This is a genomic window from Streptomyces sp. NPDC001401, from assembly GCF_042895385.1.
Classification (GTDB): domain Bacteria; phylum Actinomycetota; class Actinomycetes; order Streptomycetales; family Streptomycetaceae; genus Streptomyces.
The window spans coordinates 386263-428488 of the sequence record NZ_JBIAWI010000010.1 but is presented as its reverse complement, the minus strand read 5'-3'; the positions used below and the strand labels follow the sequence as shown (position 1 = coordinate 428488).

Genomic DNA, 42226 nt, shown 5'->3' with positions numbered 1-42226 from the left:
CCGATCCGATTTCCTCGGTGCTTTCCAGGATCCCGCTTTCGCGTTTCCCTTTCCGGCGCTTCCGACTCTATCAGATCCTTTCGGGCCTGACTCCCAGTCAGAGGGGGCTGTCTTCCGGGCCGTTGGGCCGTTCCGACGAGTGAGACTTTAGCGGATTCCCGGCTCCCGAGCTAATCGGGGTCCGCGTCCTTTCGAACGTGGATTCCTCATTTCGTAAATACGCATGCCAATAACGCGACGCCAGACAGATCGACTGGCTGTCGAGTAGTGGTTGGTACTTGCGAAGTGGCTGTCCGGGGACCGACCGCAGTCGGCGCTCACGTCGGACAACTCGGAGAACACTACGTAGCGGACGGAGGTGTGTCAACTCGCCTCCGGGCGGCACCTGGGAGGCGTAGGCTGTGGGGCATGACTACGCGTACGTGTACCCAGCAGTGGTGGGCCGCCTGACGGCGGCCGTACTCACGTATGCGTTCAACGGCCGCCGCCTCGGCGGCCGTTCTTGTTTCTCCCTCCTGAGTTCCTGAGGGGCGGCCGGCCGGGACGGCGGTCTCGACCAGGAGGTGGAGAAGAGATGACGCGGGTTTTCAGCGGGATCAAGCCGACCGGGCATCTGACGCTGGGGAACTACCTGGGTGCCATGCGGCAGTGGGCCGCGGTGGACCAGCACCGGGCGGATGCGCTGTTCTGCATCGTCGATCTGCATGCGCTGACCGTGGACCACGATCCGGCGCGGGTACGCAGGCTCAGTCGGCAGGCCGCGACGCTGTTGCTGGCGGTGGGGCTGGATCCGGCGCTGTGCACCGTGTTCGTACAGAGTCATGTCGATGAGCACGCGCGGCTGTCGTACGTCCTCGAGTGTGTGGCGACCGACGGTGAGATGCGGCGGCTGATCCAGTACAAGGAGAAGGCTGCGCGCGAGCGTGAACGGGGTGGGAGTGTGCGGCTGTCCCTGCTGACGTATCCGGTGCTGATGGCGGCGGACATCTTGGTGTACGGGGCGGACGAGGTGCCGGTAGGGGACGACCAGGCGCAGCATGTGGAGCTGACGCGGGATCTGGCGGTGCGGTTCAACCAGCGGTACGGGCATACGTTCGTGGTGCCGAAGGCCACGCTTCCGGTGGTCGCGGCGAGGGTCATGAACCTGCAGGCACCGACTTCGAAGATGGGGAAGTCGGACGACTCCGGGCCGGGGATCGTCTATCTGCTCGACGAGCCGGATGTCGTGCGGAAGAAGATCATGCGGGCTGTGACCGACAGTGGGCGGGAGATTGCGTACGACCGGGTGGAGCGGCCCGGCGTCACGAATCTGCTGGAGATCCTGGCGGCGTGCACGGGTGGGAACCCAGAGGCCTTGAGCGGTGTATATGAGTCGTACGGGTCCTTGAAGAAGGACACCGCAGAGGCCGTGGTCGAGCTCCTCAGGCCCGTACAGGAGAGGCACAGGGCACTGTGCGCTGATCCTGGTTATGTGGAGGGGGTGCTGCGGGATGGTGCGGACAGGGCCCGGGCGTTGGCCCGGCCGACCGTGGATGCCGCTTATCGCGCGATCGGGTTGCTGCCGGCTGCTTCGGATACCGGTGCCGGTGTGGTGCTGAACGCGGCTCGGTAGGCGCGCGGGCTGGTGGCGAGGCGCGATGCGAAGTGCTGGCGCATCGTGACCTCGCTGCCGAAGCCGGCGCGGCGGGCGACCTCGGGCATGGGCAGGTCGGTGCGTTCGAGGAGTTTCTGGGCTGCGGCGATGCGCTGGTCGAGTAGCCAGCGGAGCGGGGGCGTGCCGGTCTGCGCGGTGAAGTGGCGGGCGAAGCTGCGTGGGGACATGCCTGCTTGGGTGGCCAGGTCGGCGACGGTGAGCGGTTCGTGCAGGTGGCGCAGGGCGTGTTCGCGTACGGCGGCGAGGGTGTCGGCGTCGCGGTCCGCGCGGGGTGTGGGGTGCTCGATGAACTGTGCCTGGGTGCCGGTGCGGAAGGGGGCGGTGACCATCGAGCGGGCGATAGTGGCTGCGGCTTCGGCGCCGTGGGCCTGACGTACGAGGTGGAGGCAGAGGTCGATGCCGGCTGCGGTGCCGGCTGCGGTCCAGAGGTTGTCGTCCTCGATGAACAGGGCGTCGGGGACGACAGTGACTTGGGGGTGGTGTGCGCGGAGAAGGCTGACGAGGTTCCAGTGGGTGATGGCGCGGCGGCCGTCGAGGAGGCCGGCCTGGGCGAGGGTGAAGGCGCCGCCGCAGAGGGCCGCGATGGTGGTGCCACGGGCGTGCGCGCGGCGGAGGGCGTCGAGGACCGGGGTGGGCGCGGGTGTGAGGTGGTCGTCGAGGCCGGGGATCACGATCAGGTCGGCGCGGGACAGCCAACTGAGGGTGCGGTCCGCATGGAGGGTCATGCCTCCGCGCATGGGGATGGGGGTGGTGGTGTCGGTGGCGACTCGACGCAGATCGTAGGCGGGGGCGCCGCGGTCGGTGCGGTCGCTGCCCCAGACCTCGGTGATGACGGATACGTCGAAGGCGCGGATGCCGGGGAAGGCGACGAGGGCGACGCGGTACGTGTCCTCTGCGGCATTCTCCATGAGTGGCAGTAAACCATCGATCGCTGGCTTTTCACCCTCTGGGGTGCGCGTTCCCCCGGCGGCAGGATCGTGGGCATGGAAATCGCAGAGAACGCAGCGCTGGTGGTTGTGGACGTGCAGAAGGGCTTCGACGAGGCCGGCTTCTGGGGGCCGAGGAACAACCCGGAGGCCGATGACAACATCGCTTCGCTCATCGACGCGTGGCAGGCGACAGGGCGGGCGGTCGTCTTCGTACGGCATGACTCGCCGAAGCCCCAGTCGCCGCTGCGGCCGGGGTACGAGGGGAACGAGTTCAAGGAGTACGTGGAGCGGCGGCGTGGCAAGGGGGCCGGTGCGGCCGAGCTGTTGATCACGAAGACCGTGAACTCGGCCTTCTACGGGACGCCGGATCTGGACGCCTGGCTGAGGGCGGAGGGAATCTCGCAGGTCGTTGTGGCCGGGATCCAGACCAATATGTGCGTGGAGACGACAGCTCGGATGGGCGGGAATCTGGGGTACGACGTGGTGGTCGCGTACGACGCGACGTACACCTTCGATCTCGAGGGGCCGTTCGGCTGGCGACGGAGTGCGGAGGAAGTTGCGCAGGCGTCGGCGGTGTCACTGCACGGGGGCGGTTTTGCGCGTGTGGTGGCCACGAAGGAGGTGGTGGACGCAGCGGGGTGACCGCCCCCGGCGGGGGTCAGTCCTTCTTGCCGGAGGCGAGTTCGCGGCTGCGGTCGCGGGCGGCTTCGAGGGCGGCGATGAGGGCGGCTCGTACGCCGTGGTTCTCGAGTTCGCGGATGGCGTTGATGGTGGTGCCTGCGGGGGATGTGACGTTCTCGCGGAGCTTGACCGGGTGTTCGCCGCTGTCGCGGAGCATCGTCGCTGCGCCGATCGCGGACTGGACGATCAGGTCGTGGGCCTTGTCGCGGGGCAGGCCGAGCAGAATGCCGGCGTCCGTCATGGCTTCGACCAGGTAGAAGAAGTACGCCGGGCCGGAGCCGGAGAGGGCGGTGCAGGCGTCCTGCTGGGACTCGGGGACGCGGAGGGTTTTGCCGACGGCACCGAAGATCTCCTCGGCGTGGGCGAGGTGGTCGGCAGTGGCGTGGGTGCCGGCGGAGATGACGGACATGGCCTCGTCGACGAGGGCGGGGGTGTTCGTCATGACGCGGACGACCGGTGTGCCGGTGGCGAGGCGGTCCTCGATGGAGGCGGTGGTGATGCCGGCGGCTCCGCTGATGACCAGGCGGTCGGCGGGGACGTGGGGGGCGAGTTCGTCGAGGAGGGTGCCCATGTCCTGTGGCTTGACCGTGAGGATCAGGGTGTCGGCGGTTTTGGCGGCTTCCGGGTTGGTGACCACGGTGACGCCGTAGCGGGTGCGGAGTTCTTCGGCTCGCTCCGGGCGGCGGGCGGTGACCAGAAGGTCGGCGGGGGCCCAGCCGGCGCGGATCATTCCGCTGAGCAGGGCTTCGCCGATCTTGCCGGTGCCGAGGACTGCGACTTTCTGGGTCATGGCTGGGGTGCCCTCCGGGGGTGCGTCGTCCGGAGTACATCGTCGCACCGGGGGTGGGTGGGTGGCTTGGGTGTCCGGTGGGCGGGACGTCGGCGGGTGGGTTGCCGTAGGGGTTTCTCGCCCCCGCCGCCCTTACCCGTCCCTTCCCCAGGGGCTCCGCCCCTTCGACCCCGCCAGGGGCTCCGCCCCTGGACCCCCGATCGGCCTGAACGGCCTCGTCCTCAAACGCCGGACGGGCTGAGTGTGCTGACCGGCCTCTTCCTCGAACGCCGGACGGGCTGAAGGGTGCGGATCGGCGTTCAGAAGCGCAGAGGTCATGTCGTCCTGCGCCTCAGTGTTGCTGCGCCCAAGCCGAGTACCAGGAGGGCGCAGCCTGCCACGATCAGGGCGTCTCGGATGAAGTTGGCTGTCATGTCGGTGTGTTTGAGGACTTCGTTCATGCCGTCGACGGCGTAGGACATGGGGAGGACGTCGGAGATGGCCTCGAGGGCGGGGTGCATGTTGGAGCGGGGGGTGAAAAGGCCGCAGAGGAGGAGCTGGGGGAAGATCACGGCCGGCATGAACTGGACCGCTTGGAATTCGGAGGCCGCGAAGGCCGAGACGAAGAGGCCGAGGGCTGTGCCGAGGAGAGCGTCGAGGAGGGCGACCAGGAGGAGCAGCCAGGGGCTGCCCGTGACGTCCAGGCCCAGGAACCAGACCGCGAGGCCCGTGGCCAGGGCGGACTGGATGATCGCGAGGGTGCCGAAGGCGAGGGCGTAGCCCGCGATGAGATCGCCTTTGCCGAGGGGCATGGCCAGGAGGCGCTCGAGGGTGCCCGAGGTGCGTTCGCGCAGGGTGGCGATGGACGTGACCAGGAACATCGTGATGAGCGGGAAGATGCCGAGGAGCGATGCGCCGATGTTGTCGAAGGTGCGCGGGCTGCCGTCGAAGACATAGCGCAGCAGGAACAGCATCAGGCAGGGGATGACGAGCATCAGCGCAATCGTGCGCGGGTCGTGGCGGAGCTGGCGGAGGACCCGGGCCGCGGTGGCGGTGGTGCGGGAGGCGTTCAGGGCGCGGGTGGGGGCGGGTGTCGCCGTCGTACCGGTCGTGGTCGTCGTGGTGCTCATCGGGTGGTCTCCTTCTCGCGGGCGGCGGCGGTCGCCTCGTCGACCAGGTGCAGGAAGGCCGCCTCGACCGTTTCGGAGCCGGTGCGGGTGCGCAGGGCGTCGGGGGTGTCGTCGGCGAGGATCTCGCCCTCGCGCATCAGGAGGAGGCGGTGGCAGCGCTCGGCCTCGTCCATGACGTGGGAGGAGATGAGGAGGGTCGCGCCGCGGTCGGCGGCAATGGAGTGGAAGAGGGTCCACAGGTCGCGGCGGAGAACCGGGTCCAGGCCGACGGTGGGTTCGTCGAGGACCAGGAGTTCGGGGGCGCCCAGCAGGGCGACTGCCAGGGAGACGCGGCTGCGCTGGCCGCCGGAGAGGTTGCCGGCGAGGACGTCGGCGTGGGAGGTGAGGTCGACGTCGGTGAGAACGCGGTCGATCTCGTGGCGGCGGTCGGAGGCGGAGCGGCCCGGGGCCAGGATCGCGGTGAAGTAGTCGAGGTTCTGGCGGACCGTCAGGTCGTCGTAGACGGAGGGGGCCTGGGTGACGTAGCCGATGCGGGTGCGGAGCGTGGGGTGGCCGGCCGGGCTGCCCAGGACCTTCAGGGTGCCGGTGACCTTGGCCTGGGTGCCGACGATCGAGCGCAGGAGCGTCGACTTGCCGCAGCCCGAGGGGCCGAGCAGACCCGTGATCTGGCCACGCGGGACGGTGAAGTCGAGGCCGCGCAGGACGGTGCGGGGGCCGCGCACGACGGTGAGACCTTCGGCTCGGACGGCGGGAGCAGGGGGAGTAGGAGAGACAGGGGGAACAGGGGGATCGGTGGCCGGGCCTGCAGAGTAATTCATCATGTGATGAATAATGCTCCGGGGCTCCGGTCTCGTCAAGGGTTTTCGCCAGGGGTGCGTTCGGTGGCGCAGGCGCGTGGCGGCGTGATCGGAAGTGGACGGTCCGGTTTGCATGCCTCCGCGTTCACCGGCCGGAAACGCGAACCGGATGCGGAACCAACTCCCGTTCCCGACAATGGATTTCACTTCGCCGTGCCTCTCCCCCGGCTCGGCGCCCACGCATCTCCCGCTCATCAACGGAGGTGCTGCTGTCATGCGCTGTCGCATACGCAAGGCCGATCTGTTCGCTTCCCTAGTCGTCTTCCTGGTCGCGCTGCCGCTGTGTGTGGGCGTGGCCATAGCCTCCGGAGTCCCGGCCGAGCTGGGGCTGGTCACCGGGATCGTCGGCGGGCTGGTCGCCGGAGCGTTGCCCGGCAGCAGCCTGCAGGTGAGCGGGCCGGCGGCGGGGCTGACGGTGCTCGTGTACGAGGCCGTCGACACGTACGGCGTCGAGGCGCTCGGCGTGCTGGTTCTCGGGGCCGGGCTGGTGCAGTTCGGGCTCGGGGCGCTGCGGCTCGGGCGGTGGTTCCGGGCCGTGTCGGCGGCCGTGGTGCAGGGGATGCTCGCCGGGATCGGGCTGCTCCTGGTCGCCGGGCAGGTGTATGCGCTGGGCGACGCGACCGCGCCCGCGAGCGGGCTGCGGAAGATCGCCGGGCTGGTGTGGCTGCCCGGGCGGGTGGATCCGGGGGCGTTGTCAGTGGCGGGTGCCACCATTGCCGTATTGCTGCTGTGGCCGCGTTGGCGCAGGGGTGCGCGGGTGGTGCCTGCGCCGTTGGTCGCGGTGGCGGTGGTGTCGGCGGTGACCGGGGTGTTCGGCCTGGATGTGCGGCGGGTCGAGGTGCGGGGGCTCGTCGATGCGGTACGGGTGCCGGAGGCGGCGGACTTCGGACGGCTTACGGAAGTGGGGGTGATCGGGACTGTTGTGGCGTTCGCGTTGATCGCGTCGGCGGAGTCGTTGTTCAGCGCGGCGGCGGTGGACCGGCTGCACCGGGGGCCGCGGACCGACTACGACCGGGAGCTGATGGCGCAGGGTGCGGGGAACGCGGTGTGCGGGGTGCTGGGGGCCTTGCCGATGACGGCGGTGATCGTGCGGAGTGCGGCGGCCCTGGAGGGGTGGGCCGCCGCGCGGGGTCAGGAGTTGGTGGCCACGAGCAGTTCCACGACGTAGGTCTCCTCGACGATCCCGTCCGGGAAGGCGGCGAGCAGGTGGTCGCGCTCGTCGCCGAGGATGGCCGCCCTGCGTTCCTCGCTCTGCACGAGGAACATCGAGTGGCTGCCGATGTTGGCGAGGTGCGTGTCGACCGTGACCGGGCGGCTCCAGCGGACCTGCCGGCGGGTGAAGTCGAGGCGGCCGGTGGGGTCGGCGAGAGCGGTGGTGGCTGCGTTGCCGGTCCTGTCGACCTCACGGGTGATGCCGAAGTGGCGCTCCAGGCGGCCGGCTTGGGCAGCCAGCCACGGGACGTCGAGGTCGGTGGTGTTCCACCACAGGGCCAGCGCTCCGCCCGGCCGCAGCACGCGCAGGGCCTCCGGGACCGAGCGGGCGGGCTCGGTCCAGTGCCAGGCCTGGGCGTAGGTGAGGAGGTCGGCGGAGGCGGTGGCGAGAGGCAGATCGTTGCCGTTGCCCCGGACGATCGGGAGGCCGGGGTTGGCACGGCGGAACTCGACCGCCATGCCGTCCCCGGGCTCCACGGCGACGACGTCCGCGCCGCGGGCAGCCAGGAGTGCGGTCGCAATGCCCGTGCCGGCGCCGATGTCCGCGACGCGGGCACCCTTGAGGGGGCGGCCGGCCAGGTCCTCGATCGCATCGAACAGGGCCGGCGGGTACGAGGGGCGGTTGGCGGCGTACTGGGCTGCGGCGGCGTTGAAGGAGTGGGCGCGGGTGGGCTGCGAAGAGGCGGTCATGAGGCCATGGTGGCGCGGGTTGGGTGCAGGGGGCAGCGAGTTTTTGGTGAGAGAGCGACGGTCCGGGAGGCGGGCCGGGTCCAGCAGCCGGGGCCGGGGTCCGTCCTGCCCGCCGAGCTCTGCGGCGCCTGGCTTGCCGCCCCCGGCTGAGCCAATCCCTGCAGCGCCGGGCCGAACGACCCAGCCGAACCAAACCCCGCGCCGCCGAGCCGATCGCCCCGGCTGAGCCGAGTTCCGGAGCAGCGGGCTGAGCCGAGTTCCGCGGCGGCTGCTGATCGGCGCCCATCTGAGCCGAGTTCTGCAGCGCCGGGCTGATCGACCCGGCTGAACCAAACCCCACAGCACCAGGCTGATCGCCCCTGCCGGGCCAAACCCCGCAGCAACAAGCTGATCGCCCCGGCCGGGCCAAACCCTGCAGCGCCTGGCCGATCGCCCCGGCCAGGCCAAGCCCCGCGGCGGCTGGCCCCTAGGCCCCAGCTGAGTCGACTTCTGCGGCGCCCGGCCGATAGACCCCGGCTGAACCCAGCCCCGCAGCACCAGGCCGAACGACCGGGCCAAGCCAAACCCCGCAGCGCCCGGCCGATCGACCCGCCCGAACCAAACCCCGCAACACCAGGCCGAACGACCCGCCCGAACCGAGTTCTGCAGCGCCCGGCCGAACGGCCCCGGCTGAGCGGAGAGACAGGTTTCAGGAGCGGCGGCGCTTCTTTGATGGGTTGCCTGTGCGGCGGATGTTGCGGTTCTCGTGTTGTTTGAGGGCCGCCTCGTACTCCTCGCGGTGGAGTTTCTCGCCGGGGGCCTCGGTGAGGGAGCGGAAGAAGTAGGCGAGGAGGGAGCCGACGAAGCCGATGGCCAGGAGGCCGCGGAGGGAGGCCTGGCGATCGGGGTCGGGGCGCTTGCCGAAGCTGTCCCAGGTGTTGCGGAAGGCGAGGGCGCTGCAGATCGCGAACATGGCGACGACGAGGATGCTCACGAAGGCGCCGCTGTCGGCGATTTGGAGGCCCTGGTAGGCGAGGCGGAGAACCAGGCAGGCGGCGACGGCGGTCGCGAGGGAGCCGACGGCGACTCCGATGCGGCGAGGGGTGTAGCCGTTGTCGTGGTTCACCCAGGCGGTGCCGAAGAAGCGGAGGGGTTCCGGGCGGGGGCCTCGGGAGCCCGCAGTGTACTGGGTGCCGGTTTCGTCGCTCACGGGACGATTATGGCTCCGGGGTGACCGCGGGCTCCCAGGGGGATCAGCCGCAGCGGGAAGCGACGTAGCCGTCGGTGCCGGTGAGGACGTAGGCGTCCGAGACGAACTGGCCGTCGTCGATGTTGTCCCAGATGTTCGAGGTGCCGTACGGACCCGTGACCGCCGTACCCGGCGTCTGGCAGAAGATCGGGACCTTGGCGCCTTCGGGCAGGACACGGACGATGCTGTACTGCGTCCCCGGGCCGCGGCGGACATTGAGGCGGACGCCCGGCGCGACCGAGTAGTAGCGCAGGTCCGCCGTGGCCGCGGCGGCCGCCGTGACGGTCTCCCCCTCGCCTCTCCCGGCCTCGTCGATGTGGTCAACAGACATGAAAAACCTCCCCCGTTGCGCCCCATGAAAGCCATGGGGTCCCGTTCATTCCCCTAAAACACGCCATGAAACACATGTACGTAACTGGCACACGAACGCTAGCAAGCCGCCTCCGTATCGCACGAGTCATCGACTAGGCTCCGTGCGTCGCGCGCGCGGACGAACAGTACGGGGGTGGTTCCATGGCGCCACAGCAGAACACCGGAGCGAGCGCGGAAGCGGAACTTCCCGAGTACGCCGGTCACTACCGTCTGGAGTCGTGCCTCGGCGCGGGCGGCATGGGTGTGGTGCATCTCGCGCGGAGCACCTCGGGGATGAAGCTCGCGGTGAAGGTCGTCCATGCCGAGTTCGCCAAGGATCCCGAGTTCAGAGGCCGTTTCCGGCAGGAGGTGGCGGCGGCGCGCCGGGTGAGCGGTGCCTTCACCGCGTCCGTCGTCGACGCGGATCCCGAAGCCGAACGGCCCTGGATGGCCACGCTGTTCATTCCCGGACCGACGCTCTCCGAGCATGTGAAGCGGAACGGCCCGATGCCCCCGGCCCAGCTGCGCCGCCTGATGGCGGGACTGGCCGAGGCACTGCGCGACATCCATCGGGTCGGGGTCGTGCACCGGGACCTGAAGCCGAGCAATGTGCTCCTTGCCGAGGACGGACCGAAGGTCATCGACTTCGGCATTTCTCGGCCAAAGGACAGCGAACTGCGGACCGAGACCGGCAAGTTGATCGGTACTCCGCCCTTCATGGCGCCCGAGCAGTTCCGACGGCCGCGCGAGGTCGGGCCCGCCGCCGACATCTTCGCGCTCGGGTCCGTCCTGGTGCACGCGGCGACAGGGCGCGGCCCGTTCGACTCCGACAGTCCGTATGTGGTCGCGTACCAGGTGGTGCACGACGAGCCGGACCTGACCGGCGTACCGGAGGACCTCTCGCCGCTGGTGCTGCGCTGCCTCGCCAAGGAGCCCGAGGACCGGCCCACTCCGGACGAGATGATGCGGGAACTGCGGTCGGTTGCGGCCTCGTACGACACGCAGGCGTTCATACCGGCGCAGCGGCGGACGGGCGAGACCCCGCCGCCTCCGGATCCCCGCGTCGAGGAGCCGGAGGCTCAGCAGCCGTCCAAGCGACGCCGCCTGCGCAAGAAGGTGCTGCTCGCGGCCGGGGCTCTCGTGCTCGTGGCGGGCGGGCTGCTCGCCACGGTTCAACTGCTCGGTGGGGAGCCCGCCCCGGCGCACGGCACGGCGCCCACCACGTCCCCCGCGGGGTTCCGTGCGTGGACAGCGAAGCCCGGGTCCGGGAGCGAAGGGCCGGTCCGGTGTTCGTACGGAGCGGGAAAGCTGCTCTGCGCGCGGCCCGGCCTGGTGTTCGCCCTCGCCCCCTCCGACGGCGCAGTGTTGTGGCGATACCCCACCGACACGGCCCGCTGGAGCGCTCCCCCGGTCCTGTCAGGTGGTCTCGTGCAGCAGCCCCTCGCCGACCAGGGCCGGCGTCTGGAAGCGCTCGACCCCGCCTCGGGCAGGACACGTTGGGAGCGGAAGGTGCCGGCGTACGACTCGGTGCAGCCGGCCGGGAGAATGCTCCTGCTGACCCATACCGACGGCACGGTGACCGGCGTGGACAGCGAGTCCGGCGACACCAAGTGGTCCCGGCCGATAGCGGGGCACAAGGCGCTGGCCTTCTCCTCCTTCGCCGGTGATCCTCTGACGTACCTGGCGAGCGTCTCCGGCGACGGGTCGAGCACGCGCGTCACCGCCGTGGATCCCGTCACGGGTGAGGTGCGGTGGGACGCCCGGCTGAAGGGCGCTCTGCAGCCCTTCGGCACCGCGGGCGGCTCCGTCTTCTTCACGGCTGTCGACAGGGTCTACGGCGATACGCAGGCGGTGGTCCGCTACGACCCCCGGTCCAGGTCGGCGCGCAAGGTGGCGCTGCCCCTTCCCCGTCAGAACGCCCACGCCACCGTGCGCGGGGACGTGGTTTATCTGCTGGCCGCCGGCGGCTCCCTGGAGGCCGTCGACACGGGCTCGGGCAAGCAGCTGTGGAACCTCGAGACCTCGGTGAGCCGGGGTTCGGCGCCGGTCACCGACGGCCGTCATGTCTACGTCAGCGCCGCCGACGGACGCCTGCTCGCCGTGGACGCCCGCAACGGGTCACTCGCCGGGCAGACCCAGGCACGGCTGGGCAGGAACACGGGCCAGGTGGTGGCCACCGTCCCCGAGCCCGTCCTCGCCGACGGCCACGTCTACGCCACCGCCCCCGACGGCACCGTCTTCGCCGTGAACGCCCGTAATCCGGAGGCCTGGTAGCGGGCGAAGCGAAAGAGGCCGCCCCCGAAGAGACGGCCCCTCCAAATCTCGGCCCGGCCTCGACCTCGGCCCGGCCTCGGGCTCAGCCCAGCTCCGGGCTCGGCCCGGCCTCGGGCTCAGCCCAGCTTCGAAACGTCCCGCACCGCGCCCTTGTCCGCGCTGGTCGCCATCGCCGCGTAGGCCCGCAGCGCGGCCGACACCTTCCGCTCCCGGTTCTTGGGCGCGTACACGCCGCCCAGGGCCTGCTCGCGACGGGCGAGCTCGGCGTCGTCGACCAGCAGCTCGATGGTGCGGTTCGGGATGTCGATGCGGATGCGGTCGCCGTCCTCGACGAGCGCGATCGTGCCGCCGGACGCCGCTTCCGGCGACGCGTGGCCGATCGACAGGCCCGAGGTGCCGCCCGAGAAGCGGCCGTCCGTGATCAGGGCGCAGGTCTTGCCGAGGCCGCGGCCCTTGAGGAAGGACGTCGGGTAGAGCATCTCCTGCATGCCCGGGCCGCCCTTGGGACCCTCGTAGCGGATGACGACGACATCGCCGTCCGTCACCTGCTTGTTGAGGATCTTCTCGACGGCCTCCTCCTGCGACTCGCAGACGACCGCCGGGCCCTCGAAGGTCCAGATCGACTCGTCGACGCCGGCCGTCTTCACCACGCAGCCGTCGACGGCGAGGTTGCCCTTGAGGACCGCGAGGCCGCCGTCCTTCGAGTACGCGTGCTCGGCCGAGCGGATGCAGCCCTCCGCCGCGTCCTCGTCCAGCGCCTCCCAGCGCTCGGACTGGGAGAACGCCTCGGCGGAGCGGACACAGCCGGGGGCCGCGTGCCACAGTTCCACGGCCTGAGGGGACGGGGAGCCGCCGCGCACGTCCCACGTCTTCAGCCAGTCCGCCAGGGACGGGCTGTGGACCGCGTGGACGTCCTCGTTGAGGAGACCCGCACGGTGCAGCTCGCCGAGCAGGGCCGGAATGCCGCCCGCCCGGTGCACGTCCTCCATGTAGTACGTGCGGTTCTTCGCGACGTTCGGAGCGACCTTCGCCAGGCACGGCACACGGCGCGAGACCTCGTTGATCTCCTCCAGGCCGAACGGGATTCCCGCCTCCTGGGCCGCCGCCAGCAGGTGCAGGATCGTGTTGGTCGAGCCGCCCATCGCGATGTCCAGGGCCATCGCGTTCTCGAAGGCCGCGAAGGTGGCGACGTTGCGCGGCAGGACCGTCTCGTCGTCCTGCTCGTAGTAGCGGCGGGTGATGTCCATGACCGTGCGGGCCGCGTCGACGTACAGCTGCTTGCGGGCCGTGTGGGTGGCCAGAACCGAGCCGTTGCCGGGCAGCGAGAGGCCGATGGCCTCGGTCAGGCAGTTCATCGAGTTGGCGGTGAACATGCCGGAGCAGCTGCCGCAGGTGGGACAGGCGTTCTCCTCGATACGGAGGATGTCCTCGTCCGAGATCTTGTCGTTCACCGCGTCGGAGATCGCGTCGACCAGGTCGAGCGTGCGGACCGTGCCGTCGACGAGCGTGGCGCGGCCGGACTCCATCGGGCCGCCGGAGACGAAGACCGTCGGGATGTTCAGGCGCAGGGCCGCGTTCAGCATGCCCGGGGTGATCTTGTCGCAGTTGGAGATGCAGATCAGGGCGTCGGCGCAGTGCGCCTCGACCATGTACTCCACGCTGTCCGCGATCAGGTCGCGGGAGGGCAGGCTGTACAGCATGCCGCCGTGGCCCATCGCGATGCCGTCGTCCACGGCGATCGTGTTGAACTCGCGCGGGATGCCGCCGGCCTCGACGATCGCCTCGCTGACGATCCGGCCGACCGGCTGCAGATGGGTGTGGCCCGGCACGAACTCCGTGAAGGAGTTGGCGACCGCGATGATCGGCTTGCGGCCGATGTCCGCGCCGGGTACACCGGAGGCGCGCATAAGGGCGCGGGCGCCCGCCATGTTGCGGCCGTGGGTGACTGTGCGGGACCTCAGCTCGGGCATCGTCGCTCGCTCCTTCGGAGAGTTCTGACTGAGTCGAGCGTACGCCCGTTGCTCCAAGGGATGGACACCGTGTCCGGAATGCGGGATGCACGTCTCGCTCAGAGGGCATCAGGGGCTGGGGGCCTCGAGGAGAGGTCAGGGCCCGGTCAGATGCCCCTGCACCACGGGCGCGACCCGCGCGATGATCTGCTCCACGTCCGCCGACGCCAGCGGCTCCACCTTGATCACGTACCGCAGCATCGCGCACCCCACGAGCTGCGCGGCCGCCAGCTCGGCGCGCAGCTCCGCGTCCGGCCGGTCCAGCTGGGCTGCGATGCGGCGCAGCAGCTGCGAGGCGATCAGCCGGCGGAAGACGGCGGCCGCGGCCTCGTTGTTGACGGCGGAGCGCACGATCGCCAGCAGGGGCGTACGGGTGGTGGGGTTCTCCCAGATGCCGAAGATGAAGCGGGTGAGCCGCTCGCCGACGCCGTCCAGCGGACCGTCGGCGACCGCCTCCGGTGCGTTCAGCGCGGGCGCGAAGGCGACCTCGATCGCGGCCTCGAAGACCTGCTCCTTGGTGCCGAAGTAGTGGTGCACCAGCGCCGAGTCCACGCCGGCCGCCTTCGCGATGCCTCGCACGGACGTCTTCTCGTATCCGCGCTCGGAGAACTCCTCGCGGGCCACGGTCAGGATGCGGTCGCGGGTGTCGGCGGATTCCGTACGGGTACGGCGGCCACGGCGTCGAGCGGTCGGGTCGGGGACCTCGGTCACGGTCTGGGCACCTTCACCGCGGAGGCGAGGTGGAGTCGTGTGAAGGCCAGCGCCTCCGCCAGATCGGCCTCTCGTTCGGCGCTGGACATGGCGCGGCGGGTGTTGACCTCGATGACGACGTGGCCGTCGAAACCGGTCAGGGCGAGACGTTCCAGCAGCTCGGCGCAGGGCTGGTTGCCGCGGCCCGGGACGAGGTGCTCGTCCTTCGCCGATCCCCTGCCGTCGGCGAGGTGGACATGGCCGAGACGGTCTCCCATGCAGTCGACCATGTGCATCGCGTCGGAGCGGGCCGTGGCGCTGTGACTGAGGTCGATCGTGAAGTGACGGTAGTCCTCCTTCGTCACGTCCCAATCGGGGGCGTACGCGAGCATCTCGCGGTCTCGGTAGCGCCAGGGGTACATGTTCTCGACGGCGAACCGCACGTCCGTCTCGTTCGCCATGCGCCAGATCCCGGTGACGAAGTCGCGGGCGTACTGGCGCTGCCAGCGGAACGGGGGGTGCACGACGACCGTGGTCGCGCCCAGCTTCTCGGCGGCCGCCTGGGCGCGCTGGAGCTTGACCCAGGGGTCCGTCGACCACACCCGCTGCGTGATGAGCAGGCAGGGGGCGTGCACGGCCAGGATCGGGATGCGGTGGTAGTCGCTGAGTCTGCGGAGCGCCTCGATGTCCTGGCTGACCGGGTCGGTCCACACCATGACCTCGACTCCGTCGTACCCGAGGCGCGCGGCGATCTCGAAGGCCGTCGCCGTGGACTCCGGGTACACGGAGGCCGTGGACAGCGCGACCTTCGCATCCGGGATGCACACTGGCTCCGCCATGCCGACAGGTTACGGGGTGCGGATGGCTGCTGCGGGGCGCCTATTCGCCGTTGTGGGGTTCGCCACGGGCGGGTGCGGGTGAGTTGTGGTTGCTCGCGCAGTTCCCCGCGCCCCTTCAGGGGCGCTACGCCGAACCCATGTGATCCAGTCGACGCAGGATCACGCCTTCCCTGAGCGCCCAGGGACAGATCTCCAGGCTTTCCACTCCGAACAGGTCCATTGCGCCCTCGGCCACCAAAGCACCCGCGAGGAGCTGGCCGGCACGGCCCTCGCTCACGCCCGGGAGTTCGGAGCGCTGGGCTGCTGACATTCCGGCCAGCTGCGGGACCCATGCCTCCAGGGACTCGCGCTTCAGGTCCCGCTGGACGTACAGACCCTCCGTCGACCGGGCCGCACCCGCAATACGAGCGAGCTGCTTGAAGGTTTTCGAGGTGGCCACGACGTGATCGGGGGCGCCGAAGCGGGTGAACTCGCCCACCGTGCGGGCGATCTGGGCCCTCACATGGCGGCGCAGAGCCCTTATGGACTCCGGGTCGGGCGGGTCGCCGGGGAGCCAGCCGGCGGTGAGGCGGCCGGCGCCGAGCGGGAGGGAGACGGCGGCGTCGGGCTCCTCGTCGATGCCGTAGGCGATCTCCAGGGAGCCGCCGCCGATGTCGAGGACGAGCAGCTTGCCCGCGGACCAGCCGAACCAGCGGCGGGCGGCGAGGAAGGTGAGCCGGGCCTCCTCCGCGCCGGTGAGGACCTGCAGCTCGACGCCGGTCTCGGCCTGCACGCGCGCGAGGACGTCGTCGGCGTTGCTGGCCTCGCGCACGGCGGACGTCGCGAAGGGGAGCACGTCCTCGACGCCCTTGTCCTCGGCGGCCTGCAGGCACTCGTGGACAACGGCGATCAGTTTGTCGACCCCTTGGGAGTCGATCGCTCCGCTCTCGTCGAGCAGTTGGGCAAGGCGCAGTTCCGCCTTGTGCGAGTGCGCGGGCAACGGGCGCGCGCCCGGGTGCGCATCCACCACCAGTAGATGCACCGTGTTCGATCCCACGTCGAGGACACCGAGTCTCATGTACGGAACGCTACTGCCAGCTGGGCGGTACTCCGTATTCGGAGGCGCTGCCGGAGCCGTACGCTGGTCCTGTGCCAAAGACGAAAAGGGCGAAGAACGACAAGTCCGCCAAGGGTTCCTCGCAGGTGAAGCCGGCGCGGCCGGCGAAGCTGTCGAAGAAAGCCAGGGAAGCGGACGAGAAGGGCCTCGACTTCGCCCGCGCGTGGGTGGAGTTCCCGGATCCGGCGGACGACGAGCAGGTCTTCCGGTGCGATCTGACATGGCTCACCTCTCGCTGGAACTGCATCTTCGGCAGCGGCTGCCAGGGCATCCAGGCGGGCCGCGCGGACGACGGGTGCTGCACGCTGGGCGCCCACTTCTCCGACGAGGACGACGAGAAGCGCGTCGCCGAGCATGTGGCGAGGCTCACGCCCGAGATCTGGCAGCACCATGACGAGGGCATGGAGCACGGCTGGGTGTCGGAGGACGAGGACGGCGACCGCCAGACCCGTCCCTTCCAGGGCTCCTGCATCTTCCAGAACCGGCCCGGGTTCGCGGGTGGCGCGGGCTGCTCGCTGCACATCCTGGCCCTGAAGGAGGGCCGCGAGCCGCTGGAGACCAAGCCGGACGTGTGCTGGCAGCTGCCGGTGCGGCGGACGTACGACTGGATCGACCGGCCCGACGACACCCGGGTGCTGCAGGTGTCGATCGGCGAGTACGACCGCCGGGGCTGGGGCCCGGGCGGCCACGACCTGCACTGGTGGTGCACGTCGGCGACCTCGGCGCACGGCGCGGGCGACCCGGTGTACGTGTCCTACCGGGCGGAGCTGACCGAGCTGATGGGCAAGGCCGGCTATGACCGCCTCGTGGAGCTGTGCGAGCAGCGCCTGGCCTCGCAGCTGCCGCTGCTGGCGCCGCACCCCGCGGACCCGGTCGGCTGAGGCGGCCCGCGCTCACGACGTCGTAGGGCTCGGGTCCCCGCTGTCGGCGGGCGGTGGTGTCGAGCCCCTCGGGTCGGTCGGGGCGGAGTCGGTGGGTGTGGGCTCCGGGCCGGGGGACGAGGGCGGTGCGCTCGGAGTGGGGTCCGAGGCCGTCGGGGTCGGTTCCGGGCCGGACGAGGGCGGCGGGGTGTCGGGGCTGCTCGGAGCGGGGGCGGTCGGGGTGGGCGCCGTGCCGTAGCCCTCGATGGAGACTACGGCGCCGGCCGGTGAGACCGTCACCCGTGCGCTCCAGGGGCCGGACGGCTCGCGCAGGTGGTCGACGTACACCTTGATCGTCAACGATTCGCCGGGGGCGAGCGTTCCCGACGACTGGCTGAGGTAGAGCCAGGCGGCTCCCGTGGACGCGGACCAGCGCACCGGCGCGGGTCCGGTCGCGGTGAGGGTGACGAGCGTGGTGTCGCCGTCGTGGCCGGCCGACACCTCGAGGTGTCCGGCGCCCTTCCCGCGGATGCCCGTGACGCTGATGACCTCCACGGAGATGTCGGGCTGGTGGCCCTTGCCGAAAGAGCCACCGGACCGGGTGCTGGCGTTGCCGGCGTTCTCGTAGCCGCCGCCCGACACCTCGCCGCCGAGGCTGATGGGGCCGTGTGCCTCGCTGGCGGTGGCGGAGCGGCCGTCCGCGCCCTCGGCCGGTGAGCCCCGGTAGGCGGCCCACAGGGCGAACACGGGGGCCGCCACCACGGTGGCGACGACCGTCGTCGTGACGGCACGCGCGCGTAGGCGGTCGCGGCGGGCGGCCCGGTCCTTGGGGTCCATCGGGAAGCCGCGCCGGTCGAACCGGGGAACGGCGGTGCCACGCGCGCGTGGCTGATGCGTGACCGCCACGTGCAGGGCCGCACGTGGCGCCTCGAGGACGGGCAGCTCGGCGGGGGTGATCATCGCGCCGGGCCAGCGTCCGGGGATCGCGCGCTCGGCGCTGCGGCGGCAGCGCGGGCAGTCGTCCACGTGCCGCACGAGTTCCCTGCGCAGCGCCGAGCTGAGCACCAGCTGGTTGTCGCCGGTGAGCCGGGCCACGCTCGGGCAGCCGCCGGTCTCGACCACGGCCAGGGCCGCGCGTGTGCGCTCGACCTCGCAGGCGGCGGAGGCCAGCAGTTCGCGGGCGGTGGCGAGGCCCAGGCCCAGTACGGCGGCGACCTCGTGGGCGGCGAGGTGGTGGCGCACGGCGAGTTCGAGCGCCTCGCGCTGCTCCGGGGTGGTGCCGGCGGCCTCCGGCCAGGCGAGCAGGGCGAGTTCGCTTCGGCGCTGCTCCTGGGTGTCGGCGGCGACAGGAGTGCCGGTCTGCCGCTGCTTCTCGCTGCTGTGGCGGCCCGCCGCGTGCGTGCCCTGACGTTTCTGCCTGGTCTCTGCCAGCTTGCGCAGACAGGCCCAGCGGGCCAACGCGTACAGCCAGGCGCGGCGGTCCCCCGGCGCCTGGGGGCCGCGGCGCTTCTCGGCGAGCGCCAGGGCCTCCCCGAGGGCCGCGGTCGCCGTGTCGTGGTCGCACAGCACGGACAGGCAGTAGGTGAACAGCCCGTCCAGATACGGCTCGTAGCGCCCGGGGGGCCGCTGCGCCAGCGTGCGCGCAGCGGCACGGTCACGTGCCTCCCGGCGCGCCTGGTCTGCGCCGGTGATGCGGGGCGAGGTCTCCGGGCTGCTGCTCATCCGTGGACCGTAGGCGGCTCGGGATGAACCCTTCTTCCCCCTTGAGCACTTTTAATCCATACGGGTGAAACGATCCCTCAATCGGGGACAGGAACCGCTTGTTCCGTGGCTGGTTACCGACTGCGGTGGCCGGTTCGCAGGGTGTCGGATCATGTGCCGACTCATGTGCTTGGCCGGCGCGCGGCGGGGAGGGGGGACTCGGGGTCGTCGTAGAGGAGGGAGAGGCGGCGGTCGCGGCCTAGGGTGCGCAATTGCCAGAGCTCGTGGGGGAGTTCGGCGAGGGGGCCGAGGCCTGAGAGGAAGTCCTGGACCTCGTCTCGTAGACGCAGACAGTCGGGCCCGCACTGCTTCGGGTGCGGGCCCGCAGTCCACAGGACCGCACCGTGGCCGTCCTTCAGCAGACGGGACATGAGGTCACGGCCGCTGCCCTGGCTGACTGGACCGCACAGGAACGGGATTCCGTCGGGCGGTACGGGAAACGACGGTGATGCTCCGGCAATCGGGAGGTGCCAGACCGAGAGATTTGGTGCCTCTCGCAGTTCCCGCCAGCGCGAGAGCCACACGGTTTCGGGGCGGCCCGCTCGGGCCATGTCGCGCAGCACCAGGGGGACTTGGGTGCCCAGGTCCGGTGAATCCGGATCTTGCCCGGTCGGCCATCGGTGCGGCGCAAGGTCGAAGTGCCCCAGGGGCAGGGCGAATTCGAGCCGGTCGGGGTCGTCCGTGCGCAGCCTCTCGTCGAGCGACGGATGCAGAGCGGCCGACAGGTCGGAGACTTTCACCGCCGAGCCGCTCTCGCCCCAGGGCTCCCAGCCGGACCCCCGAGACACGTGCAGGGCCCAGCGGACGGAGGAGGAACGGAACGGCGCAGTGGCCACCGTCACGAGGAGACGGCACACGTCAGGAGCATGGTCCCGGCGAATGCGCTGGGCGCGGCCGAGGGCTCGTACGGCGCTCTCAGCATCCCCGGCACGGGTGTAGGTCTCGGCGGCGACGGTCCAGGTGTTGGAGGCCTCCGGGAAGCGGCGCAGTTCCTCGTATGCCTCCGCCTGGACCTCCTGGGCCCAGGCCTGGCGATCGGTGTCGGCCAGGGAAACGAACAGCGACAGTGCCTGGGCAGCGACGGTCAGGGCCTCTTCCGCACCGCCGGTCCTACGGAGCGCCTCGGCGTAGTTGACCAGGGCCCAGGCCGTGCCGAACTGACTGCTGAGAGGCTGGTACAGGCTGGTGGCCTGAGCCAGGTGAGCACGGGCTCCGTCGTTGGCACCTATCGCGAGGGACAGCCGCCCGAGGTTTGTGATCGCCTCGGCTTCGCCCAGGTGGTCGCCCAGGCGCCGCAACGTCTTCTGCGCCTTGCGGTGGGCCTCCTGAGCGGCATACCAGTCGCCTCGACCGACACGGACCAGGCCCAGGGCGTCGTCCGTCTTGGCGATACCCCATTCGTTGTCGAGCGCCCTGAACAGGGCTGCCGCCTTCGCATGCGCCTCTGCCGCTTCGACCAGCCGGCCGGCCCCGTGCTGCGCAGCGCCCAGCAGATTCCACAGCTGCGCCTGCCTGTGGCGGCTTCTCTCCTGCACAAGCGCCGTGTTGCAGCATTCGACGCACGCGTCGCAGTACCGTCGCCAGTTCAGGTAGACGCCCAGGTGGAGGGCGAGATCGCCGACCAGCGGGCTCTCACCGAGTTCGGGGACCTCCAGGACCAGGGCGATCAGGTTCTCGCACTCGCCGTCCAACCACTCCAATGCCTGCGGAAGTTCCATCAGTTCCGGACTCTCGTTGCCGGGCTCCGTGACAGCCAGTCCCAGGCTCGCGACGGCCGCCTTCGTCCGTGCCGTGCAGAAGGGGCCCAGGATCCTCCAGGCGTCAACCCGCTCGGCATGGGCGGCCTCGTCCCCGCGCACGATGTGCTCGACGTAGGCGTGCACCAGAGTGGGCAGGCGCCAGCGTCGGGTCGAGTCGTTCCATGTGACCAGACCGGCCGCCACCAGAGGCTCCAGTCGCTCCACCCGGTTGCCCAGCAGCCTGACGGCCATCTCCCTGCCGAGATCACCGCGGGGAGACAGCGCCAGCCAGCGCAGCGCCTCCGCCTGTTCACCGGGCAGGCTGCGGTACTCGGCGTCGTAGGCCTGCTTGAGGTCATCGAGGGCGTCGAAGATCCCGCCCGCCCCCTCCGCCCGGGCAAGCAGGTTGTCCAGCCCCCTGGGAAACCCCCGGGCGAGCCGAAGCGCCAGCGGCACTCCGCCACACAGTTCGGCCAGGCGGGCCGCCGAGGTGGGATGGCTGCCGTCGGGGTCGACGACTGCCGCGGCGGCCTCGGAGGAAAGCGGCTCCAACATCACCGTCTTCGTACGCGAAAACTCCTCCGGCCTGCGGCGCGAGGTGGCCAGGACATGGAGGCGCGTCCGCAGGGAGGCGTCCCCCACCGAGGTCAGCCACTCCCATGAATCCAGTGCGTCGCACACGAAGAGCGCAGGGCCGGAACGGTTCCGGAGCCAGGACTCGATCTGGTTGCGCACCTCCTGTACGCCCGTCCCGCCGGAGAGGTATCGCACTCCCCCGGGGAACCATCCGCGCCGCATTGCCTCGTGAGCCGCCGCCACCGCGAGTGCGGTCTTGCCCACGCCGGGCATGCCGGTGAGCACGGAGGCGTTGGGCATCCCCACCAGAGCTCCGGCCGGGTCCAACAGGTCGAGGAGCCTGGACAGTTCGTCGTCCCGCCCGACGAACTCGTCCGGATCCGGCGGCAGCGCCAGCGGATCGGCAACGGGGTCGACGGCACGTAGCACCGCGACCATGGCATCGACCGCCCGGTCCAGCGCCGTACCCACGGCACAGACCGTGAAATGCTCCGCAGCGGGCACGGCATACGCAGCCGTCAGGCAGTCGCTGTTCTCGCCGTCTGCGGTCACAGCCTCGAAGTACGCGCTGCTCCCCAGCGCCTCGCGGGCGGCCATGACCAGGCGCTCGGAGGGCCGTACGGATCTGCTGCGAGGCCTCGGCAACACCTCCGTGGCCACGACGACGCCGCCGCCGTACTCCTGCCACTTCGTGCCTCGGCCCAGCACGACCGACACAACGAGCGGCACCTGGAAGTCCTGGCTGACCCTGTACACCGCCTCGCGGGTCTCCGGCTGTGACCACCAACCGCTCGCCACGAGAGCCACGCGCCATGACGTACCCGGCAACTCACCGATATCGACCTGAGTGCGGACTCCGTATGTACGCCGCTCCACCTGGACCAGCCGGGAGCGCAGCACACTGGCCAACAGCCCCGACCCCGGCATGACCATCACGGTCCCGGTCGGCTGCCGGGACTCCCCGCCCCCGCCCCGCACCGCCTCCCGTGGCAACGGCACCTCGATCTCCGGCACCGGCGGTCCCACCCCGCCGACCCGCACCCCCAGCCGCTCGCTCCGGAACGGCACCCCGCCCGCGGTGATCAACGTCAGCTGCAGCTCGGTCTCCAGCCCCTCCGGGCCCTCCGGCGCCTCCCCGATCGCGTAGGTGACGAAGCGAGCGGGCCCGTACGTCCCCCCGAACCGGTGCAGCACCAGGGTCGTGTCGCCGACCGACTCCACCGCGAGCCGGGAGCCGCCCTCGAGCATGCAGCCGATCTCGTACTCCTCGGTGTCGTAGGGCCACGGGCTCGACCCGGTGTCGAACTCGACGTCCACGGTGACCAGGTACTTGCGCCCGTCCTCGACGGACTCGGGCCAGCTCACCAGGGGTTTGAGGCGGACGGAAGGACTGGTCACGGGGCCTCGTCCCCTTCCGGCGCTTCCAGGGCCAGCGTGGTCCCCGGGTGGCCGAAGTAGGCGTACATGAAGCTTGTGAAGAAGCCCTCGATCGCTGCCTCGGCACGGCCGTCGTCGCCCTCGACGACGGCTTGCTCCGCCTGTCGCGCATAGTCCGCACGGTGCGCGGTCAGGGCGTCGGCGAGGTTGACCGGTCCCTGCTGCGCGTTCCTGACCAGGCGGGCCGCGAAGTCGTGGGCGTGGACCTTGCTGACCTCCGCGAGGGTGGCGATGACCGCGCCGGCGCCCCAGCGCAGAAAGATCTCGGCGAAGTTGCGGGGTACGGCGGCGTTGTAGCGACGGTCGACGACCGGGCGGGCGGAGACACAGGAGTTGATCAGCACGGCGGCTCCGGTGGCGTGCAGGGCCGGCATCCTCCAGTCCTCGTCGAGTTCGGGAAACGGGACGCCGCCGAGCGTGAACTCTTCGACGTCTTCCGAGTACTTGCCGTGGCAACGCATCAGAAGCAGGCCGAAGTCGGTCTCCTTGTCCCTGAGGCGGGCGTGCAGATGGCGCATCGTCGTCGACCGCTCCCCGACCTCGTGCCGGCGCACGCTGTCCGAGGGGACGGCGAACTCCGGGTCCTCGTAGACGAGTACGCCGCCTCGGCAGTGCCGGGGGCGGGCGTCGTAGCGCCAGGCGCGGGAGGCGTCGTACACCGTGGTCCAGCGGATGACCGGGAGTGCGGCGCCGATCCAGCCGCCCGTGTCCGCGGGGGACGTCTCGTGCAACGGCTGGCGGTACAGGAGTTCCCACGGGATCTCGTGCGAGGTGTGGTCCCAGACGACCAGCCGCGGGTTCTCGGCCGCTCTCAACCCGTCGACCCAGTCCGCCAGTACCGTCTCCGTGCGCCACCAGCCCTTGACCAGCCGATAGGTGGCGCGCCAGCCGGACCTCTCGCCCAGTTCGACGAGACGGGCCGGGCCGAGGCCGGGCTGTCGCCGCTGGTCGAGGTCGGTGGGCCGGTTCGCACCGCGGACCCTGCCCCGGTGGTGCAGATACAGCTCGAAGCTGGGCCGTCCGGCGTACGTGGTGTTCTTGACGCACAACAGGGCGGTTCCGGGCGGCAGTTCGGCGGAGAGCTGGGCGTTCTCGGGGTCGAAGCCCTGGGGCTCGGGGGGTTCTTCGACGCCGTCGAGGTCGTACTCGGCGTCGTGGTCATGGAGGTCGCGGGGCGGGTACGGCGTGCCGTTCTTCTGAGCCGGGGGCGCCTCGTCGGCGTACAGCCTGCCGCGCAGGTTCAGCGGCTCCGTGGTCATGGCAGCTCCGCCGGTCTGCGCCGGGGGGCCACGACGAGGGCCGCGCCGAGGGCCTCGGCGAGCTGCGCGGGCAGTTCGGCGTACTGGTCGAGGTCCGGGGCCACGACCACCGCCCGCAGCCGGTTCAGCGTCGAGGCCGTGGCCGCGACCCGCAGGGCGTCCGTCACACCCTCCCGCCGCACTCCGCTCGGGGTACGGCCGCGCAGGCTCGCGTCCAGGGGTACGTTCCCGCGGCCGTCGGTGACGACGACGAGCAGGGCCTCGTCGACCACGGCACGCCCGCGGCGCAGGAAGCGGCGCAGTTCGTGGATGCCGAGGTCGAGGGCGTGCGCCAGGGGGCTGGCGGTGCCGGGCTCGCGATCGAAGGTGTCCAGGACCGCCGGGTCGAGCAGCGAGGGGACGCGGACGCGTTCGGCGCACAGGTCGAGTTCGGCGGTGCGGTGGCCGAACTCGACGACCGTGACGGCGGCGTTCGTCTCGTACGCCCAGCGCAGGTGCGGGGCGAGGGCGGGGGCGGGGTCCCAGTCGCGGCAGGAGTGGTCGAGCACCAGGACCAGGGCGTGCGCGGGCTCCGGACGGCGACGGTACTGCCGCAGGTCCACGGCGCGCAGGGCGAGGGGCCGGTTCGGGTGTTCCGGGTGTGTCGGCTGTTCCTGGTGTTCCGCGTGTGCGGCGGATTCCGGGTGCTCCGGGTGCTCCGGTTGAAGCAGTCGGGACGTGGCCGCCTGGATCATGCTCGGCACGAGCGCCAGGTCGTGCACGTCGTTGGCGCGCATCGTCCCGACCGGGCGGCCCTGCAGCCGCCGGGCCGCGCTGCGCCGGCGGCCGGGCGGGCGCAGCGAGCCGAGCTGGGGCAGGGCATCCGGCGAGTCCTCCGGGTACGGGTCGGAGTTCGGGTACGGGTACGGGGGCGCCGTCGCGGGAGGCGTCACCGGGGCCGCGGGCAGGGGCTGCGGCGGGGCGGGGGCTGCCACCGGGACGGGCGTGGGAAGGGCGGCGGTCGGGGTGGGCTGCGCCTCGGCGGACTCCGGGACGTGGCTCGGGGCGGCGGGCGGCGTTTCCGGGCGGAGGTCCGGGCGGGGCGGAGGTGGCGTGATGCCCAGCAGCACGGCGGCCTCCGTGACGTGGTGTGCTTCGACGCGGGGGTGTTGGGAGGCGGGCGGCGCTTGGACGCCGGGGCGCTGCAGCGCGGACGGCGCTTCCGCGCGGTGCCCGTCCGGCTTCCTCTGCTCGGCCTCCGCCGCCGCTTGGGCCTCGGCCTCGGGGCCCGCCGCCTCCGCCACGGCCTCCCCCTCCGCCCCCGCCCGCGCCGCAAGCGCCCGGGCAATACGGGCGAGGCCCAGCCCCCTCCGCATGCCCGTGTCCGGAGGGACCAGGCCGACCGCCAGGTCTAGTGCCTCCGGGGTCGGCAGGGGCCGCCGGCCGGTCCCGGGGACGTAGGGGAAGGCCGGCAGCGCGGCGACGAGGGCCTCGCGTTCGGCGGGCAGGTCCCAGAAGCGGTCCGTGCCCAGGCGCCACAGCGCCTCGTTCAGGTGCTCCGCCTCGACGCGCAGCGGGAATCGGTCCAGGAGGTGCGGTGAGAGCCGGGCGGCCTCGGTGCGGTCCGCGGCCGCCAGCCAGTGGGCGCGCGGGTGCCAGCGGAGGCTGTGGCCGTGCATCTCGACGTGGGCCGCGTCGGCGCCGAGCAGGGTCACGGCGGCACGGACGACGGCGGGACCCGCCTGGCAGAGGTCGGGGACGAGGACCACCGGGGGCGCGGCTCCCGGCTCCTCGACCAGCAGTCCCGGTACGAGGCGGAAGCCGTCGTCGCCCAGCCTCGGGCGCAGCCACAGATCCTCCTCGCCGAGCCACGAGCCCAGGGTGCGGACCGCTCCGCCCGTCCCGGTGTGCGCGGCGAGCCAGGCGCCGAGCGGGGGCAGCAGCTCCGGGTCGAGGCCGAGGAAGAGGATGCCGCCCGCGCCGGGTTCGGTGGCGAGGCAGGACAGCAGCGTGAGGGCCCGGGTGACGGCGTCCTCGTCACCCGCCCTCCGTGCGGCGTCGGCAGTACCGTCCCGCACGATCAGTCCCGGCTGTCCGAGAGCAGTTCCTGTACGAGGGTGTCGTCCTCCTCGCTCCACACCGGGAGCGTGCCCGTGTCGCCGCGCCCCCTGCGGTGGACGAGCGCCGGTTTCGCGACCTGGCGCAGGTGCCGGCCGGTCACCTGCCTGTCGTTTTCGATCGCGGCGAGTGCGCGGGCGGCCCTGAGCAGGACGATCTCCCCCCGGTGCCCGGCGAGCCGGAAGCCCTCGGCGAGGGCGGCGCAGCCTTCGTAGACCTCGGGCCCGCAGGTGACGTCGGCGAGGCGCAGGCGTGCCGCGTCCAGCTCGGCCCGCTTCTCGGCGTCCAACCGCAGCGCCTCCGCCATGAACTCCGAGGCCGGATCGCCCCGTTCGGCCTCGAAGCGCAGCACGGTCTCCACGATGCGCCGCCGCTGCCGCGCCTGGGACTCGGACTCGACGGTGGCCACCAGGCCGAAGCGGTCCAGGAGTTGGGGGCGCAGCCCGCCCTCGTCCGGGTTCATGGTGCCCACCAGGGTGAACTCCACGTGCTGGGTCTGCTCGGAGCGGTGGTCGCGTTCCAGGGCGAGGATGCCCGTGGAGGCCGCGTCCAGGATGATGTTGACCAGGTAGTCGTCGAGGAGGTTGATCTCGTCGACGTACAGCATGCGGGCCTTGGAGCGGGACGCCTGCACGAGGAGTCCGTCGGACTTGCGCGGTCTGCCCCGCATGAGTTCCTTGATCCGCCAGCCGCCCAGCACCCGGTCGTCGGTGGCTCCGATCGGCATCGTCACGGGCAGGCCGCCGACCGCCATCTTCGTGAAGGCCCGCACGGTCGTGGTCTTGGCGGTGCCGCGCTGCCCGGTGGCCAGCACCCCGCCGACGGCCGGACACACATACGCGATCTCCAGCGCGGTCCGCAGCTCCTCCTGGCCGACGAGCAGCGCGTACGGCAGCACGGTGTCGAGCGCGGCGGCCTCCTGGACGGCGGCGTCGTGGTCGAAGTCGCCGTATCTCCCGGGCAGTTCGTCCGTCATGTGGTCGGTCACGCGCCCCGTCGTGTCATCCGTCGTGTCATCCGTCGTGTGGTCGGTCATGGCTGTCCCTGTCCCTGTCCCCCGGTCGGGCCCGGGGTCGGTTCCGCGGTGTACCGGAAGGCGGGTGGCAGCGGTACGCCCTGGCGCCACAGGTCGCACCACCACGCCGCGAGCTCCCGCTCCTTCGCCGGGTCGTCGGGGACCTTCGTGCCCAGGGCCTGCAGCAGCGCGAACCGGTGCAGGTCGAAGGCGACGTGGAGTGACTCGCCGTACGCCAGGGCCGCCTGCACGGCGCCACGGCAGGCGACCCACGACACGACGAGCGGCACCAGCTCCAGCGCCAGCCACCAGCCCGTGCGGGCGAGCACGACCGCCGCGACCAGAGCGGTCGCCGCCGTCGTCACCGCCATCCGGGCCGCGCCGTCCACCGTGTCCCGCCGGTCGTCGACCACCGCGCGGGTCTGCTCGCCGAGCAGCGGGTACAGCCGGGGCCACGCGACCACGGCGTCGTAGCCGAAGGCGCGGCCCGCCGTGTCCTCCGCGGCGGCGAGGGCGTTGCCGAGGGCCGTGGGGCGGACCAGATGGTCCAGGAGCGGGTAGCGGCGGCGCAGTTCGGCCCCGGCGACGCCCGCCCGCTGGACCGCGTCGGGCCCGGCGACGGAGTCGGGGACGGTCCACGCGCGCGGAGATCCCGGCGGGAAGGGGCCGACGGAGGGCAGTTCCGCCCGCTGCTCCCAGGCCTTCTTCCGTCTGATCTGCCGCTCCCGGGCCCACTTCGCGCCCAGCCGCTCGGGCCACGCCCCTTCCAGCAGCCGCACCATGGCGGTCTGCAGCGGAGCGAGCAGTACGGCGACGAGGGTGACTCCGAGAACGAGCAGCACCACCTCGCCCACGCCGAGCGCCGTCGCCGTGGCCCAGGCCCTGCCGAACCTCAGACCGCCGCCGACCGGGGCCGCCCAGCCGCGCGCGCCCGCCCAGAACAGCAGCAGGACGAAGAACACGGCGGCGTACGTCGGCAGATATCCGACCAGGAAGAACCGCCGTCCCGCGCCGAGCGCGGCGGGCGGCTGCAGCGCGGCGTCCAGCTTCATCGCACCAGCTCCATGGGGCCGTGGTCGGCGGCCGGGCACCGCGGGTGCAGCCGCTCGTCGTAGTACGCGCGTGCCTCGCCCACCCCGCACACCCGGCACACGAACAGGACGATCCGGTACTGCGTCGACATGCCGAGCAGCCCGGCCCGGTCTCCGGCGCCCCACTCCGCGCTGCCGTAACCGGGGGGCGGGGCCCCGGCGACCCCTAAGGACGCCTGCACGCGCGCGTGGCTGCTGATTCCGATTCCGGGCCCCTCGCGCGGCAGCCCCGGCACCCGGATCGCCACCCCGCGGTACTCCGGATGGGCCAGGAAGAGCGCATCGAGCCGACGGGCGACCTCGGGGGCGCGGTCCCGGTCCGGGTCGACCTCGATGGCGGACTCGTACCCCGTCAGCCCGGTGTCGACGAGACCGCCGTACAGCTCTCGCGCCCACCTGATCCGGTCGTCCTCCGACACCGGCCCACCCTTCTGCCCCCGCGGTGCGGCCCCTCCACGACATGTCCCGCCATGGCGTTCGGCAGTCGCGATTCTACGAAGATCGACCACCTCGGGGAGGCGCATTGCGGCAACTCCACGCCCTCTCCACGAGCTTCCGCGCCCTTGGGGCGCAGGCGTTGTCAGTGGGCTCGGTTACGGTTCTCGACATGGCTGCCCGTACCAAGTCCACGAAGGACCGCCCGTCCTACCGCTGCACGGAGTGCGGCTGGCAGACGGCCAAGTGGCTCGGCCGCTGCCCCGAGTGCCAGGCGTGGGGGACGATCGAGGAGTACGGCGCGCCCGCGGTCCGTACGACGACGCCGGGGCGCGTCACCACCTCCGCGGTGCCCATCGGCCAGGTCGACGGCCGCCAGGCGACCGCCCGCTCCACCGGCGTGCCCGAGCTGGACCGGGTGCTCGGCGGCGGGCTCGTGCCCGGTGCGGTGGTGCTGGTGGCGGGCGAGCCCGGCGTGGGCAAGTCGACACTGCTGCTGGACGTGGCGGCGAAGTCGGCGAGCGACGAGCACCGCACGCTCTACGTCACGGGCGAGGAGTCGGCGAGCCAGGTGCGGCTGCGCGCCGACCGCATCAAGGCCATCCACGACCACCTGTACCTCGCCGCCGAGACCGATCTGGCCGCCGTGCTCGGCCACTTGGACGCGGTGAAGCCGTCGCTCCTCATCCTGGACTCCGTCCAGACCGTGGCCTCCCCGGAGATCGACGGCGCCCCCGGCGGCATGGCCCAGGTGCGCGAGGTGGCCGGCGCGCTCATCCGCGCCTCCAAGGAGCGCGGGATGTCCACCCTCCTTGTGGGCCATGTCACCAAGGACGGGGCCATCGCCGGCCCCCGGCTCCTCGAGCACCTCGTGGACGTCGTCCTCAGCTTCGAGGGCGACCGGCACGCGCGCCTCAGGCTCGTACGGGGCGTCAAGAACCGCTACGGCACCACGGACGAGGTCGGCTGCTTCGAACTGCACGACGAGGGCATCACGGGCCTCGCCGACCCGAGCGGACTTTTCCTGACCAGACGTGCCGAACCGGTCCCCGGCACCTGTCTGACGGTGACCCTGGAGGGCCGCCGCCCGCTGGTCGCCGAGGTCCAGGCACTCACCGTCGACTCGCAGATCCCCTCCCCGCGCCGTACGACCTCGGGCCTTGAGACCTCCCGCGTCTCGATGATGCTCGCCGTGCTGGAGCAGCGGGGCCGGATCAGCGCGCTCGGCAAGCGGGACATCTACTCCGCGACGGTCGGCGGAGTGAAGCTCTCCGAGCCCGCCGCCGACCTCGCCGTCGCCCTCGCGCTGGCGTCGGCGGCGAGCGACACCCCGCTGCCCAAGAACCTGGTCGCGATCGGCGAGGTCGGCCTCGCGGGCGAGGTCAGACGGGTCACGGGCGTCCAGCGCCGGCTCGCCGAAGCACACCGTCTGGGCTTCACGCACGCGCTCGTTCCGGGCGACCCCGGCAAGATCCCTCCGGGTATGAAGGTCCTGGAAGTCGCGGACATAGGGGACGCTCTGAGAGTCCTTCCACGCTCCCGTCGCCGAGAGGCCCCACGGGACGAGGAGGACCGCCGGTAGACTTTGCCCTGGTCTCGCCCGTCCGTACGAACAGAATGTGCGAAACGGGGGCGCCCCAGAACCTGCGACCGGAGGAGTGCAGTGGCAGCCAACGACCGGGCGGCAGCTCCCGGAAAGTCCGGCGGGAGTTCCGGTGCCGATGGCCTGATGCGCGCCTCGCTGAGCGCCGTGGCTCCCGGCACGGGCATGCGCGACGGGCTCGAGCGGGTACTCCGCGGCAACACCGGCGGTCTCATCGTGCTCGGCTTCGACAAGACCGTCGAAACGATGTGCACCGGCGGTTTCGTGCTGGACGTCGAGTTCACGGCCACGCGCCTGCGTGAGCTGTGCAAGCTCGACGGCGGCATCGTGCTCTCCTCCGACCTGTCGAAGATCCTGCGGGCGGGTGTGCAGTTCGTGCCCGACGCGACGATCCCGACCGAGGAGACGGGCACCCGGCACCGCACGGCGGACCGGATCTCCAAGCAGGTCGGCTTCCCGGTCGTCTCCGTCTCCCAGTCGATGCGCCTGATCGCTCTTTACGTCGACGGTCAGCGCCGCGTCCTGGAGGACTCCGCGGCGATCCTGTCCCGCGCCAACCAGGCCCTCGCGACCCTGGAGCGCTACAAGCTCCGCCTGGACGAGGTCGCGGGCACGCTGTCGGCGCTGGAGATCGAGGACCTGGTGACGGTCCGCGATGTGTCGGCGGTGGCCCAGCGCCTGGAGATGGTGCGCCGCATCGCCACCGAAATCGCCGAGTACGTGGTCGAACTGGGCACCGACGGGCGTCTCCTCGCCCTCCAGCTCGACGAGTTGATCGCGGGCGTGGAGCCCGAGCGCGAGCTGGTCGTCCGGGACTACGTCCCCGAGCCCACGGCCAAGCGCTCCCGCACGGTCGACGAGGCCCTCTACGAGCTGGACGCCCTCACCCACGCCGAGCTCCTCGAACTGCCCACCGTGGCAAGGGCGCTGGGCTACACGGGCTCTCCGGAGGCCCTCGACTCGGCGGTCTCGCCCCGCGGTTTCCGCCTGCTGGCCAAGGTGCCGCGCCTCCCGGGCGCCATCATCGACCGTCTCGTGGAGCACTTCGGCGGCCTGCAGAAGCTGCTCGCCGCGAGCGTCGACGACCTGCAAACCGTCGACGGCGTCGGCGAGGCCCGGGCCCGAAGCGTACGGGAGGGCCTGTCCAGGCTGGCGGAGTCGTCAATCCTGGAGCGGTACGTCTAGGCAGGTCGGCACGGTCCGGCCGCGCCCCAAAGGGGCGCGGGGCTGCATCAATATGCGGCTCCGCCGCGCGGGCGCGACCAGCCACGACGGAGCCGCACACGAACGACGGCCCATCGCGGCGCACCCCAGCGGAGCGCCTAGTCGTCCTTGAGCATGAACGAGATCTGCGTCCTCGCGAACCCCGGTGCCGCCGCCTCCACCAGATACGTGCCGGCCCCGGCCGACCCCGCCGGAGGCGTCGCGCACTCGGGAGCACTCGGCTTGCGGTCCCACTTCACGGTGTAGGTGATGCTGCTGCGGTTGGGCACCCGGAACACCATGCTGCCGGAGCCCTGGGGGCAGTCGGCGGAGGACCAGTAGTTGTCGTCGCTGCCCGCCTGGGTGATCGTCAACACCGAGCTCTTCGGCCCGAGGTCGATCTTGCAGTCGAGGCCCGAGGAGTTCGTCGCGGTCAGCAGCAGAGCGGGCGTCTGACCGGGCGAGTACGTGTTGTGGAGGCTTCGCACGGTCAACCTCACGGCGCTCGCCGTGCAGTTGGGGATCGAGGAACTCGCCGGAATCGTGTCGCCCCTGCCGACCCCGATGCCGGAGCCGACACCGGCCGTACCGCCGCCGGCCGCCCCTTCGGAGCCCCCGGTCCCGGAGTCCGAGCCGGAACCGGACCCCGAACTGCCCCCGGAATCCGACCCGCTGGAGCCCCCGCCGCTCGACTCGTCGCGCCCGCCCGGCGCTTGGCTGATCGCCGGACCCGAACTCGACGGCCCCGCAGTGATCGTGGGCGCGGGAGTGTTGCCGTTCGCCCCGTCGTCCTTCTTGCCGCCGCCACCGCCCGACAGGACGATCCAAGTGATCAGCAGCGCCAACAAGGCGACCACAGACACGAGTACGACCCTCCGTCGCCAGTAGATGGAGGAGGGGAGCGGCCCGACAGGATTGCGCAGAGATCCCACGGCGCAAACTGTACGAGAGATCGGCGCCTTCGCTTGCCCCACCCGCCGCCGATTCGTCAACTTTTCCGGATCATCATCCCGGTCCGCACGACGCACCGCGCGCGGGACGGCGGCCCAACCGCCCGGGGCCATGGCAGGATCGGAAACGCCATGACTGCGCCCACGAAGCCCCCGCACAGCAGCCCCGCCGACGGCCCGGCCGACGCCCTCGCCGGCTCCCCTCCCGGCGAGGACCACGAGACTCTCCATACCTCCGTCATCGACTGGTTCGACGAGCACGCCCGCGACCTGCCGTGGCGGCTCCCGGAAGCCGGCCCCTGGGGTGTGATGGTCAGCGAGTTCATGCTGCAGCAGACACCGGTCAACCGCGTGCTGCCCGTCTACGAACACTGGCTGGCCCGCTGGCCGCGCCCCGCCGACCTCGCCCGGGAGGCCCCCGGCGAGGCCGTCCGCGCCTGGGGCCGGCTCGGCTACCCGCGCCGCGCTCTGCGGCTGCACGGCGCCGCCGTGGCCATAACGGAGCGGCACGGCGGGGACGTACCGACCGACCACGCCCAGCTCCTCGCGCTGCCCGGCATCGGCGAGTACACGGCCGCGGCCGTCGCCTCCTTCGCGTACGGGCAGCGGCACGCGGTGCTCGACACCAACGTCCGCCGGGTCTTCGCGCGCGCTGTCACCGGCGTCCAGTACCCGCCGAACGCCACCACCGCCGCCGAACGCAAGCTCGCCCGCGCCCTGTTGCCCGAGGACGAGCAGACCGCCGCGCGGTGGGCGGCCGCCTCCATGGAGCTCGGCGCACTCGTCTGCACGGCCAAGAACGAGACCTGCCACCGCTGCCCCATCGCCGCGCAGTGCGCCTGGCGGCTCGCGGGCAAGCCCGAGCACGACGGGCCGCCGCGGCGCGGGCAGACGTACGCGGGGACGGACCGGCAGGTGCGCGGCAAACTGCTCGCCGTACTGCGCGAGGCCCACGCACCCGTGCCGCAGGCGGCCCTCGACCGGGTGTGGCACGAGCCGGTGCAGCGTGCGCGGGCGCTCGACGGGCTCGTCGCGGACGGACTCGTGGAGCCGCTGTCCGGTGGTTTGTATCGGCTGCCGTTGACGTAACCCCTCGTAACGTCACGGCGCATCACACTCCACCGTCCTGCCAAATCGCCCCATAGCCATGTGATTCGGTGCACGTGTTTACCCCGTTCCTACGTCCGTTACACAACCGACGGACAGCCGATTGCTAGCCGAGCGTTGCTTCGGACAGCGCCGTGACAACACCTCCGTAGCTTCATTTGCGTGCCCGGCAGAAGCGGGCTGTTACGGAACAGACCGACGGCGATCAAGCCGGCCGGGAACGGGGATCGGGAGGCGGTTCAACATGGCGCAGGGAGAGGTGCTCGAGTTCGAGGAGTACGTCCGCACCCGGCAGGACGCGCTGCTGCGCAGCGCCCGCCGGCTGGTCCCGGACCCGGTGGACGCGCAGGATCTGCTCCAGACGGCGCTGGTCAGGACGTACGGCCGCTGGGAGACCATCGAGGACAAGCGGCTCGCGGACGCCTACCTGCGCCGGGTGATGATCAACACGCGCACCGAGTGGTGGCGGGCCCGGAAGCTGGAGGAGGTCCCGACCGAGCAGCTGCCCGACGCCTCGGTCGACGACTCCACCGAGCAGCACGCGGACCGCGCCCTGCTGATGGACATCATGAAGGTTCTCGCTCCCAAGCAGCGAAGCGTCGTCGTCCTGCGACACTGGGAGCAGATGTCGACGGAGGAGACGGCCGCGGCCCTGGGCATGTCGGCCGGAACGGTCAAGAGCACGCTGCACCGGGCGCTCGCCCGGCTCCGTGAGGAGCTGGAGAGCCGCGATCTGGACGCACGCGCGCTGGAGCGTGGGGAGCAGGAGCGTTGCGCGGTCTGACCGACTCGGGCCGAGGGACCTTGCAGGCGGCGTTCACGGCGGTGGCCGTGCTCGCCGCCCTCGCCCTTTTCGTCTCCGCCTGCGCTACCGGCGGCACCGGCGCCCGTGACGAGGGCCCGGCGCACACCGACTCGGTGATGGGCGCCGCTGCCTCGCCCACGCCCACTCCCAGTCCCTCCAAGACCACGCATGTGGACGCGGTCAAGCTCGTCAAGGACGACCCGATGGTCTCTGCGGAGGTCAAGCGCGGCCTGAAGCCGTGTGTCGCGGACGAGTACCCGATCGACGTGTCGTACGGCGAACTGACCGGCGGATACTCCGACGACATCGTGGTGAACGTGCTGACCTGCGGGGACGCGGTCGGAGTCGGCTCGTATGTGTATCGCGAACAAGGCGGTCGGTACGAGAATGTCTTCCGGACCGAGGAACCCCCGGTCTACGCGGAGATAGACCGCGGCGACCTGGTGGTGACGAAGCAGGTGTACGAGAAGGATGATCCGATGTCGAGTCCGTCCGGTGAGATCGTGACTACGTACATCTGGGCCTCGGGCCGCTTCGTCAAGCGGTACAACACGCGCAACGACTACAGCAACGCCGTCGGGGGCGACGAGTCGCCGTCTTCGTGAACCGTTCGGGCGGCCCGGACCGATCCACCAGTAGCAGTGCGTACGCCACGACCGACACGAGAACTGAGAGCAGCGGGATGGCAGACCAGACCCATGTCCTGTTCGTCGAGGACGACGATGTCATCCGCGAGGCCACCCAGCTCGCCCTGGAGCGGGACGGCTTCGCGGTCACGGCCATGCCCGACGGGCTGTCCGGCCTGGAGGCGTTCCGGACGAACCGGCCCGACATCGCGCTGCTCGACGTCATGGTGCCCGGCCTGGACGGGGTCAGCCTGTGCCGCCGTATCCGCGACGAGTCCACCGTGCCGGTGATCATGCTGTCGGCGCGGGCCGACTCGATCGACGTCGTGCTGGGCCTTGAGGCGGGCGCCGACGACTACGTGACCAAGCCGTTCGACGGTGCCGTGCTGGTCGCGCGCATCCGTGCGGTGCTGCGGCGTTTCGGTCACGCGAGCGGCGGCGACCGGTCGGACGAGGCCCCGTCCGAGGTGGCCGGCGGTGTGCTGAACTTCGGTGATCTGGAGATCGACACCGAGGGCATGGAGGTACGCCGGGCCGGGCAGCCGGTGGCGCTGACGCCGACCGAGATGCGACTCCTCCTGGAGTTCTCCTCCGCGCCGGGCACGGTCCTGTCGCGCGACAAGCTGCTGGAGCGGGTGTGGGACTACGGCTGGGGCGGAGACACGCGCGTGGTGGACGTCCATGTGCAGCGACTGCGTACGAAGATCGGCCAGGACCGGATCGAGACGGTCCGCGGCTTCGGCTACAAGTTGAAGGCCTGAGCGGGGACACCAGGGACATGCGGGGGATCTTCCGGAGCCCGGCCGCTGCCAACGCGGCAGAAGGCACGGGCATGCGCACCGGCCTCAGATGGAAACTCAGCGCGGCCATCGCACTGGTCGGCGCGCTGGTGGCGATCGCACTGAGCCTGGTCGTGCACAACGCGGCCCGGGTCTCGATGCTGGACAACGCGCGCGACCTGGCGGACGAGCGCATCCGGATCGCGCAGCGCAACTACGAGATCCCCAGCCGGACCCTCTTCCCCAACATCAAGATCGACGACCCCCGGCTGCCGTCGGCGCTGCGGGCGAAGGTCGAGGAGGGCCGGCGGGCGACTTTTGTGACCGACCGGCCGGGCGGGGCGCCGGACATCTGGGCCGCAGTACCGGTCAAGGACGGGCATGTGCTGTCGCTGCACACCGGGTTCACCGACCGCAGCACGAACATCCTCAAGGACCTCGACCAGGCCCTGGTGATCGGCTCCATCGCGGTCGTCCTCGGCGGCAGCGCGCTGGGCGTGCTCATCGGCGGCCAGCTCTCGCGCCGGCTGCGCAAGGCTGCGGCCGCGGCGAACCAGGTCGCCAAGGGCGAGTCGGACGTACGGGTGCGGGACGCCATCGGCGGGGTCGTACGGGACGAGACCGACGACCTGGCGCGTGCGGTGGACGCCATGGCGGACACGCTGCAGCAGCGGCTGGAGGCCGAGCGCAGGGTCACCGCGGACATCGCGCACGAGCTGCGCACCCCGGTGACGGGCCTGCTGACGGCGGCCGAACTGCTCCCGCCCGGCCGCCCGACGGAGCTGGTCCTGGACCGCGCGAAGGCCATGCGCACCCTGGTCGAAGACGTCCTGGAGGTGGCCCGCCTCGACAGCGCCTCCGAGCGGGCCGAGCTGCAGGACATCATGCTCGGCGAGTTCGTCGCCCGGCGGGTGGCGGCGAAGGACCCGTCCGTCGAGGTGCGGGTGGTGCACGAGTCGATGCTCACGACCGACCCGCGCCGCCTGGAGCGCGTGCTGTTCAACCTGATCGCCAACGCCGCCCGGCACGGCAAACCGCCGATCCAGGTCACCGTCGAGGGCCGGGTCATCCGGGTCCGCGACCACGGCCCCGGCTTCCCCTCCGACCTGCTCGCCGAGGGCCCGAGCCGCTTCCGCACGGGCAGCGCCGACCGCGCGGGCCACGGCCACGGACTCGGCCTTACGATCGCTGCCGGCCAGGCCCGCGTACTGGGCGCCCGCCTGACCTTCCGCAACGTACGCCCGGCGGGCGCACCGGATCACGTACCGGCGGAGGGCGCGGTGGCGGTGCTGTGGCTGCCGGAGCATGCGCCGACGAACACGGGCAGTTACCCGATGCTGCCGTAGGGACCTTCAGGCGGTGGCGACCAGCAGCTCCTCCCCTCTCGACGGCCGCAGCCCGTCCGTCCGGTCCGCGAAGTACCGCTGTTCGAGATCAGCCGCCGAGATGTGCCGGACCTCCCGGAAGCCGGCCTCGCGGGCCAGGGCGAGGATCTGCGGCGGCCGGTAGAAGCTGAGGAAGGGTGTCCCGGCCGCTCGGGCGCCCTTCATCGCGACCTCGAGCTGCGGACGCTCCTCCGGTTCGACGTCCTCGATGGGCCGCAGGAAGGTCGTGACCAGCATCGAGCCCGGGGCGAGGCGCGCGACGAGCCGGAAGGTCGCCTCGACCGTCTCCGGGGTCAGGTACATCGTGACGCCCGCGGACGCCACCACGGCAGGCCGGCCGGTATCGAGGCCGGCCCCGAGCAACTGCCCCCACCAGTCCCCCTCGAAGTCGACCGGCACGAGCCGCAGCCACTCGGGAACGCCGAGGCCGAGATCCGCGAGCCGCCGCCGCTTCCAGGCCTGCGGCCCGGGCCGGTCGACCTCGAACACCCGCAGCCCCCGGGCACCGGCCTCCGGCCGCCGCTGCGCGAACGTATCGAGCCCGGCACCGAGAACCACGTACTGATCCACCCCCTCCCCCGCCCGCTCCACGACCAGGTCCTCGACGAACCGGGCCCGGGCCACGATGGACGCCCGGGTGCGGCGCGTGGCGTGCACGTCCATGTCGGGCCGGTCGCGCCACCCGTCACCCGGATCCGCGAGCCGCAGCCCGATCTCGTCCTCAAAGACATGCGGCGGCGGATCGGCCCGCAGGTGCAGCGCCCGCCAGAGGGCCACGCGGACGGCCGTGTGGTCGGCGGCGACGGTGTCGGCGATCATGTCCTTCCCCATGCCGGTCAGCCGAAGTCCTTCGAAAAGTCCAGCTCCTCGCTGCGCTCGGTCAGCGAGTACCAGTTGCCGTTGTCGTCGCGGAAGATCGCCTCGATGCCGTACGGCCGCTCCTGGGGCGACTGCAGAAACTCCACGCCCCTCGCCCTGAAGGTCTCGTAATCCCCGCGACAGTCGTCCGTACGGAACGCCCCCGCGCCCAGCACCCCCTTGCTGACCAGCTTCTTCAACGCCTCGGCGGACTCGGGGTCGAGGCCCGGGCCGTCCAGGCTCATCAACGCCAGCTCGACCCCCGCCTGCTCCTTGGCGCCGACGGTGACCCACTTCATGTCCCCCATCGACACCTCGTCCCGCACCTCGAAATCCAGCTTCTCGGTGAAGAAGGCCTTGGTGCGCTGCTGGTCGAACGTCCAGACGGTGGTGATGCCCAGCCCCAAGATCATGGATCTGCTCTCCTCGGCTCAGTCACGGTGTCCTGTTCGTCACCGTAGGCAGGGCCGGGTCCTGGGCGCTTCTTCAAAGTTGCGGTGGGGAAGCCGCCGGCCCACAGCATCGCGTAGCACCCGGGGATCAGGGCGGCCCCCCGGCCGACATGCTTGGTCCGGTACTTGCTCGGCGTCAGCCCGGTCCGGGCCTTGAACCGCGCCGAGAAGGTGCCGAGGCTGCTGAACCCGACCAGGTTGCAGATCTCGGTGACGCTGAGATCCGCACTCCGCAGCATCTCCTCGGCCCGCTCGATCCGGCGGTGCGTCAGATACTGCCCGGGCGTCTCGCCGTAGGCGTCCTTGAAGGCCCGCAGAAAATGAAAACGCGAATACCCGGCATGCCCGGCCACCACCCCCAGATCCAACTCCGGATCGGCCCAGTCACGGTCCATGGCATCCTTGGCCAGCCGCAACTGCCGCATTTTGTCCATACGGTGATGGTGGCACGGGGGTCTGACATCCAGCCCGTCCGGCGTTTGAGGACGAGGCCGTTCAGGCCGATGGGGGTCCAGGGGGCGGAGCCCCCTGGCGGGGCCGAAGGGGCAGAGCCCCTGATACGGGACGGGTAGCGGCGGCGGAGGCGAGGAAACACAGCGAAGGCCCCCCGGGGCGGACACCTTCCGGGGGACCTTCAGCTCACTGCCGGATCGGATCAGACGGACTCGACGACCGGCGCCGGCGCCACCTCTTCCTGGCCGGGCTTGGGCGCAGCCGCCCCACGCAGGGCGACCTCCTTCACGAAGACCGCCGCAACCAGCGCGACCACGGCCACCACAGACCCCAGCAGGAAGGCCGAGTGCGTACCCGAGGACACCGCATGCTGGTACGCCTCCCGCGCCACCGCCGGCAGCTTCTCCAGGCTCTTCGCATCCAGCTGCGCCGACTTCTCGGTGATCTTCGACCCCAGCGCCCCGGCCCGCTCGGCCATGACGTGCTGCACCCGGTTGTTGAACAGCGCACCCATGATCGCGACACCGAACGAGGACCCGAGCGTACGGAACAGGGTGGTCGACGAGGACGCGACACCCATGTCCTTCATCTCGACACTGTTCTGCGCGACCAGCATGGTGATCTGCATCAGGCACCCCATGCCGAGACCGACCACGGCCATGAACACACCGGACATGAACCGCGAGGTCCCGGTGTCCATCGTGGACAGCAGGTACAGCCCGACGACCATCAGCACACTGCCGACGACCGGGAACACCTTGTACTTGCCGGTGTTCGTGGTCACCCGCCCCGCCACCATCGAGGTGACCAGCATCGCGCCGAGCATCGGCAGAAGCAGCAGCCCCGAGTTGGTGGCGGACGCGCCCTGCACCGACTGCTGGTACAGCGGCAGGAACAGCGTCGCACCGAACATCACGAAGCCGGTGATGAAGCCGATGACCGACATCAGGGTGAAGTTGCGGCTGCGGAAGATGTGCAGCGGCACGATCGGCTCCGCGGCCTTCGTCTGCCAGAACACGAACCCGATGAGCGCGGCGACGCCGATCCCGATGAGTTCCATGATCCGCGCGGACGTCCACGCGTACTCCGTGCCGCCCCAGGTGGTGACCAGCACGATCGAGGTGATGCCGATGGTCAGCAGCGCGACGCCGAGGTAGTCGATGCCCGCCTTGGCCCGCTTCTTCGGCAGATGCAGTACGGCGCTGATCAGACCGAGCGCCACCACGCCGAGCGGCAGGTTGATGTAGAAGGACCAGCGCCAGCCCCAGTTGTCGGTGATGGTGCCGCCGACCAGCGGTCCGCCGATCATCGCGAGCGCCATGACGCCGGCCATCATGCCCTGGTACTTGCCGCGCTCCCGCGGCGGGATCAGGTCACCGATGATCGCCATGACACCGACCATCAGACCACCCGCGCCAAGACCCTGGATCGCGCGGAAACCGATCAGCTCGCCCATGTTCTGCGCCATGCCGCTGAGCGCCGAGCCGATCAGGAAGATCACGATCGACGTCATGAAGGCGCCCTTGCGCCCGAACATGTCGCCGATCTTGCCCCAGATCGGGGTGGAGGCCGCGGTCGCGAGCGTGTACGCCGTCACCACCCAGGACAGATGCTCGAGTCCGCCGAGCTCGCCCACGATGGTCGGCATCGCCGTGCCCACGATCATGTTGTCGAGCATCGCGAGCATCATGGTGATCATGAGCGCGAGCAGCACGACCCGCACGCTCTTCGGCTGTTTGTCGGGCTTCGTCTCGACCGTCTGCGTGTCCGCCATCGTCCCCACTCCCCTGGGCTTTCCCCCCGGCCGGCCACTTACTTGCCGCCCGGCTAGTTGACTACACTGGGAAGGTAGACCCGTAACTAGCCGGGCGTCAAGTAAGTTTATCTAGTCGGTCGGCAAGTAAGTTTGCAGGGAGCGTGAGGAGCGCGAGGATGGGCGGCACCATGGACGGCACCAAGCGGCAGCGCCGCGGAGACACCCGCCAGCGCATCCAGGACGTAGCGCTCGAACTCTTCGCCGAGCAGGGCTACGAGAAGACCTCGCTGCGCGAGATCGCCGAGCACCTGGACGTCACCAAGGCGGCGCTCTACTACCACTTCAAGACGAAGGAAGAGATCCTCGTCAGCATCTTCGAGGACCTCTCCCAGCCGATCGTGGAACTGATCGACTGGGGCAAGCAGCAGCCCCAGTCCCTGGAGACCAAGCAGGAGCTGCTCCGCCGCTACAGCGAGGCACTGGCCGGCGCGGCCCCGCTCTTCCGCTTCATGCAGGAGAACCAGAGCACGGTGAAGGAACTGCGCATCGGCGAGACGTTCCGCAACCGCATGATGGGCATGCGCGACATCCTCGTCGACCCGGACGCCGAGCTGATCGACCAGGTCCGCTGCGTCAGCGCCATGTTTACGCTGCACGCCGGGATGTTCGTCCTGCAGGACCTCGACGCCGCCCCCGAGGACAAGCACAAGGCGGTCCTCGAGGTCGCGATCGACCTGGTGACACAGGCCCACCAGGCCACGCACACGTCTTAGCGCGTCACGCCCTGAATCTGCCTCAGACCGTCACGCCCTTGGAGCGCAGGAAGGCGACCGGGTCGACCGCCGACCCGTAGTTCGCGGTCGTACGGATCTCGAAGTGCAGGTGCGGGCCGCTGGAGTTGCCGGTGTTCCCGGACCGGGCTATGTGCTGGCCGGTGGCGACGACCTGGCCGATCCTGACGTCGATCCGCGACAGATGGGCGTACTGCGAGTAGGTCCCGTTCCCGTGCTTGATCACGACGGCGTTGCCGTACGCGGGCCCGTCACCGGCGCCGTTGCCGCCGGCCTTGACGACGGTGCCGCCGTGCGCGGCGACGACGTCCGTGCCGCTCGCCACGGCGAAGTCCTGCCCGCTGTGCGTGGACTGCCACATGCCGCCGGCCTGGTTGAAGCTCGCGGAGAGCCGGTACTTCTTCACCGGGTGCATCCAGGAGGCGGCCTTCCTGGCGGCGGCCTTCTTCGCGGCAGCCTTCTTCGCGGCGGCCGACTGAGCGGCCTTCTTCGCGCTCGCGGCGGCCTTGGCCTGCGCGGCGGCCTGCGCCTTGACGGCGGTCGCCGTGCTGGACGCGGAGGTGGCATCGGCGGCGGCCGCGATCCCTGCACCCAGCACGACCGACGCTCCCAGGCCGACGGCCAGGACGGCCGCACGGGTGCGCAGCAGGGACGTACGGGAAGAGCGGGACGTGACACGCGAAGACATAGGAACCTCATGGAGACGGGGACAGAGAAAACCACCCGGCGCACAGGCGGCCGCCGGATGGACCATCCCTTGGTAACCCCGAGACCCACGA

36 protein-coding genes and 1 pseudogene are annotated in these 42226 nt (G+C 71.0%); 13 read left to right on the top strand and 24 right to left on the bottom strand.

The genetic code is table 11. The features are described from left to right. Window positions 1-574 precede the first annotated feature (574 nt). Complete coding sequence (trpS, locus tag ACFY10_RS31785; RefSeq protein ID WP_390668644.1) at window positions 575-1612, top strand: tryptophan--tRNA ligase; 1038 nt, start codon at window positions 575-577, stop codon at window positions 1610-1612. Here trpS and ACFY10_RS31780 read toward each other — a convergent pair. Beyond that, window positions 1540-2562, bottom strand: a complete 1023-nt coding sequence (locus ACFY10_RS31780; RefSeq protein ID WP_390668643.1) for a GlxA family transcriptional regulator — start codon at window positions 2560-2562, stop codon at window positions 1540-1542. The genes trpS and ACFY10_RS31780 overlap by 73 nt on opposite strands. Window positions 2563-2637: 75 nt before the next feature. Between ACFY10_RS31780 and ACFY10_RS31775 the strand changes: the two genes are divergently transcribed. After that, on the top strand, window positions 2638-3225 hold the full coding sequence (locus tag ACFY10_RS31775; protein ID WP_390668642.1) for a cysteine hydrolase family protein: 588 nt from the start codon (window positions 2638-2640) through the stop codon (window positions 3223-3225). A 16-nt stretch (window positions 3226-3241) separates the two neighbouring features. Here ACFY10_RS31775 and proC read toward each other — a convergent pair whose 3' ends face one another. From proC to ACFY10_RS31760, 3 genes are all read right to left on the bottom strand, one after another. Further along, window positions 3242-4054, bottom strand: coding sequence for a pyrroline-5-carboxylate reductase (gene proC, locus ACFY10_RS31770; RefSeq protein ID WP_390668641.1), 813 nt, complete (start codon window positions 4052-4054; stop codon window positions 3242-3244). Between the two features lie 314 nt (window positions 4055-4368). After that, window positions 4369-5163 carry an ABC transporter permease gene (locus ACFY10_RS31765; RefSeq protein ID WP_390668640.1) on the bottom strand — a complete coding sequence of 265 codons (795 nt, stop codon included), beginning with the start codon at window positions 5161-5163 and terminating at the stop codon, window positions 4369-4371. Continuing rightward, complete coding sequence (locus tag ACFY10_RS31760; protein WP_390668639.1) at window positions 5160-5984, bottom strand: ABC transporter ATP-binding protein; 825 nt, start codon at window positions 5982-5984, stop codon at window positions 5160-5162. Before ACFY10_RS31760 ends, ACFY10_RS31765 begins: the two co-directional genes overlap by 4 nt. A gap of 250 nt (window positions 5985-6234) precedes the next feature. On the opposite strand from ACFY10_RS31760, the pseudogene ACFY10_RS31755 reads away from it, so the two are divergent. Next, a pseudogene (locus ACFY10_RS31755) lies at window positions 6235-7164 on the top strand (SulP family inorganic anion transporter); the annotation flags it as partial. On the opposite strand, the gene ACFY10_RS31750 reads toward ACFY10_RS31755, so the two are convergent. From ACFY10_RS31750 to ACFY10_RS31740, 3 genes are all read right to left on the bottom strand, one after another. After that, the gene (locus ACFY10_RS31750; RefSeq protein ID WP_390668638.1) at window positions 7152-7922 is read right to left on the bottom strand and encodes a class I SAM-dependent methyltransferase; all 771 of its coding nucleotides are present in this window, start codon (window positions 7920-7922) and stop codon (window positions 7152-7154) included. The pseudogene ACFY10_RS31755 and the gene ACFY10_RS31750 overlap by 13 nt on opposite strands. Window positions 7923-8610: 688 nt before the next feature. Beyond that, window positions 8611-9111, bottom strand: coding sequence for an EamA/RhaT family transporter (locus ACFY10_RS31745; protein ID WP_390668637.1), 501 nt, complete (start codon window positions 9109-9111; stop codon window positions 8611-8613). A 43-nt stretch (window positions 9112-9154) separates the two neighbouring features. After that, the gene (locus ACFY10_RS31740; RefSeq protein ID WP_390668636.1) at window positions 9155-9481 is read right to left on the bottom strand and encodes an SH3 domain-containing protein; all 327 of its coding nucleotides are present in this window, start codon (window positions 9479-9481) and stop codon (window positions 9155-9157) included. 182 nt (window positions 9482-9663) lie between these two features. On the opposite strand from ACFY10_RS31740, the gene ACFY10_RS31735 reads away from it, so the two are divergent. Next, entirely contained in the window at window positions 9664-11775 is a 2112-nt protein-coding gene (locus ACFY10_RS31735; RefSeq protein ID WP_390668635.1) for a PQQ-binding-like beta-propeller repeat protein, read from the top strand. A gap of 116 nt (window positions 11776-11891) precedes the next feature. Here the strand turns inward: ACFY10_RS31735 and ilvD are convergent, their stop codons facing one another. The 4 genes from ilvD to ACFY10_RS31715 form a co-directional block, all read right to left on the bottom strand. Then, window positions 11892-13745, bottom strand: a complete 1854-nt coding sequence (gene ilvD, locus ACFY10_RS31730; RefSeq protein ID WP_390668634.1) for a dihydroxy-acid dehydratase — start codon at window positions 13743-13745, stop codon at window positions 11892-11894. A gap of 135 nt (window positions 13746-13880) precedes the next feature. Next, the gene (locus tag ACFY10_RS31725) at window positions 13881-14495 is read right to left on the bottom strand and encodes a TetR family transcriptional regulator (RefSeq protein ID WP_390668633.1); all 615 of its coding nucleotides are present in this window, start codon (window positions 14493-14495) and stop codon (window positions 13881-13883) included. Continuing rightward, window positions 14492-15313: a sugar phosphate isomerase/epimerase family protein gene (locus ACFY10_RS31720; protein ID WP_390668632.1), complete on the bottom strand. Its 822-nt coding sequence runs from the start codon at window positions 15311-15313 to the stop codon at window positions 14492-14494. Before ACFY10_RS31720 ends, ACFY10_RS31725 begins: the two co-directional genes overlap by 4 nt. Before the next feature lie 124 nt (window positions 15314-15437). Then, a complete protein-coding gene (locus ACFY10_RS31715; RefSeq protein ID WP_390668631.1) occupies window positions 15438-16370 on the bottom strand; it encodes a Ppx/GppA family phosphatase in 933 nt (310 codons plus the stop codon). Window positions 16371-16441: 71 nt separating this feature from the next. On the opposite strand from ACFY10_RS31715, the gene ACFY10_RS31710 reads away from it, so the two are divergent. After that, a complete protein-coding gene (locus ACFY10_RS31710) occupies window positions 16442-17290 on the top strand; it encodes a hypothetical protein (RefSeq protein WP_390668630.1) in 849 nt (282 codons plus the stop codon). Window positions 17291-17302: 12 nt separating this feature from the next. Here ACFY10_RS31710 and ACFY10_RS31705 read toward each other — a convergent pair whose 3' ends face one another. From ACFY10_RS31705 to ACFY10_RS31675, 7 genes are all read right to left on the bottom strand, one after another. Further along, window positions 17303-18991, bottom strand: a complete 1689-nt coding sequence (locus tag ACFY10_RS31705; protein ID WP_390668629.1) for a hypothetical protein — start codon at window positions 18989-18991, stop codon at window positions 17303-17305. Between the two features lie 161 nt (window positions 18992-19152). Continuing rightward, window positions 19153-22743, bottom strand: a complete 3591-nt coding sequence (locus ACFY10_RS31700; protein ID WP_390668628.1) for an AAA family ATPase — start codon at window positions 22741-22743, stop codon at window positions 19153-19155. After that, window positions 22740-24041, bottom strand: coding sequence for a hypothetical protein (locus tag ACFY10_RS31695; protein ID WP_390668627.1), 1302 nt, complete (start codon window positions 24039-24041; stop codon window positions 22740-22742). The genes ACFY10_RS31700 and ACFY10_RS31695 overlap by 4 nt, the downstream gene beginning before the upstream one ends. Beyond that, a complete protein-coding gene (locus ACFY10_RS31690; RefSeq protein WP_390668626.1) occupies window positions 24038-26098 on the bottom strand; it encodes a hypothetical protein in 2061 nt (686 codons plus the stop codon). The genes ACFY10_RS31695 and ACFY10_RS31690 overlap by 4 nt, the downstream gene beginning before the upstream one ends. A gap of 2 nt (window positions 26099-26100) precedes the next feature. Continuing rightward, window positions 26101-27174 carry an AAA family ATPase gene (locus tag ACFY10_RS31685; RefSeq protein WP_390668625.1) on the bottom strand — a complete coding sequence of 358 codons (1074 nt, stop codon included), beginning with the start codon at window positions 27172-27174 and terminating at the stop codon, window positions 26101-26103. After that, window positions 27171-28205, bottom strand: coding sequence for a hypothetical protein (locus ACFY10_RS31680; protein ID WP_390668624.1), 1035 nt, complete (start codon window positions 28203-28205; stop codon window positions 27171-27173). Before ACFY10_RS31680 ends, ACFY10_RS31685 begins: the two co-directional genes overlap by 4 nt. Next, entirely contained in the window at window positions 28202-28663 is a 462-nt protein-coding gene (locus ACFY10_RS31675; protein WP_390668623.1) for a hypothetical protein, read from the bottom strand. Before ACFY10_RS31675 ends, ACFY10_RS31680 begins: the two co-directional genes overlap by 4 nt. Window positions 28664-28851: 188 nt before the next feature. On the opposite strand from ACFY10_RS31675, the gene radA reads away from it, so the two are divergent. Then, the gene (gene radA, locus ACFY10_RS31670) at window positions 28852-30261 is read left to right on the top strand and encodes a DNA repair protein RadA (RefSeq protein ID WP_390668622.1); all 1410 of its coding nucleotides are present in this window, start codon (window positions 28852-28854) and stop codon (window positions 30259-30261) included. 81 nt (window positions 30262-30342) lie between these two features. After that, window positions 30343-31467 (top strand): DNA integrity scanning diadenylate cyclase DisA, encoded by a 1125-nt coding sequence (gene disA / locus ACFY10_RS31665; protein ID WP_390668621.1) that lies wholly within the window; start codon window positions 30343-30345, stop codon window positions 31465-31467. Between the two features lie 137 nt (window positions 31468-31604). Here the strand turns inward: disA and ACFY10_RS31660 are convergent, their stop codons facing one another. Further along, the gene (locus tag ACFY10_RS31660; protein ID WP_390668620.1) at window positions 31605-32417 is read right to left on the bottom strand and encodes a hypothetical protein; all 813 of its coding nucleotides are present in this window, start codon (window positions 32415-32417) and stop codon (window positions 31605-31607) included. Window positions 32418-32567: 150 nt separating this feature from the next. On the opposite strand from ACFY10_RS31660, the gene ACFY10_RS31655 reads away from it, so the two are divergent. From ACFY10_RS31655 to cseC, 5 genes are all read left to right on the top strand, one after another. Next, on the top strand, window positions 32568-33524 hold the full coding sequence (locus ACFY10_RS31655) for an A/G-specific adenine glycosylase (RefSeq protein WP_390668619.1): 957 nt from the start codon (window positions 32568-32570) through the stop codon (window positions 33522-33524). A 262-nt stretch (window positions 33525-33786) separates the two neighbouring features. Then, a complete protein-coding gene (locus ACFY10_RS31650; RefSeq protein ID WP_390668618.1) occupies window positions 33787-34326 on the top strand; it encodes a SigE family RNA polymerase sigma factor in 540 nt (179 codons plus the stop codon). Continuing rightward, window positions 34314-34952 (top strand): hypothetical protein, encoded by a 639-nt coding sequence (locus tag ACFY10_RS31645; protein WP_390668617.1) that lies wholly within the window; start codon window positions 34314-34316, stop codon window positions 34950-34952. Before ACFY10_RS31650 ends, ACFY10_RS31645 begins: the two co-directional genes overlap by 13 nt. 77 nt (window positions 34953-35029) lie before the next feature. Further along, on the top strand, window positions 35030-35734 hold the full coding sequence (gene cseB, locus ACFY10_RS31640) for a two-component system response regulator CseB (protein ID WP_390668616.1): 705 nt from the start codon (window positions 35030-35032) through the stop codon (window positions 35732-35734). Next, complete coding sequence (cseC, locus tag ACFY10_RS31635) at window positions 35623-37098, top strand: two-component system sensor histidine kinase CseC (RefSeq protein ID WP_390668663.1); 1476 nt, start codon at window positions 35623-35625, stop codon at window positions 37096-37098. Before cseB ends, cseC begins: the two co-directional genes overlap by 112 nt. Window positions 37099-37104: 6 nt before the next feature. Here the strand turns inward: cseC and ACFY10_RS31630 are convergent, their stop codons facing one another. The 4 genes from ACFY10_RS31630 to ACFY10_RS31615 all read right to left on the bottom strand — a co-directional run bounded on the left by ACFY10_RS31630 (window position 37105) and on the right by ACFY10_RS31615 (window position 40674). Then, on the bottom strand, window positions 37105-37968 hold the full coding sequence (locus tag ACFY10_RS31630) for a class I SAM-dependent methyltransferase (RefSeq protein WP_390668615.1): 864 nt from the start codon (window positions 37966-37968) through the stop codon (window positions 37105-37107). Window positions 37969-37973: 5 nt separating this feature from the next. Continuing rightward, window positions 37974-38408: a VOC family protein gene (locus ACFY10_RS31625; RefSeq protein ID WP_390668614.1), complete on the bottom strand. Its 435-nt coding sequence runs from the start codon at window positions 38406-38408 to the stop codon at window positions 37974-37976. After that, window positions 38405-38872: a helix-turn-helix transcriptional regulator gene (locus tag ACFY10_RS31620; RefSeq protein ID WP_390668662.1), complete on the bottom strand. Its 468-nt coding sequence runs from the start codon at window positions 38870-38872 to the stop codon at window positions 38405-38407. Before ACFY10_RS31620 ends, ACFY10_RS31625 begins: the two co-directional genes overlap by 4 nt. A gap of 230 nt (window positions 38873-39102) precedes the next feature. Further along, window positions 39103-40674 (bottom strand): MDR family MFS transporter, encoded by a 1572-nt coding sequence (locus tag ACFY10_RS31615; RefSeq protein ID WP_390668613.1) that lies wholly within the window; start codon window positions 40672-40674, stop codon window positions 39103-39105. Between the two features lie 158 nt (window positions 40675-40832). Between ACFY10_RS31615 and ACFY10_RS31610 the strand changes: the two genes are divergently transcribed. Then, window positions 40833-41429 carry a TetR/AcrR family transcriptional regulator gene (locus ACFY10_RS31610; RefSeq protein WP_390668612.1) on the top strand — a complete coding sequence of 199 codons (597 nt, stop codon included), beginning with the start codon at window positions 40833-40835 and terminating at the stop codon, window positions 41427-41429. Between the two features lie 22 nt (window positions 41430-41451). Here the strand turns inward: ACFY10_RS31610 and ACFY10_RS31605 are convergent, their stop codons facing one another. Next, the gene (locus ACFY10_RS31605; protein ID WP_390668611.1) at window positions 41452-42135 is read right to left on the bottom strand and encodes a M23 family metallopeptidase; all 684 of its coding nucleotides are present in this window, start codon (window positions 42133-42135) and stop codon (window positions 41452-41454) included. Window positions 42136-42226 lie beyond the last annotated feature (91 nt).

Excerpts from the sequence above, each read along its gene's own strand:
- trpS (WP_390668644.1), top strand. The coding sequence starts at position 575 with ATGACGCGGGTTTTCAGCGGGATCAAGCCGACCGGGCATCTGACGCTG.
- ACFY10_RS31780 (WP_390668643.1), bottom strand. The coding sequence starts at position 2,562 with ATGGAGAATGCCGCAGAGGACACGTACCGCGTCGCCCTCGTCGCCTTC.
- ACFY10_RS31775 (WP_390668642.1), top strand. The coding sequence starts at position 2,638 with ATGGAAATCGCAGAGAACGCAGCGCTGGTGGTTGTGGACGTGCAGAAG.
- proC (WP_390668641.1), bottom strand. The coding sequence starts at position 4,054 with ATGACCCAGAAAGTCGCAGTCCTCGGCACCGGCAAGATCGGCGAAGCC.
- ACFY10_RS31765 (WP_390668640.1), bottom strand. The coding sequence starts at position 5,163 with ATGAGCACCACGACGACCACGACCGGTACGACGGCGACACCCGCCCCC.
- ACFY10_RS31760 (WP_390668639.1), bottom strand. The coding sequence starts at position 5,984 with ATGATGAATTACTCTGCAGGCCCGGCCACCGATCCCCCTGTTCCCCCT.
- ACFY10_RS31750 (WP_390668638.1), bottom strand. The coding sequence starts at position 7,922 with ATGACCGCCTCTTCGCAGCCCACCCGCGCCCACTCCTTCAACGCCGCC.
- ACFY10_RS31740 (WP_390668636.1), bottom strand. The coding sequence starts at position 9,481 with ATGTCTGTTGACCACATCGACGAGGCCGGGAGAGGCGAGGGGGAGACC.
- ACFY10_RS31735 (WP_390668635.1), top strand. The coding sequence starts at position 9,664 with ATGGCGCCACAGCAGAACACCGGAGCGAGCGCGGAAGCGGAACTTCCC.
- ilvD (WP_390668634.1), bottom strand. The coding sequence starts at position 13,745 with ATGCCCGAGCTGAGGTCCCGCACAGTCACCCACGGCCGCAACATGGCG.
- ACFY10_RS31720 (WP_390668632.1), bottom strand. The coding sequence starts at position 15,313 with ATGGCGGAGCCAGTGTGCATCCCGGATGCGAAGGTCGCGCTGTCCACG.
- ACFY10_RS31715 (WP_390668631.1), bottom strand. The coding sequence starts at position 16,370 with ATGAGACTCGGTGTCCTCGACGTGGGATCGAACACGGTGCATCTACTG.
- ACFY10_RS31705 (WP_390668629.1), bottom strand. The coding sequence starts at position 18,991 with ATGAGCAGCAGCCCGGAGACCTCGCCCCGCATCACCGGCGCAGACCAG.
- ACFY10_RS31695 (WP_390668627.1), bottom strand. The coding sequence starts at position 24,041 with ATGACCACGGAGCCGCTGAACCTGCGCGGCAGGCTGTACGCCGACGAG.
- ACFY10_RS31685 (WP_390668625.1), bottom strand. The coding sequence starts at position 27,174 with ATGACCGACCACACGACGGATGACACGACGGATGACACGACGGGGCGC.
- ACFY10_RS31680 (WP_390668624.1), bottom strand. The coding sequence starts at position 28,205 with ATGAAGCTGGACGCCGCGCTGCAGCCGCCCGCCGCGCTCGGCGCGGGA.
- radA (WP_390668622.1), top strand. The coding sequence starts at position 28,852 with ATGGCTGCCCGTACCAAGTCCACGAAGGACCGCCCGTCCTACCGCTGC.
- ACFY10_RS31655 (WP_390668619.1), top strand. The coding sequence starts at position 32,568 with ATGACTGCGCCCACGAAGCCCCCGCACAGCAGCCCCGCCGACGGCCCG.
- ACFY10_RS31650 (WP_390668618.1), top strand. The coding sequence starts at position 33,787 with ATGGCGCAGGGAGAGGTGCTCGAGTTCGAGGAGTACGTCCGCACCCGG.
- cseB (WP_390668616.1), top strand. The coding sequence starts at position 35,030 with ATGGCAGACCAGACCCATGTCCTGTTCGTCGAGGACGACGATGTCATC.
- ACFY10_RS31630 (WP_390668615.1), bottom strand. The coding sequence starts at position 37,968 with ATGGGGAAGGACATGATCGCCGACACCGTCGCCGCCGACCACACGGCC.
- ACFY10_RS31625 (WP_390668614.1), bottom strand. The coding sequence starts at position 38,408 with ATGATCTTGGGGCTGGGCATCACCACCGTCTGGACGTTCGACCAGCAG.
- ACFY10_RS31620 (WP_390668662.1), bottom strand. The coding sequence starts at position 38,872 with ATGCGGCAGTTGCGGCTGGCCAAGGATGCCATGGACCGTGACTGGGCC.
- ACFY10_RS31615 (WP_390668613.1), bottom strand. The coding sequence starts at position 40,674 with ATGGCGGACACGCAGACGGTCGAGACGAAGCCCGACAAACAGCCGAAG.
- ACFY10_RS31610 (WP_390668612.1), top strand. The coding sequence starts at position 40,833 with ATGGGCGGCACCATGGACGGCACCAAGCGGCAGCGCCGCGGAGACACC.
- ACFY10_RS31605 (WP_390668611.1), bottom strand. The coding sequence starts at position 42,135 with ATGTCTTCGCGTGTCACGTCCCGCTCTTCCCGTACGTCCCTGCTGCGC.